General features: G+C 56.0%; 58 protein-coding genes, 1 other RNA gene and 1 pseudogene (1 of these 60 cut by a window edge). 26 read left to right on the top strand and 34 right to left on the bottom strand.

Going from position 1 to position 55,279, the window contains the following annotated elements:
• The 4 genes in view from E3E27_RS09790 to E3E27_RS09775 are tightly spaced (at most 58 nt apart) and all read left to right on the top strand, a layout consistent with a single transcriptional unit that may run on beyond the window.
• Positions 1–1,109, top strand: partial view of a glycosyltransferase family 4 protein gene (locus tag E3E27_RS09790; RefSeq protein WP_167774445.1) — the 3' portion only. 46 nt of this gene lie to the left of the window's left edge; only the last 1,109 of its 1,155 coding nucleotides appear in the window; its start codon lies off the left edge, out of view; its stop codon occupies positions 1,107–1,109.
• Positions 1,110–1,132: 23 nt separating this feature from the next.
• Positions 1,133–1,771, top strand: a complete 639-nt coding sequence (locus E3E27_RS09785; protein WP_167774444.1) for a hypothetical protein — start codon at positions 1,133–1,135, stop codon at positions 1,769–1,771.
• Positions 1,772–1,829: 58 nt separating this feature from the next.
• Positions 1,830–2,642: a hypothetical protein gene (locus E3E27_RS09780; protein WP_014789251.1), complete on the top strand. Its 813-nt coding sequence runs from the start codon at positions 1,830–1,832 to the stop codon at positions 2,640–2,642.
• A 47-nt stretch (positions 2,643–2,689) separates the two neighbouring features.
• Positions 2,690–2,842 (top strand): nucleotide-binding protein, encoded by a 153-nt coding sequence (locus E3E27_RS09775; protein ID WP_237266231.1) that lies wholly within the window; start codon positions 2,690–2,692, stop codon positions 2,840–2,842.
• A 77-nt stretch (positions 2,843–2,919) separates the two neighbouring features.
• Here E3E27_RS09775 and E3E27_RS09770 read toward each other — a convergent pair whose 3' ends face one another.
• Positions 2,920–3,924 (bottom strand): cell wall-binding repeat-containing protein, encoded by a 1,005-nt coding sequence (locus E3E27_RS09770; RefSeq protein WP_014789250.1) that lies wholly within the window; start codon positions 3,922–3,924, stop codon positions 2,920–2,922.
• Between the two features lie 44 nt (positions 3,925–3,968).
• Positions 3,969–4,643, bottom strand: coding sequence for a metal-dependent hydrolase (locus tag E3E27_RS09765; RefSeq protein ID WP_014789249.1), 675 nt, complete (start codon positions 4,641–4,643; stop codon positions 3,969–3,971).
• A gap of 185 nt (positions 4,644–4,828) precedes the next feature.
• Here E3E27_RS09765 and E3E27_RS09760 point away from each other — a divergent pair, with 185 nt between their 5' ends.
• From E3E27_RS09760 to E3E27_RS09750, 3 genes are read left to right on the top strand one after another with little or no spacing between them, the layout of a single operon-like run.
• Complete coding sequence (locus tag E3E27_RS09760; RefSeq protein WP_167774501.1) at positions 4,829–6,208, top strand: acetate--CoA ligase family protein; 1,380 nt, start codon at positions 4,829–4,831, stop codon at positions 6,206–6,208.
• 11 nt (positions 6,209–6,219) lie between these two features.
• On the top strand, positions 6,220–8,166 hold the full coding sequence (gene iorA, locus E3E27_RS09755; RefSeq protein WP_167774443.1) for an indolepyruvate ferredoxin oxidoreductase subunit alpha: 1,947 nt from the start codon (positions 6,220–6,222) through the stop codon (positions 8,164–8,166).
• Positions 8,163–8,771 (top strand): indolepyruvate oxidoreductase subunit beta, encoded by a 609-nt coding sequence (locus E3E27_RS09750; RefSeq protein ID WP_014789246.1) that lies wholly within the window; start codon positions 8,163–8,165, stop codon positions 8,769–8,771. Before iorA ends, E3E27_RS09750 begins: the two co-directional genes overlap by 4 nt.
• A gap of 49 nt (positions 8,772–8,820) precedes the next feature.
• Here the strand turns inward: E3E27_RS09750 and E3E27_RS09745 are convergent, their stop codons facing one another.
• The 4 genes from E3E27_RS09745 to E3E27_RS09730 all read right to left on the bottom strand — a co-directional run bounded on the left by E3E27_RS09745 (position 8,821) and on the right by E3E27_RS09730 (position 13,645).
• Complete coding sequence (locus tag E3E27_RS09745; RefSeq protein WP_167774442.1) at positions 8,821–10,140, bottom strand: sodium:proton antiporter; 1,320 nt, start codon at positions 10,138–10,140, stop codon at positions 8,821–8,823.
• Positions 10,141–10,248: 108 nt separating this feature from the next.
• Positions 10,249–11,250, bottom strand: coding sequence for a histone deacetylase family protein (locus tag E3E27_RS09740; protein ID WP_167774500.1), 1,002 nt, complete (start codon positions 11,248–11,250; stop codon positions 10,249–10,251).
• 5 nt (positions 11,251–11,255) lie between these two features.
• Positions 11,256–11,828 carry a TATA-box-binding protein gene (locus E3E27_RS09735; protein ID WP_048152114.1) on the bottom strand — a complete coding sequence of 191 codons (573 nt, stop codon included), beginning with the start codon at positions 11,826–11,828 and terminating at the stop codon, positions 11,256–11,258.
• Between the two features lie 113 nt (positions 11,829–11,941).
• Positions 11,942–13,645 (bottom strand): DUF505 family protein, encoded by a 1,704-nt coding sequence (locus E3E27_RS09730; RefSeq protein ID WP_167774441.1) that lies wholly within the window; start codon positions 13,643–13,645, stop codon positions 11,942–11,944.
• A gap of 116 nt (positions 13,646–13,761) precedes the next feature.
• On the opposite strand from E3E27_RS09730, the gene E3E27_RS09725 reads away from it, so the two are divergent.
• Positions 13,762–14,181 carry a DUF356 domain-containing protein gene (locus tag E3E27_RS09725; RefSeq protein ID WP_167774499.1) on the top strand — a complete coding sequence of 140 codons (420 nt, stop codon included), beginning with the start codon at positions 13,762–13,764 and terminating at the stop codon, positions 14,179–14,181.
• Here the strand turns inward: E3E27_RS09725 and E3E27_RS09720 are convergent, their stop codons facing one another.
• Positions 14,182–14,715: a multiprotein bridging factor aMBF1 gene (locus E3E27_RS09720; RefSeq protein WP_014789240.1), complete on the bottom strand. Its 534-nt coding sequence runs from the start codon at positions 14,713–14,715 to the stop codon at positions 14,182–14,184.
• Positions 14,716–14,785: 70 nt separating this feature from the next.
• On the opposite strand from E3E27_RS09720, the pseudogene E3E27_RS09715 reads away from it, so the two are divergent.
• Both E3E27_RS09715 and E3E27_RS09710 read left to right on the top strand, forming a co-directional pair.
• Positions 14,786–15,259 (top strand): annotated as a pseudogene (locus E3E27_RS09715) (GNAT family N-acetyltransferase); the annotation flags it as partial.
• Positions 15,260–15,359: 100 nt separating this feature from the next.
• Entirely contained in the window at positions 15,360–15,566 is a 207-nt protein-coding gene (locus tag E3E27_RS09710) for a hypothetical protein (protein WP_371731590.1), read from the top strand.
• Between the two features lie 35 nt (positions 15,567–15,601).
• Here E3E27_RS09710 and E3E27_RS09705 read toward each other — a convergent pair whose 3' ends face one another.
• From E3E27_RS09705 to E3E27_RS09685, 5 genes are all read right to left on the bottom strand, one after another.
• Positions 15,602–16,006, bottom strand: a complete 405-nt coding sequence (locus tag E3E27_RS09705; protein ID WP_167774439.1) for a Zn-ribbon domain-containing OB-fold protein — start codon at positions 16,004–16,006, stop codon at positions 15,602–15,604.
• Between the two features lie 2 nt (positions 16,007–16,008).
• A complete protein-coding gene (locus E3E27_RS09700) occupies positions 16,009–17,169 on the bottom strand; it encodes a thiolase domain-containing protein (protein WP_167774438.1) in 1,161 nt (386 codons plus the stop codon).
• Positions 17,170–17,179: 10 nt separating this feature from the next.
• Entirely contained in the window at positions 17,180–18,232 is a 1,053-nt protein-coding gene (locus E3E27_RS09695; protein ID WP_167774437.1) for a hydroxymethylglutaryl-CoA synthase, read from the bottom strand.
• Positions 18,233–18,362: 130 nt separating this feature from the next.
• Entirely contained in the window at positions 18,363–19,043 is a 681-nt protein-coding gene (locus tag E3E27_RS09690; protein WP_014789234.1) for a fibrillarin-like rRNA/tRNA 2'-O-methyltransferase, read from the bottom strand.
• A gap of 5 nt (positions 19,044–19,048) precedes the next feature.
• Positions 19,049–20,323 (bottom strand): C/D box methylation guide ribonucleoprotein complex aNOP56 subunit, encoded by a 1,275-nt coding sequence (locus E3E27_RS09685; RefSeq protein WP_167774498.1) that lies wholly within the window; start codon positions 20,321–20,323, stop codon positions 19,049–19,051.
• 495 nt (positions 20,324–20,818) lie between these two features.
• Here E3E27_RS09685 and E3E27_RS09680 point away from each other — a divergent pair, with 495 nt between their 5' ends.
• Entirely contained in the window at positions 20,819–21,682 is an 864-nt protein-coding gene (locus E3E27_RS09680) for a hypothetical protein (RefSeq protein WP_240910725.1), read from the top strand.
• Between the two features lie 149 nt (positions 21,683–21,831).
• Positions 21,832–22,755: a hypothetical protein gene (locus tag E3E27_RS09675; protein ID WP_167774436.1), complete on the top strand. Its 924-nt coding sequence runs from the start codon at positions 21,832–21,834 to the stop codon at positions 22,753–22,755.
• Between the two features lie 52 nt (positions 22,756–22,807).
• Here the strand turns inward: E3E27_RS09675 and E3E27_RS09670 are convergent, their stop codons facing one another.
• Positions 22,808–23,776 carry a ribose 1,5-bisphosphate isomerase gene (locus tag E3E27_RS09670; protein WP_014789230.1) on the bottom strand — a complete coding sequence of 323 codons (969 nt, stop codon included), beginning with the start codon at positions 23,774–23,776 and terminating at the stop codon, positions 22,808–22,810.
• Between the two features lie 239 nt (positions 23,777–24,015).
• Between E3E27_RS09670 and E3E27_RS09665 the strand changes: the two genes are divergently transcribed.
• Complete coding sequence (locus tag E3E27_RS09665) at positions 24,016–25,272, top strand: PLP-dependent aminotransferase family protein (protein WP_371731589.1); 1,257 nt, start codon at positions 24,016–24,018, stop codon at positions 25,270–25,272.
• Between the two features lie 71 nt (positions 25,273–25,343).
• The gene (locus E3E27_RS09660; protein WP_167774495.1) at positions 25,344–26,210 is read left to right on the top strand and encodes a gamma-glutamyl-gamma-aminobutyrate hydrolase family protein; all 867 of its coding nucleotides are present in this window, start codon (positions 25,344–25,346) and stop codon (positions 26,208–26,210) included.
• Here E3E27_RS09660 and E3E27_RS09655 read toward each other — a convergent pair.
• Complete coding sequence (locus E3E27_RS09655; RefSeq protein ID WP_167774435.1) at positions 26,137–26,979, bottom strand: radical SAM protein; 843 nt, start codon at positions 26,977–26,979, stop codon at positions 26,137–26,139. The two genes, E3E27_RS09660 and E3E27_RS09655, sit on opposite strands and share 74 nt — an antisense overlap.
• 58 nt (positions 26,980–27,037) lie before the next feature.
• Here E3E27_RS09655 and E3E27_RS09650 point away from each other — a divergent pair, with 58 nt between their 5' ends.
• From E3E27_RS09650 to E3E27_RS09640, 3 genes are read left to right on the top strand one after another with little or no spacing between them, the layout of a single operon-like run.
• Positions 27,038–27,454, top strand: coding sequence for an OsmC family protein (locus E3E27_RS09650; protein ID WP_167774496.1), 417 nt, complete (start codon positions 27,038–27,040; stop codon positions 27,452–27,454).
• Positions 27,455–27,494: 40 nt separating this feature from the next.
• Positions 27,495–28,136, top strand: a complete 642-nt coding sequence (gene snatA / locus E3E27_RS09645) for a neutral amino acid NAAT transporter SnatA (RefSeq protein ID WP_014789225.1) — start codon at positions 27,495–27,497, stop codon at positions 28,134–28,136.
• Positions 28,137–28,179: 43 nt separating this feature from the next.
• Complete coding sequence (locus E3E27_RS09640; RefSeq protein WP_167774494.1) at positions 28,180–28,458, top strand: family 4A encapsulin nanocompartment shell protein; 279 nt, start codon at positions 28,180–28,182, stop codon at positions 28,456–28,458.
• On the opposite strand, the gene E3E27_RS09635 is transcribed toward E3E27_RS09640, so the two are convergent.
• The 5 genes from E3E27_RS09635 to E3E27_RS09615 all read right to left on the bottom strand — a co-directional run bounded on the left by E3E27_RS09635 (position 28,445) and on the right by E3E27_RS09615 (position 31,264).
• The gene (locus tag E3E27_RS09635) at positions 28,445–29,368 is read right to left on the bottom strand and encodes a triphosphoribosyl-dephospho-CoA synthase (protein WP_167774434.1); all 924 of its coding nucleotides are present in this window, start codon (positions 29,366–29,368) and stop codon (positions 28,445–28,447) included. The genes E3E27_RS09640 and E3E27_RS09635 overlap by 14 nt on opposite strands.
• Positions 29,369–29,596: a hypothetical protein gene (locus E3E27_RS09630; RefSeq protein ID WP_167774433.1), complete on the bottom strand. Its 228-nt coding sequence runs from the start codon at positions 29,594–29,596 to the stop codon at positions 29,369–29,371. It lies immediately after the preceding gene.
• A gap of 1 nt (position 29,597) precedes the next feature.
• Positions 29,598–30,029 carry a PspC domain-containing protein gene (locus E3E27_RS09625; protein WP_206204879.1) on the bottom strand — a complete coding sequence of 144 codons (432 nt, stop codon included), beginning with the start codon at positions 30,027–30,029 and terminating at the stop codon, positions 29,598–29,600.
• Between the two features lie 210 nt (positions 30,030–30,239).
• On the bottom strand, positions 30,240–30,740 hold the full coding sequence (pfpI, locus tag E3E27_RS09620) for a deglycase PfpI (protein ID WP_167774431.1): 501 nt from the start codon (positions 30,738–30,740) through the stop codon (positions 30,240–30,242).
• A gap of 71 nt (positions 30,741–30,811) precedes the next feature.
• Complete coding sequence (locus tag E3E27_RS09615) at positions 30,812–31,264, bottom strand: Lrp/AsnC family transcriptional regulator (protein ID WP_014789218.1); 453 nt, start codon at positions 31,262–31,264, stop codon at positions 30,812–30,814.
• Between the two features lie 116 nt (positions 31,265–31,380).
• On the opposite strand from E3E27_RS09615, the gene E3E27_RS09610 reads away from it, so the two are divergent.
• Positions 31,381–32,547 (top strand): GTP-binding protein, encoded by a 1,167-nt coding sequence (locus tag E3E27_RS09610; protein WP_167774430.1) that lies wholly within the window; start codon positions 31,381–31,383, stop codon positions 32,545–32,547.
• Here E3E27_RS09610 and E3E27_RS09605 read toward each other — a convergent pair.
• The gene (locus E3E27_RS09605; RefSeq protein WP_014789216.1) at positions 32,544–33,026 is read right to left on the bottom strand and encodes a hypothetical protein; all 483 of its coding nucleotides are present in this window, start codon (positions 33,024–33,026) and stop codon (positions 32,544–32,546) included. The two genes, E3E27_RS09610 and E3E27_RS09605, sit on opposite strands and share 4 nt — an antisense overlap.
• Positions 33,027–33,204: 178 nt before the next feature.
• On the opposite strand from E3E27_RS09605, the gene E3E27_RS09600 reads away from it, so the two are divergent.
• The 7 genes from E3E27_RS09600 to E3E27_RS09570 all read left to right on the top strand — a co-directional run bounded on the left by E3E27_RS09600 (position 33,205) and on the right by E3E27_RS09570 (position 41,853).
• Positions 33,205–33,384 carry a hypothetical protein gene (locus E3E27_RS09600; protein ID WP_014789215.1) on the top strand — a complete coding sequence of 60 codons (180 nt, stop codon included), beginning with the start codon at positions 33,205–33,207 and terminating at the stop codon, positions 33,382–33,384.
• Positions 33,381–34,997 carry a sodium/proline symporter gene (locus tag E3E27_RS09595; protein ID WP_167774429.1) on the top strand — a complete coding sequence of 539 codons (1,617 nt, stop codon included), beginning with the start codon at positions 33,381–33,383 and terminating at the stop codon, positions 34,995–34,997. Before E3E27_RS09600 ends, E3E27_RS09595 begins: the two co-directional genes overlap by 4 nt.
• Before the next feature lie 152 nt (positions 34,998–35,149).
• The gene (locus tag E3E27_RS09590; RefSeq protein WP_167774428.1) at positions 35,150–36,655 is read left to right on the top strand and encodes an FAD-dependent oxidoreductase; all 1,506 of its coding nucleotides are present in this window, start codon (positions 35,150–35,152) and stop codon (positions 36,653–36,655) included.
• Positions 36,645–37,805, top strand: a complete 1,161-nt coding sequence (locus E3E27_RS09585; protein ID WP_167774427.1) for an FAD-binding oxidoreductase — start codon at positions 36,645–36,647, stop codon at positions 37,803–37,805. Before E3E27_RS09590 ends, E3E27_RS09585 begins: the two co-directional genes overlap by 11 nt.
• Before the next feature lie 59 nt (positions 37,806–37,864).
• Complete coding sequence (locus tag E3E27_RS09580) at positions 37,865–38,926, top strand: galactokinase (RefSeq protein WP_167774426.1); 1,062 nt, start codon at positions 37,865–37,867, stop codon at positions 38,924–38,926.
• A 190-nt stretch (positions 38,927–39,116) separates the two neighbouring features.
• Positions 39,117–40,508 carry a hypothetical protein gene (locus E3E27_RS09575; protein ID WP_167774425.1) on the top strand — a complete coding sequence of 464 codons (1,392 nt, stop codon included), beginning with the start codon at positions 39,117–39,119 and terminating at the stop codon, positions 40,506–40,508.
• 109 nt (positions 40,509–40,617) lie between these two features.
• Positions 40,618–41,853, top strand: a complete 1,236-nt coding sequence (locus tag E3E27_RS09570) for an MFS transporter (protein ID WP_167774424.1) — start codon at positions 40,618–40,620, stop codon at positions 41,851–41,853.
• Here the strand turns inward: E3E27_RS09570 and E3E27_RS09565 are convergent.
• The 14 genes from E3E27_RS09565 to E3E27_RS09500 form a co-directional block, all read right to left on the bottom strand.
• Positions 41,837–42,379 carry an RNA 2'-phosphotransferase gene (locus E3E27_RS09565; protein ID WP_167774423.1) on the bottom strand — a complete coding sequence of 181 codons (543 nt, stop codon included), beginning with the start codon at positions 42,377–42,379 and terminating at the stop codon, positions 41,837–41,839. The genes E3E27_RS09570 and E3E27_RS09565 overlap by 17 nt on opposite strands.
• Before the next feature lie 37 nt (positions 42,380–42,416).
• Positions 42,417–43,271, bottom strand: a complete 855-nt coding sequence (locus tag E3E27_RS09560) for a hypothetical protein (protein WP_167774493.1) — start codon at positions 43,269–43,271, stop codon at positions 42,417–42,419.
• 82 nt (positions 43,272–43,353) lie between these two features.
• Positions 43,354–43,509 (bottom strand): hypothetical protein, encoded by a 156-nt coding sequence (locus E3E27_RS09555; protein ID WP_167774422.1) that lies wholly within the window; start codon positions 43,507–43,509, stop codon positions 43,354–43,356.
• Positions 43,490–44,671, bottom strand: a complete 1,182-nt coding sequence (locus E3E27_RS09550; RefSeq protein ID WP_167774421.1) for a M48 family metalloprotease — start codon at positions 44,669–44,671, stop codon at positions 43,490–43,492. Before E3E27_RS09550 ends, E3E27_RS09555 begins: the two co-directional genes overlap by 20 nt.
• Positions 44,672–44,703: 32 nt before the next feature.
• Positions 44,704–44,883 (bottom strand): hypothetical protein, encoded by a 180-nt coding sequence (locus E3E27_RS09545; protein ID WP_167774420.1) that lies wholly within the window; start codon positions 44,881–44,883, stop codon positions 44,704–44,706.
• A gap of 165 nt (positions 44,884–45,048) precedes the next feature.
• Positions 45,049–46,794: an endonuclease/exonuclease/phosphatase family protein gene (locus E3E27_RS09540; RefSeq protein ID WP_167774492.1), complete on the bottom strand. Its 1,746-nt coding sequence runs from the start codon at positions 46,792–46,794 to the stop codon at positions 45,049–45,051.
• Between the two features lie 62 nt (positions 46,795–46,856).
• The gene (locus E3E27_RS09535; protein WP_167774419.1) at positions 46,857–47,705 is read right to left on the bottom strand and encodes a prenyltransferase; all 849 of its coding nucleotides are present in this window, start codon (positions 47,703–47,705) and stop codon (positions 46,857–46,859) included.
• Entirely contained in the window at positions 47,706–49,025 is a 1,320-nt protein-coding gene (locus E3E27_RS09530; protein WP_167774491.1) for an NAD(P)/FAD-dependent oxidoreductase, read from the bottom strand.
• Positions 49,026–49,090: 65 nt separating this feature from the next.
• Positions 49,091–50,776 (bottom strand): potassium channel family protein, encoded by a 1,686-nt coding sequence (locus E3E27_RS09525; protein WP_167774418.1) that lies wholly within the window; start codon positions 50,774–50,776, stop codon positions 49,091–49,093.
• A 60-nt stretch (positions 50,777–50,836) separates the two neighbouring features.
• Positions 50,837–51,514, bottom strand: coding sequence for a UMP kinase (gene pyrH / locus E3E27_RS09520; protein WP_167774490.1), 678 nt, complete (start codon positions 51,512–51,514; stop codon positions 50,837–50,839).
• A gap of 73 nt (positions 51,515–51,587) precedes the next feature.
• Positions 51,588–52,754 carry an FAD-binding oxidoreductase gene (locus tag E3E27_RS09515; RefSeq protein WP_167774489.1) on the bottom strand — a complete coding sequence of 389 codons (1,167 nt, stop codon included), beginning with the start codon at positions 52,752–52,754 and terminating at the stop codon, positions 51,588–51,590.
• Positions 52,747–53,019, bottom strand: coding sequence for a (2Fe-2S)-binding protein (locus E3E27_RS09510; protein WP_167774417.1), 273 nt, complete (start codon positions 53,017–53,019; stop codon positions 52,747–52,749). The genes E3E27_RS09515 and E3E27_RS09510 overlap by 8 nt, the downstream gene beginning before the upstream one ends.
• A 1-nt stretch (position 53,020) precedes the next feature.
• A complete protein-coding gene (locus E3E27_RS09505; protein WP_167774416.1) occupies positions 53,021–53,530 on the bottom strand; it encodes a 4Fe-4S dicluster domain-containing protein in 510 nt (169 codons plus the stop codon).
• Entirely contained in the window at positions 53,523–54,968 is a 1,446-nt protein-coding gene (locus tag E3E27_RS09500) for an FAD-dependent oxidoreductase (protein ID WP_167774415.1), read from the bottom strand. Before E3E27_RS09500 ends, E3E27_RS09505 begins: the two co-directional genes overlap by 8 nt.
• 124 nt (positions 54,969–55,092) lie before the next feature.
• Here E3E27_RS09500 and ffs point away from each other — a divergent pair.
• Positions 55,093–55,279: signal recognition particle sRNA (gene ffs / locus E3E27_RS09495), an RNA gene on the top strand; the annotation flags it as partial.

The following is a 55,279-nucleotide window of genomic DNA, read 5'->3' as shown; positions in this document are numbered from 1 at the left end:
GCGTCGCGAGCCACATGCACAGTCTGGCACTGAAGCTCAGTGAAAGGGGCCACGAGGTCGCGATAATCACCAACGACCTCGAAACTGGGAGGGAAGGGGAGCTGGAGAGCCTCGGGATAGAGCTGGTGAAGATTCCAGGTAGAACTAGCCCGATATTCGGGATAAACATGAGCTACTCCCTCGCCTCCAGCAGGGAACTCGAGGAATTCCTCAGGGACTACGATGTGGTCCACTCCCACCACGCCTTCACCCCACTGGCCCTCAAAGCCGTCAAGGCGGGCAGGGAGCTGGGGAAGGCGACCCTGCTGACCACCCACAGCATCTCATTTTCCCACGAGTCCCGCCTCTGGCAGGCCCTGGGCCTAACCATGCCCCTCTTCAGCCGCTACCTCCGCTACCCCCACGAGATAATAGCCGTAAGCCGCGCGGCGGAGGCGTTCATAAGGCACTTCACCGACGTTCCAGTCAGGGTGATACCCAACGGGGTGGACGACGAGAGGTTCCGACCGCTGGGTGAGGCGGACAAAAGGAGAGTGAGGGAGGAGTTGGGCATCGAGGGAAGGGTCGTGCTCTACGTCAGCAGAATGTCGCCGAGGAAGGGACCACACGTGCTCCTCAACGCCTTCCAGGGCGTGGCGAAGAGGACGGAAGACGTCACCCTCGTGTTGGTTGGCTCCGGCGAGATGCTCCCCTTCCTGAAGGCACAGGCGAAGTTCCTGAAGATCGAGGACAGGGTCAGGTTCCTCGGCTACGTGGACGACGCCACTCTGCCGCGCCTCTTCGGGGCGGCGGACGTTTTCGTCCTTCCATCGACGACTGCGGAGGCCTTTGGGATAGTTATCCTCGAAGCTATGGCCTCGGGAATCCCAGTGGTAGCAACTGACGTCGGCGGAATTCCGGAGATAGTGGGGGAGAGCGAGAGCGGCTTCCTGGTTCCTCCTGGAAACGAACCCGCCCTTGAGGAGGCAATTCAAAAGCTCCTCAGCGACGAGAAACTGGCCAAGTGGTTCGGGAGCAACGGAAGGAGGGCGGTCGAGAAGCACTACTCCTGGAGAAGGGTGAGCGGGGAGATAGAAAAGGCTTATGAGGAAACGATGAGAAACATCTAGGCAGAGATAGAGCGGTGGCTGAGATGGGGAAGGACGAGGTCTTGAAGGAGATAGACCGGCGCATCAAACGCCTGGAAGCGGAAATTCAAATGGCAGAGGAAAGGCTAAAGTACCTAGAGGAGATAGGGGCGCCCTCGAAGTACCGCGCCCTCCAGAGGAAGGACTACACCATTTACTACCTCGTCTTCATGGGGGTCTGGATGCTCGCTGGCACTCTGGCCCTTATCCTCATAAGGGGCCGCGTTCCCTATTTCAACGTCCCCCTGCTCCCCTACCTCCTGATATCCATCGTTATCCTGGCCGCACCGCTGCTTTACCTCCTGTTGAGCAGGGGAGAGAAGACCGGAACTCCCATGGAGGAGCTGGAGGAGCGGGAGAGGCTCGCCAGGGAGGTGCTGGCCCTCTTCTACCGCCCCCTCCGAGAGGCGGTTGAGAAGGACGACAGGGGAAAGATTAAGGAGATAGCGGAAGAGCTCCTGAACAACCCTGTCCTAGCCAACGCAGTGGAAAAGATGGCCGAGGGTGAGCCGAAGCTCATGGCCTACGCCCTCTACCTCTACGCGAGCTACTCTCCGGAACTCGAGGACGAGGTGAGGGGAACCCTCGAAAGGCTGGGCAACAGGCCCCTCAGGGCGCTCCTGTCGGAGCTGGTGGAGAGCTAATCGGTTTTTCGGGGGAAAATATATAACTCCCACCGCCGTTTTTACCTTGGTGAGAGTCTTGAGGCTGGAGGTTCTGAGCAGGGAGGATATGAACGCCCTATCTAGGGAGCTGAGCAGGGCAGGAATAATGAACCGAACAAAGGAGGAGATTTCTTCCAGGATATCGCACTACGTCACGGTAGATGGCACCTACGCGGAGCTTCTCGAGAGAGCCGAGGGAATGGAACCCATCGAGGAGGCGCTAGAGGAGCTCAGGTTCGCCTACGACGAGATGCTCGGAAAATGGGAGGTGGGCGAGGAGAGGAACCTTGAGGAACTCTTCGACGAGTCCAACCTCGGAAAGCTGGTGGCAGTCACCGCCCTCATCGAGGCCGGCGCGGTCGAGGAGAAGGACGGAAAGCTCGTGCTGAGGGAAAAGGTGCCCCTAGAGGTTCTCAGGGTCGAGCTCCGCTTCCCAATAGAGGACGTCGAGGAGTACCTGGAGGAGCTGGAGAAGCGCTTTGAGGTCGGAATGGTCACTGAGTACACTCTGGAGAAGAGGTACTTCGTGGAGGTAATGGAGGTCGAAGGGGAGCTCATCGAGGCCGCGCTGGAGATAGCCGAGGAGTACGCCACGGAGGAGAGCCTCGTCAATGCAACCTTCGAGGGGATAGCCCGCTCCGTCCTAGCGAACGTCATACTCGAGCTGGCAGAGAGGCACAGGCGCAAGAACGAGCTCATCGAGGCGATAATGGAAAGGGAACCCATCGTGGTGGAGGAGGAGCACGGGAGGGTGAACATCTACTTCGACGAGGACGCCATAGAAGACTTCCTGAAGGAACTCCAGACGCTCGGCTACCTCAAGGTGAAGGGCAACAGGATATGGGTCTAAGCCTCTCCGTAAAATTTTAAAATGACCTTTCTCACCTTAGCCCGGAGGTGGTGGCAGTGGCGGAGCTGAAGGCGGTTATATTCTACGACCGCGACGGCACCCGCTACTACCGCTGCCCGCGCTGCGGAATGCTCTTCAGGGACTCCAAGGAGTACACGAGGCACGTGAACAGGGCCCACGGGCACCTGTTCCGGAAGTGATTCCCTTTTCATTTACGGAATGAGGAGAACGGCCAGGGCTGAAAAGAAGTGATGAGCGGTTTCGGGCTTGCCGACCGCTAGTCTCGGATTATTATCTCCTTCGTCAGCCTGACTATGAAGGTCTTCCCCACTTTCTCCCTCTCAACCAGTTGCTTCTTCTCCAGCTCCTGGATAATTCTACTTATCGTGGGCCTTGAATAGCCCGTTAGCTCGGGTAGCTCCTCCTGCTTCACCGTGCCGCCCCTCTGGAGTATCGCGTTCACAACTATGCGCTCCTTCTCGGTCAGAACCTCGATGGGAACCCTGTTGGCAGACCACTTCTTCTTAGCGTAGTAGAGCGAGACCGGAACCGCCACGGCCAGTGAGAGCAGGACCGCGGCAGCTATCATCACCCAGTTTGTCTCCTTCTCCTGGGGCGGAAGCTTTATCTCCAGGTTCTCCTTGACCCAGTAGGTCTGGTAGCCCATCTCCTCTATCTTCTTCTGCACGTCCTTGGACATTCCAGCACCCATCAGCTCCACCAGGTCAGGGTTGAGCTTCTTTATAGCGTTGGCCGTGGAGTCAGAAAGGGCATCTTCCTGAGTCAGCAGGAGGGGAAAGCCGTATATCATCGCCCACCTGGCGGCTGCTAAAGCGGAGCCATAGTCGCTGGAGCTGGCGACCACGACGGTCTCGGCACCGTTTGGGTAGAAGTGGAGAGCCAGCTTTGCGGCAGTTTCGGTCCTAACCGCCCCGCCGATCCTCTCCACCACGAATCCCATGTTGAGGAGCTCGTCCTGAACCTTATCGCTGACCGCCTGGGAGTCGCCTATTATGAGCACGTGGTTCCAGCCGAACTGGGCGTAGCTCTGGAGCTGGGCTATGGTTCCAGGATCGAGCTCCTTGGGATTGACGGGAAGAATAGGGACGTCGAGCATCTTGGCGTAGGGAAGGGCCACTATGTAGTCGATTAAATCGTCGTTTCTCACGATTATGAGGTCGTACTTCGGCCTATCTTCCCTCTCCTGGGCGGAGGAAAGGGGCAGGAGGAAGGACGAGAACACCAGCAGGATCAGCGCCAGAGCAGCGGCCCTTTTAACCATTTCACCACCTAAAAAGGGGTGGGAAAAGGCCCTTAAAAGGTTTTTCAAAGCTCAATCTCCTCGCCAGGCTTGAGAATTACCACCTCGGCCTTCTCCCCAACGAGCCCCCTGAACTCCTCCGGGTCGGCGGAGATCGGCGGCCAGGTGTTGTAATGCATCGGAACGACCTTCCTAGGCCTGAGGAACTCAACGGCCTTAGCAGCTTCCCTCGGCCCCATAGTGAAGTGGCCACCTATCGGAAGGAGCGCAAGGTCTATCGGCCCATAAAGCTCGGCGAAGAGCTCCATATCCCTGAAGACGAATGTGTCGCCGGCGTGGTAAATCTTGACGCCGTCTAGCTCGATTATGTAACCACAGGCGTTCCCTATGCCGTACTTGCCGTCGCTGCTGGAGTGCCAGGCCGGAACCTGGACTATTTTAACACCCTCGACCTCGGTCGGGCCGTAGTTCATGCCGATAGTGGTTATGCCCTCGTTGCCCTCGACGAGGTAGTTGGCGATATCGTACATCGCCACTATCTTGGCCCCGGTTCTCCTGGCTATATCGACGGCATCGCCAATGTGGTCCCCGTGGGCGTGCGTTATTAGTATTAAGTCAGCATCTAGCTCCTCAGGCTTGGCTGCGGCCTGTGGATTACCGGTTAGGAACGGGTCTATCAGGATTTTCTTACTCCCCTCTATCAGGAAGGCCGCGTGGCCCAGAAACTTCACCTTCACCATTGGCATCACCACAGGATATAATAACCTGGACTAACTTAAATCTTTCGGGCGAGGAATATGGTCAATGATGTCCGTTTCAGCCCATCAGCGCTTTGTTTTTCCTCCCTCCTGCCCATAAATGCCTCACTGTCCTTTTTGGGAAAGCTTATATACAATTCCACCGAGATTTAAGCGGTGAGTTGCAGATGACGTTTGACTACTTCTTCAAGCCGAGGGCAATAGCTGTTATCGGGGCATCGAACGACCCCCTCAAGCTCGGCTACGAAGTCTTCAAGAACCTTAAGAAGTACAGGGACGGCAGGGTTTACCCTGTGAACGTCAAGGACGAGGAGGTTCAGGGGATCAAGGCATACAAGAACGTAAAGGACATTCCCGACGATGTGGACTTGGCGGTGGTGGTGGTTCCAAAGAGGTTCGTGAAGCAGACGATAATTGACTGCGGCGAGAAGGGCGTCAAGGGGATAATCCTCATCACGGCAGGCTTCGGTGAGGTCGGCGAGGAGGGCAAGCGGGAGGAGAAGGAACTTGTTGAGATAGCCCACAGGTACGGTATGAGGATAGTCGGCCCGAACTGCGTCGGAATAATGAACACCCACAACGACATGAACGCCACCTTCGTGATGGACGCGAAGAAGGGGGACATCGCTTTTATCAGCCAGAGCGGAGCTTTGGGAGCAGGGATCATCTACAAGACCGTCAAGGAAGGAATCGGCTTTTCCAAGTTCGTGAGCATAGGCAACATGGCCGACGTGGACTTCGCCGAGTTCATGGAGTACCTGGCCGATACAGAGGAGGACAAGGCCATAGCGCTCTACATCGAGGGGCTCAAGGACGGAAGGAGGTTCATGGAAGTAGCCAAGCGCGTGACCAAGAAGAAGCCGGTCATAGTCCTCAAGGCCGGAAGGAGCGAGAGCGGGGCAAGGGCTGCATCAAGCCACACAGGTTCGCTCGCTGGAAGCTGGAAGATTTACGAGGCGGCGTTCAAGCAGAGTGGGGTCATAATCGCCGAAACAATAGACGACATGCTCAGCATGGCGAGGGCCTTTACACAGCCACTCCCGAGGGGCAAGAGGGTCGCCATAATGACCAACGCAGGTGGTCCCGGGGTTCTCACCGCCGATGCAATAGACAAGCTCGGGCTGAAGCTTGCCAACCTCGAGGAGAAGACGATGGAGGAGCTGCGCTCATTCCTGCCGCCGATGGCTGCAGTTAAGAACCCAGTGGATATGATAGCGAGCGCTCGCGGAGAGGACTACTACAAAACGGCCAAGGCCCTCCTCAAGGACCCGAACGTTGACATGCTCATCAGCATCTGCGTTGTTCCAACCTTCGCGGGCATGACGCCGACGGAGCACGCTGAGGGTGTGGTCAGGGCGGTTAAGGAAGTGAACAACGGCAAGCCGGTTCTCGGACTCTTCATGGCGGGATACGTGAGCGAGCCCGCGAAGGAGGTTCTGGAGAAGGCCGGCATTCCAAGCTACGAGAGACCGGAGGATGCCGCCGCGGCGGCATACGCCCTCGTCGAGTTTGCGAAGGCGAAGGGAGTTTTGAAGGAAGAGGAATGAGGTGATTTTGGATGGCGAAGGTTACCGACATAGTGTTGTGGGACAAGCCCGGGGAGAAGGTCATCCTCCTCGGCAACCAGGCGATAGCAAGGGGTGCACTGGAGGCGAACATAGCCGTTTACGCGGCCTACCCCGGAACGCCCAGCTCGGAGCTCACCGATACGATGGCGATGGTTGCCAAGAAGGCCGGTGTCTACATGGAGTACTCCACCAACGAGAAGGTCGCCTTCGAGACGGCTTTAAGCGCCGCGTGGAGCGGTCTGAGGGCCATGACGGCCATGAAGCACGTTGGACTGAACGTCGCGGCCGACACCTTCATGAGCGCCGTCGGAATGGGAGTGGAAGGCGGCTTCGTCATAATGGTCGCCGACGACCCGAGCATGTGGAGCAGCCAGAACGAGCAGGACACTCGCGTCTACGCCAAGTTCGCCAACGTCCCAGTTTTAGAGCCGAGCAACCCGATGGAAGCCAAGGAGATGACGAAGTACGCCTTCGAGCTGAGCGAGAAGTTCAAGCACTTCGTTATCCTCAGGACCACCACAAGGAGCTCCCACGCGAGGGGCGACGTCGTTCTTGGAGAGCTTCCCGAGGAGATAAAGACCGGCAAGAGGAAGTTCGGGAACTTCAAGAAGGACCCGAGCAGGTTCGTGGACGTTCCCGCCAACGCGAGAAAGTTCCACCCGCTCATACTCGAGAGGATTGAGAAGATCAGGGAGGAACTCAACAACTGCCCCTTCAACTGGATTGAGGGCGACGAGAACGCGAAGGTCGGCATCATAGCGCCTGGCCTGAGCTACGCATACGTCAAGGAGGCCCTCAACTGGCTCGGCGTTGAGAACGTCAAGGTGCTCAAGCTCGGAACGCCCTTCCCCCTCCCCTACGGCCTGCTCGAGAAGTTCCTCGACGGCCTCGAAAAGGTCCTCATCGTTGAGGAGCTCGAGCCGGTAGTTGAGGAGCAGGTCAAGACCTGGGCCTACGACAGGGGACTCAGGATTCCGATCCACGGCAAGGACCTCGTGCCAAGGATATACGAGATGACCACCAGGAGGGCGGTCGAAGCGATAGCCAAGTTCCTCGGACTTGAGACCCCCGTGAACTTCGAGGAGATAGATAGGAAGTACGAGAAGGTCAGCAAGATGGTCCCGCCGAGGCCTCCCTCACTGTGCCCCGCCTGCCCGCACAGGAACACATTCTACGCCATAAAGAAGGCCGCCACTCCGAGGGCAATCTTCCCGAGCGACATAGGCTGTTACACCCTCGGTGTTCTTCCACCGCTCAAGGCCGTAGACACGACCGTCGCGATGGGCGGTTCGATAGGCATCGCCCACGGTCTGAGCATAGCCCTCAACGGAAGCATAGCCGAGGAGGAGCGCAAGACCGGCAAGGAGAAGAAGGTCATCGTTGCCACCATCGGCGACTCGACGTTCTTCCATACCGGACTTCCGGCCCTCGCTAACGCCATCTACAACCGCTCCAACGTCCTCATAGTAGTCGTGGACAACCTTGTTACAGCTATGACCGGCGACCAACCGAACCCGGGAACCGGTGACACCCCGCACGGGCCAGGAAAGCAGATTAAGATAGAGGAAGTTGCAAGGGCCCTCGGCGCGGACTTCGTCGAGGTCGTCGATCCATACGACATAAAGGCCACCACCGAGACCATAAAGAGGGCCCTCCAGGTTGAAGGAGTTAGCGTCGTCGTGACCAGGCGCGTCTGTGCCCTCCACAGGATAGGCCAGCTCAGGAAGGCCAAGGTACAGTGGCCAATCTACCAGGTGAACGAGGAGAAGTGTACCGGCTGTAAGATATGTATCAACGCCTACGGCTGTCCGGCCATCTACTGGGACGCCGAGACCGGCAAGGCCAAGGTCGATGAGCTCATGTGCTGGGGCTGCGGCGGCTGTGCCCAGGTCTGTCCGTTCGATGCCTTTGAGAAGGTCAGGGAGGGAGAGATATGAGGGAGTACAACATCGTTATCACCGGAGTTGGCGGTCAGGGTATCCTCACCGCCGCCAACCTCCTCGGCTGGGCCGCCCTCCGCGCCGGATACAAGGTCAGAATGGGAGAGGTCCACGGAATGAGCCAGCGCTTCGGTAGCGTCATAGCGTACGTCCGCTTTGGAGAGGACGTGTATGGCGCGATGGTTCCGGAGGGAAAGGCCGACGTCATACTGAGCTTCGAGCCGGTCGAGGCTTTGAGGTACATCAACTACCTCAAGAAGGGAGGCCTAGTTTTCACCAACGCCAGGCCGATCCCGCCGGTTCAGGTCTCCATGGGCTTGGCCAGCTACCCAAGCCTTGAGGAGATTAAGAAGGTCGTGGAGGAGGACTTCAAGGGCAAGTTCATGGCCTTCGACGCCGAAGAGCTCGCCGTGAAGGCCGGCAACGTCATCACCACCAACGTCGTCCTCATCGGAGCGCTCACCCAGACGCCGGGATTCCCACTCTCGGCGGAGCACGTCAAGGAAGTTATCCGCGTCAGCGTTCCGCCGAAAGCCGTCGATGTGAACATGAAAGCCTTCGACCTCGGCGTCCAGGCGGCGAAGGAAATGCTGGGGCTCTGATGCCCCCTCTTTTTAGGGTTTTTTCTGCTTCTCGAAGAATAAGAAAGTGCTAAGCCCTCTTGGCGGCCTGGAGCTTTCTGACCCTCTCCTCGACGGTCTCCGTACCGAGGAGGGCCTTCTTGAGGAGCGGGAGCCACAGGGTCTCCGTGACGATGGACGCGAAGACAGTGATGACGGTGACCGCCAGTATGACCTCCGCCCAGTGCAGGGTCAGCGTCCCCTCGCCATACTTGTTCACCAGGGCAAGGGGAAGGGAAGCCAGGGCGGCCGGGACTATACCCCTGGGCCCCTCGAGCGATATGAAGAGGTACCGCCTGAAGCCCCAGCGCCTCGCTATCGGCAGGGCCGCGAGAGGTCTGGCAACGAGCATGACGAAGTAAGCCACCAGCAGGCCCTTCACGAGGTTGCCGGCGAAGATGCCGAGTTCAAGGCTTGCACCGAGGAGGAAGAAGATGAAGAGAGTCGCTATGGCAGAAAGGTTCTCGTTGAACCTCACCTCGAGGCTTATGGCCTTGAGAACCCTCTCCATAACGCCGATACTGCGGAACTTTCCGAGCACCTTGAAGTTCCCGAGCACCAGGCCGGCAACGGTGGCGGCGAGGTAGCCGGAGGCATCGATGCTGTCTCCTACCAGAAAGGTCAGGAAAGCCAGTCCCAGGGCGAATATCTCGATCTCGGGGAACTCAAAGATCTCAGCCTTCTTGATGAACCAGTAGCCAAAGAAGCCCATGGCCACGCCGACCAGGGCAGAGACGATTACCTCGTAGAGGAAGTAGAGAACGCTGGCGCCGTAGACACCCACGTGACCGGAAAAGGCCGAGAAAACTTCCGAGACGGCGTTGGGGTAGAGCATCGCCACGGCCACCGTCGTTAAGACTATGCCCAGAGGATCGTTGAATATCGACTCGGCCACTATGGTGGTCTCCACGTCCTGCTCAACCCGGTACTGCCTGAAGAGGGGAATCAGCGTGGCCGGGTCTGTGGCACTCACTATCGCGCCGAAGAGGAACCCGACCAGGAGCGGGGCGCCAAAGAGCCAGGAGAAGAACCAACCCGCGAGAAAAGCCGTTACAAGAACCCCAATGGTGTCAAGGAGGAGAATGGTGGTTGAGTTTCTTTTGAGGAGCTTCCAGCTCAGATTGTGACCTTCGGTAAAGAGTATAACCACGAGGCCAAAAACCCTCACGTACTCGAAGAGCTCGTGGGAAAGGGAACGGGGCACAAAGGAGGTCAGCGGCCCAATAAGAACCCCCAGGAGAATAAAGAGGGGAACGTATGATATTCCAGACTTCCTACTCACGACCATCGCGAGAACGCCCAGCATGAGAATCGCAACCAGGAGCTTCGCTACTAGATCCACTGGAACCATGCTCTCGCCTCCGTTTTTGAAGCGGTAAGATATAGGATTTTTTAAAGTTCCTGAACGAAAGATTTCACCCCACAACCTCAGGCGGAATCGCTACCCAGAACTGTCCAACTAAATGTCCCACCACTGCCCGATTACCTCCCTCACCCTCGCAACCGTTCCCAGCGCTCCGTAGGAGGGGCTAACCGGAACCTCTCTAATTTCTCCGCTCAGATAGCCCTTGATGAACGCGGGAAGCCCCTTTTCAAGGCCAACGGAGTAATCGCCCTCGAAGATCACCGCGAGCGGATAGCGGGAGAGGGTCGAGCCGGCATAGGCGAAGAAAAGCTCGCTCAGCCTGAGGGTCGTCAGGTTCTCACCCAGGAAGCCGTCAAAGCCGGCCGAAACGACAACGAGCCTTGGCTTGAACTCCGCGAGAACTGGCAGAACGACCTCGTTCCAGGCGTAGATGAAGTCGTCGTCGCCGGAGTAGTGGGGCATTGGAATGTTGATCTTTGTACCCTCGGCCCCTTTCCCGCCGACCTCGTGCTCGTAGCCGCTCCAGGGGTAGATGTCGTGCTCGTGCAGGTCTATGTGGACGGCCTTGGGATCGTCCCAGAGTATCTCCTGAGTGCCGTTGCCGTGGTGGGCGTCGAAGTCTATAACCACAACCTTTCCGGCAAGTTCTTCAGCGACTTTCGCGGCGTAGGCGGCGTTGTTGAAGATGCAGAAGCCAAGGGTGGGAGCGTTGAAGGCCCTTCCAGATTTCCCCGCGTGGTGTCCTGGTGGTCTGACGAGGGCAAGGTAGAGGCCTTTCCTTTCGAGGGTGAGCTCGACGGCGAGGCGAGAAGCTCCAAAGGCCGTTAAAGCGGCCTCCCAGGTTCCTGGCGAGAGGTAGGTGTCGGGGTCGAGGTACGAGAACGCGCCGCCCCTCCCCCTGACGAGCTCGACGTACTCCTTCGAGTGAACCCTGAGGAGCTCCTCCTCGGGAACGGGCTGGGGTTCGATGGGATCCCAAAGTCCCAGGTTTTTCAGAGCCTGAACTGCCCTCAAAAGCCTCTCGGGATTCTCAGGGTGATAGTTTTCAGGCTTGTGCTCCAAGAAAACGGGGGAATAGATAACGGAGAAGGCCAAAGCCTTCACCACTCCTCTTCCTCTTCGATTAAACCGTACTTCTCCAGCTCGCGGAGGAGCTTTCTGACGGCCTCCCATGCGTCGTGCTCGCTCTTCGCTCCGGAGCAGACTATCTTTCCGGAGGAGAAGAGCAGTATCACCGCCCTCGGCTCCTTAACGCGGTAGATAACGCCGGGGAACTGCTCGGGCTCGTACTCACAGTTGGGAAGGCTCAAAGCAACGGCATCGAGGTTGAACTCCATACCTATGTCTCCGCTGAAGACCATGTTCTGTATGTCTATCTGCGGAGCGCGGCCGAACTTGGCCCCTATCTTCTTGAGCATTTGAATGAGCTTATTGACGGCCCGCTCAATATCCTCGACGCTCTTGGCGCCGGTGACGACGAGCTTGCCCGAACTGAATATCAGGAGGGCAACCTTTGGCTCTTCGAAGCGGCAGATTATGCCGGGGAACTCCTCTGGGTTGTACTTGGAGTTGGGGCATATCTCAATGACCTTCTCAAGGTTGAGCTGCGTGAACAAGTCCACAGAAGCGACGATGTTCTCGATCCTGAGCTTTACATTGCTCATATCTACCAAGGCTTACACCTCCAGATGGTGGGTTTAAAAACCCTTTATAAATGAAGCCGCTTGAGCTTTTAAAGGTTTACGTCCAAAAGAGGACATCAGACTAGAAAAAGAACGGAAGGGAATCAGGGGTAGGCCTCAACTAGAACTTTGCCCGCCTCGGTGAGGCTCTTGCTCCCGAGGAAGCCCAGCTCGCGGAGCATCGTTAAGGCCTTCTTTATCTCGTCGTCGCTAAGGCTGAGGTGCTTCCTTATGACGTCCACTTCCTCCATCTTGTAGCCCCTGGCCTCGCCCTTCTCCTTCCAGATTCTGTTGAAGGTCTCGATGTTCTCGTAGATGACCTTGAGAACGTTGTAGAGGGTCGGAGTCACGCTGAACTTGACCCTGACTACCTCCTGGAGCTTCGCGTTCTCGAGGGCCGTCTTGACCCTCTCTCCAAGCTCAGTGAGCTTGACCATGCCGTTCTGGAGCTCGACGACGAAGCCCTTGGCCTCGGCCTCACCGATTGCCCTGGTTATCTCCTTCTCGTCGCCGCCGACGTAGTCCCTGACCAGTTCAACCAGCTCGTCGCGGTGGACGTACTTCCTTCTGGGGGTCTTTGCGAGTATGGCCGCGTCGTAGCGCGTTATGAAGGGCCTCCTCCTTATCGAGCGGCTCAGCCTGAGGTAGAACCTGCCCTTGTCGGTGACGCCGGCCTTTACAACGCCCTCCTCCTGGGCCTTCAGGATCCACTCCGCTATGGGAACGTCGCCGCTCTCCGCGTAGGTTACTGCCTTCATGGCATCAGGACTGACAGTTCCGAACTCTATGGCCTCCCTGCCCCACTCGGTGAGCCAGTAGGTGTCCTTGTTCTTAACGAGCCTCCTCTCGACGAGCTCCTTGCTCTCGAGGAGGTGGAGTATCGCCCCGAGGTCTTCGACTTCGACGCGCCTGGCGATCTCCTTCTCGGTCGGCAGTATCTCGGGGTTGGTCTCGTGCTTCCCCTCTATTTCCTTGATGGCCCTGAGGACGGCGAGCTCATCGTCAAGCAGGTAGATCGGAAGAACCTTCTCCTCGATCCTGCCCATCGCCTCGTAGGTCTCCATCATGGCTTTTCCGAACTCCGTCGTGCCCTTCTCGTCGCTGAGCCCCATGCTCTCCAGCTCTGCGTTGCTCCTTCCCGCCTTCAACGCCTCGAAGTCCTCCTTCCTGAGGACTATGGCCCTTGCAAACACGGGTATCATGCTTATCGCTTTGAGCGCGAGCCTTGCAGCCGGAGTGGTCGCGAAGGCTCTGCCTTTCTCTGTCGGCGGTGAAATCAGGAGCAGGCGCATGGCCTGGAGGGCGTTGACTATGTTGTCGCCGTAGAGCCGGGAGTTCTTGAAGGTGACGAGCTCGTCGAGGGTTCCGAGCTTTGGCATTCCCCTGAGGAACGAGACTATCTCAGGCGTGAGGTAAACGACCGGGTGCGTCTCGCGGTAAATTTGGAGGAGCGCCCTTCCGAACTCGGTGAGGCCGTTCTCGTCGGCCAGCTTCCTCTCCTTAAGCTTCTCAAGCCAGTCCCCGGGGATTTTACCGGTCTCCTCCAGGAGCTCCAGCATCTTCACTATCTCGGTGTCGGCTATAAGGTCAGGGAGTTCCTCAAGGTTGAGCGAGTCGGTGATTTCAAGAAGCTTCCTTCCGGCCTCTGTGAGCTTAATCTTTCCTCCCTCAAGTTCGGCGAAGCCAAGTATGTAGAGCTCTATCGCCCTAATCTGGAACTCCTCGGGCAGTTTGGCCTCGATCTCGGCCTGACTCTCGGTTTTCTTCATCTCCCTGAGTATCTCCAGGTGCCTCCTCTTCAGGTACATATCATCACCTCCGCTGTTGCCAGACATTTTTCTAACCAGAATTTTTTAAAACTTTCGGTGAATAAAAATGGGTAAGGTTTAAAAGGTGAGGAAAGCAGGTGGGGCAGGTGGTGGAGATGAGAAACACGATAGTGTTAGTGAGAACCGACAACTTCCAGAAAGCCAGCATAGCCTTGGCTGACCTCGTGCGCTACGGAGGAATGAGGATTCGCGGTGATCCCAGGATAATCCCCCCTGCCCTCTCGGACTGGGCCTTCGAGAAGATAAGCGGCGAGAGGCCTAGGAAGCGCTTCAGGGCTCATGTGGTTGCTCAGATAGACCTCCCCCCAAGGAAGGCGATAGGCAGGCTGATGGACATTCACCCCCCGGCACATATCCTTGTGATACCGCCCGACACGGAGGTCTGGGAGGAGCTGATCCGCCTCTGGGGAAGCTTTGAAAAGCTCCGCGGTTTTCACCCGCCGAAGATGACCAAGGCAGAGGAGCTGAGGAAGAAGGAGAAGGAAGAGGAGGAGTGGGAGTTCGAGGAGTTTTGATCACTTCTTTCTCTTCCGTATCCTGATGTTAGCGATGTCGCCGAGGGTCGGCTCGTAGTCCCTAGGAATCGTCCTCTTCTCAATCATCTCCTCTCCACTTGTTTCAATGAGCTTTATCTTGAAGTACTTCTCAAGCTTCCTGGCCTCCTTTATGGTGGGCTCGCGGTGGCCGTGGGCTATCGCGCGGAGGTCGTTCATCGAAAGGCCTATCTCGTGGGAGAGCTGCTCGTAGCTCTTGCCACTCCTCTGTATTGCCTTGTACACCCTCTCGGCGTAGTCCTCGACTATCTCCTCAGTGTAGAGAGGCTTCTCGCGGTAGGGCTTCGGCTCCCTCTTGGGCCTCGGGGCGGGTCTGGAAACGCGCCTCTGCCTGCCCGTTGGCATTATGCTGAAGGTTCCGGGCTTTTTACCGCCGTATTTCTCGTAACAGCGGTCACAGACGAGGACTTCAGCACCCTCGAGCCTTATCCTGTGCCCCGGCCCCCTTATCGGGGCGCCACAAATCTCGCAGTACTTCGGCTTGGCCTTCCCCATCTCAACCACCTTCTTGCTCCACATAAGGCTCGGAGTCAGGCTTTTTAAACCCCACGATGAGCTTATACCGATGGCGGAAGTGAAGGTAGAGAGGCTCAGGGAACTTGGCCAGGGGACGCTCGAGAGGCTCATCGAGATATACATGAGGGGCTACGAGGGAATGCGCGAGTACGGCGGTGAGGGTGAGAGCTATGCGAAAAGATACCTCCGCTGGTGCTGGAACAAGGCCAGGGACGGTTTCTTCGTCGCCAAGATCGGCGATGAGATAGTGGGCTTCATAGTCTGCGACGACGACTGGTACAGCAAGTACGAGGGAAGAACCGTCGGGGCGATCCACGAGTTCGTGGTGGACAAGAACTACCAGGGGCACGGGATAGGGAGGAGGCTCATGGAGAAGTGCCTGGAGTACCTGGGGAAGCACAACGACAGGATTGAGTTGTGGGTCGGGGAGAAGAACGAGGGCGCCATCAGATTCTACGAAGGCTACGGCTTTAAGAAAGTCGGCCAGAGCGGGATATGGGTTAGAATGGTGAAGGATTTGGAGGGGGGTGGCGGGAGTGCCCTGCATAGACCCTCCAAGCCCGGAGAAGGTGAGGAACTTGAGGGAAGAAAGCTTCATAAGAGAAGGAAATGGGAAGCTGAAGGTGACGATAGAGAGCAACGGAGAGGTCATTAAGACCACCGTGAACGGTTCGCTAAAGGGCGTTAATGAGATAGCGGAGATGCTTGGCGTCGAGGTCGAGAACGGGAGGATAGAGGCCGTCGTCGACGGGGTCAGAATTACGGCCAAGCGAGGAAAGCTTGAGCTCGAGTTCGAGAACGGGGACAAGATGAGGATTGAGCGGGCCTGAGCCACAGCGGACATAAAAAGGAAGTAGAAAAGGCTTCACTTCACAGGCGGCCTGAACTTGTAGCCGTAGAGGATTATTCCGTCCTCCTCGAACTCCCTTATCTTCTTGGTGACGACCTCGACCTCCATGCCGAAGTCTATCTCCTCGGGATCGACGTCGGTGAGCTGAGCCAGGACCACCGGACCCTCTTCAAGCTCTATTAGGGCCAGCGGGAACGGCTTGTAGTACTCGAAGCCGCTCGGCGGGTTTCTGACTATCGTCCAGCTGATGACCTTGCCCTTTCCGCTCAGCTCGACCTCCTCGATGTTCCTCGAACCGCAGACCGGGCAGACCGGCCTCGTCGGGAAGTGAACGTGACCGTTCTCGCACTTTCCGCCCATGAGCCGGTACTTCTCACGGAAGTGCCTCCAGTAGCGGGAAACCTGCATCGGGCGAGCCATCTTCAAACCCTCCTGAATATGCTAACCGTTATGTTCGAGCCGGTTCCACCTATGTTCTGGGTGAGGCCTATCTCAGCGTCCGGCACCTGGTTCGGAGCCTCTCCGCGGAGCTGGAGGACAGCTTCGACGGTCTGGTACATTCCGGTGGCTCCAACAGGGTGGCCCCTCGCCTTAAGGCCTCCCATGGTCTGTATAGGATAGTCGGCGTCTATCGCTATCTGGCCCTCCCTGGCGAGCTTCGCACCCTCACCCTTCTTCGCAACGCCGAGGGCCTCGAGGCTTAGCGCCGCCATCACGGTGAAGGCGTCGTGAACCTCGAAGAAGTCTATGTCCTTCGGCTCAACGCCCGCCATCTTGTATGCCCTCTCAGCGGCTACCCTTGCCGCCTTGAGCGTTAGGAGATCCTCCCTGCTGGCAAGGCTTATGGTGTCAATCGCCCTTCCCATTCCGGCAACTTCCACCCACTTCTCCTTCGGAACCCCGAGCTCCTTCGCCTTCTCCGGCGTGGTGACTATGACCGCCGCAGAGCCATCGCAGACAGGGGAAGCGTCAAAGAGCTTGAGCGGGTCAGCGACGTAGGGGCTCTTCAGGACTGTCTCTACCTTGATGGGGCGCTTGAACATCGCGTAGGGGTTCTTGGCGCCGTTGGCGTGGGCATTGACTGCGAAGAGGGCCAGATCCTCCTCGGTGTAGCCGTAGGTCTTCATGTAGTAGCGCATTACCAGGGCGTTCAAAGCCACGAAGCTGGCACCGTGGAAGAGCTCCCACTCGGCGTCGGCGGCGTAAGCGAGGTAGCGCGTCGCGTCGCTCGGCCACGCGTCCGTCATCTTCTCGACGCCAACGACAGCAACGACATCTTCCAGCCCGCTCATTACTGCCTTGACTCCCTCTTGAAGGGCGGCACCGCCGCTGGCACAGGCGGCCTCGATTTTAACGGCAGGAATGTTTCCGAGACCGGCCCAGTCGGCTATGAGTGCTCCGAGGTTCTCCTGCTCAACGAAGGGGCCTGAGATCATATTGCCGACGTAGAGGGAATCCACCTTCTCTATTCCGGCATCGTCCATAGCCTTGAGGAGAGCCTCGACCGCCAAATCGCGGAGGCCGAGCCTCCAGTGCTCGCCAACGGGGGTCATACCGGCACCTATTATGACTGCCTTCCTCATCTCAACCACCTCACATGATGAACTTTCTCCTCGCCTTCGCGTAGAGGGCGTAGTCGATGTACTTCTTCCTGTTCACGTAGTCCATGGTCTTCGGAGCCAGCTCGCGCTTCTCCTCGATGGCGTCCTGAACGACGATGCTGAAGGCGTCGCTTCCAGCGCCGGAACCGAAGGAAACCCACAGGATCCTGTCGCCCGGCTTGGCGATGTCGAGAACTGCAGAGACGCCGACCATCGTGGCGCCGCTGTAGGTGTTTCCGATGATTCCAGTGAGCAGTCCGGGGAGGATCTTCTCCTTCGGGATTCCGAGAATCTTGCCGGCGGTGAGCGGGAACTTGACGTTGGGCTGGTGGAAGACCGCGTAGTCGAAGTCGTTCACCGTAAGGCCGAGCTCCTCCATGAGCGTCTTGGCCGCGCTGATGACGTGGTGGAAGTAGGCAGGCTCGCCGGTGAACCTGTTACCGTGCCTCGGGTAGTGCTCGTGCTGTCTCCTCCAGAAGTCCGGCGTGTCGGTGACGTAGGAGTAGCTACCCTCGAAGTAGGCAACGGTCTCGGAGCTCTTTGGCCCGACTATGAAGGCCGCTCCACCTGCTCCGGCGGTGAACTCGAGGTGGTCGCCGGGCCTTCCCTGGGCGGTGTCGGCTCCAATGGCCATCGCGTAGTCCGCCATCTCAGAGCCGACGAAGCCTATCGCGGTCTGCAAAGCCTCGGTTCCAGCCTTACAGGCGAACTCGAAGTCAGCGGTGCTCACATCGGGAGTTGCGCCGATGGCTTCGGCTATTACAGTTCCGGTGGGCTTGACAGCGTAGGGCTTGCTCTCCGAGCCGAACCAGACCGCTCTTATGAGCTTGGGATCGATCCTGGCCCTTCTCAGTGCGTTTCTCGCGGCCTCGATTCCTATGGTGAGCGCGTCCTCGTCAAGGCCCGGAACGGCCTTCTCCTCAATGGGGAAGCTGGAAACTCCCCAGACCCTTCCTATCTCCTCGGCCTTGATTCTATACATTGGAACGTAGGCACCGTAACCGACGATGCCGACTTCGCGCCTCGGCTTCAGGAGCTTTTTCATGGTGCATCACCCACAAAAGCTGAACGTGACTCGCCTAAGGTTCAAGAGCGAGTTATAAAAGCCTTTCGGTGAAAGTAAAAGGCTTTTTCGACAATTGGCGAAGAAAGGGGGCAGAAAAGGATAAAGAAGATCACGGTTTTCTGACAACGAAGAGCGCGTGGTCCTTCTCGTAGGGCTCAAGGGAAAGCCTCTCGACGACCTTGAAGTACTCGGAAAGCTCCTTCTCCACCTCGTCGAACACCTGCTCCGGCTCCTTGGTGACGTCGATGCTCCTGCTCTTGACGGAAATCATGGCGTAGCCGCCGCTCTTGAGGAAGACCCTTGCGTTGTCTATCAGGATTTTCGCCTGGGTCGGCTGGGCGACGTCCTCGAAGATGACATCGACCTTAGGGACGAGCGCGCGGTAGCCTTCCGGCTTGGTGGCGTCGCCGAGTATGGGGACGAGGTTCCTCCTCTCCTCAACCAGAGGGACCAGCTCCCTGAGAACCCTCGGGGAAAACTCGACACCGAAGACCTTGCCCTCCCAGCCGACGATGTCGCTGACGTGGCTGGCAGTCGTTCCGCTTGCCACTCCGAGGTAGAGGACGGTCGAGCCGGGCCTTATCGGGAAGTGCTTGAGTCCCTTGAGTATGGCCGCGCCGAGCTTGGAGCGGCTGGGGTTCCACACCCTGTACTCCTCGCCCTCGAACTTTATCAGCCTCTCGCCGTAGACCCTCTGGCCCGGGACGAGGTTCTTAGTTGCTATCTTCTCGCTACCGTCCTCGTCGATGAAGACGTAAACGCCCGGGAACTTGTGCTTCTTAATCCTCATCTACCTCACCTCTTGCCGCCCTTACCCTTCTTCTTTTTCTTTTTGTCCTTCTTCCCCTTCATCTTCTCCTTCTTCTCGAACTTCCTGCCCTTCTCGCCCTTTCCTTTCTTCTTGCCCTTTGCCTTTTCCTTCTTTCTCTTGGCCGGCTTGGCCTTCCTCTTGGGCGGGTTCGGGTACTTCTCCTTAATCTCCTGAATGCGCTGCTCTATCTCCTGCTTCAGCTCCTCGGCTATGTATTCGCCGGAGAAGTAATCAACACGCGCCGCTATGGCGAGCTTTCCGGCCAGAGCTCTCGCGATCTTACCCCTCTGCCACCAGGGTGAGCGGTTTATCGCGGGGTACTGGAAGATGACACCGTGCTTGGGCGGCTTCGCCCCGGTTCTGAGGTGCCTAAAGAGGGCCTTCTCGGCTCCAAGGACCTGTATGGTGGAGGCAGGCATCATAGCCAGCTCCCTCAACCCGCCGGCCAGGCTGAGGAGCCTCGCGGCCAGCTTGGCACCGACTAAAGCTTTCAGGTTCGGGGCGACCTCGTCCATCGCGGTCTCAAGGTAGTCCTCTATCTGGCGCCTGAGCTTGTAGAGGTCATCTATCTCGCTGGCGAGCTTGACGATGATGTCTGCGTCGAACTTGCCGAGCGGTGCTCCCATCGACTTCTCGGCCGCGTTCAGTATCTTCCCAATCTTGCCCTCGGGGAGGCCGAGCTTCTTGAGCCTCTCCTCCGTGGCGTTCTCCCTCGGGCCAACCTCCTTGACGAAGGCCACGTACTGCTCGTGCTTGGGCAGTATCTCGTCCAGCTCAGGGAAGTGGAGGCCGTACCACTCCCTCAGCCTGGAGACGAGGAGGTTTATGACCTTGTCAATGTCGTCTAAGGCTTCGATGGCCTGTATAATCATCTTGTCGCGCGCGCCGCTCTGCTCCTGTATGCGGAGCCTGGTGAGAGCGACGCCGACGTTGAAGTACTCGTCGAACCAGTTCTCGCCGAGGAACTCCCCGGGGCTTGAGCGGAGCTTTTCTCCGGCCACGTTCGGGAACTCGGCGGTGGCGTTGTAGCCAAGCTCCTTGAGCTTCCTGCTAAGCTCCGAGTCCTCAACCACGAACTCGTCGTAGCCCTCCCCGCTCAGCTCGTCGAGGAAGGCCAAAAGCTCATCGCTCGGCTCGCCCTTGAGGAGCTTGTCGAGGCTCGCCTCCGGCCTTCCGGAGAAGACCCTCTGGTCGATGAGATTACCGCTCTCGTCAAAGGCATAGACGCCCCTGACGTTCTCCGCTATGTAAGCTTTCATCATCATCACCCTCTCGGTTTTTGTTTCCGGAGTATAAAAGGGTTAGGCGTTTTAAACCCTTGTGTGTTTTGCATCAACTTCCGTTGAGACCCCCAACAGTCAATGAGCACCGTTAGCTTGAGAGTTTTAAGAACCTGTGTAGGGGTTTAAAATTGTATGGGGTTCGCCATAATATAACTTGGTTTTGGCCGAAATTTCACTTCTAGTGATAGAAAGGATTAAATAGTCCAACGGCATGTTTTGTAATGCCATTCCCCACTGGAAGCGCAGATTATGGGCCGGAAAGCCGCCGCAGTATTACTTATAGGACCGTGAGTACAGTGATGGCACCCGTCATATTTACGTTCATACTACATGGGCACCGTGGCTTAATGGCAGACCAACTTCCGACTGGGTGATCGTTGACAGCCTACCGGGAGCAACAATAGTTACTGTCAAACCAAATTCCCGTCCATCAGGAATATGCCCAACTTCACTGGAGGAGGTGCCCCGAAAATGAATAAGACCCTTTATATTATTTCAGTGCTTTTTGTTATTTTCATTCTGACTATTACTTACGCAGATCACGAAGCGAGTAACGATAACGTCTCCAGTCATGGTAGTCTGTCAGGCCAGGTTAATGTTTCCCAAAGTCAAGGCCATCAGAGTGAGAAGCACTATCTGACGGAAAATCAATGCAAAAATGATGTGAACACTATCCCAAGATTAAACTCTTTTGGGAACATTATTGTATCAGAGAGACTTCCCAATAATTCAGCTGTAAGATTTAATGAAAACATAATAATAATTCCAAAGACAGACCTAAATAAATCCATAACAGCAGGAAAGATGTACCTTCAAAACTGGACTCATGAAATTGGGATAACCGTTCCATGTTACATCCAGGGAGGAGAAGCTACCCTGGACAACAACTCTACAAGTAAGGGTTTTCACGATTTGGGCCTATGCGTATCAACCTCTTCCCAGATCGACCTTACAAACGAGAGATGCATATTTCTAAAAACCGTAACCTATGAATCAGAACTGCCACCCGGAAGGGTGCATATGGCAACATATGCCATTCCACTGGCTAATACTAGTTGGGACAAATGGGATCATGTTTATTGCAGTAGAGTAATCGACTATCTAAGTGTCTGTGGCCATCCAGAACTGTGGGTGAAGAACTTTACGAGCCCCTGTTACTGCAACAGCCACACAATTATCAAAAAGGTTTTGGACGGAATAGCCGAGGCGGGTTTTAGCACGATGGTATCTAGTGAAAAGAGTACCCCCAACGAAATATTTTCACAAAATATATCGCAAAGGCGACTAATACCTCTACGTGGAATTCGCCAAAGTCAAGGGCATGGATTTGGTTAGAGTTCTCATGATAATGGGCGATGAGAAAGTCGTGAAAGCCTATGCACAGGCGTTCAGTGCTGGAACGCTGGTCTCCCAAAATTAAGCTTGAGACGTAACCAACAGATATTGACCATAGTCAAACCCATTTACAGAGGGTGAAGGCCACTATGAAAGGCTCCAAGAAACCCAAGCTCCATTTTTTCATCTTTCTGCTGATAGCCCTGGTAGTGATCGCTACGCTGAGTATTCCCTACTTCAGGGAAAAGGGAACACCCATATACAACAACCAGACGTTAGGCCCCCAGGAATGCGGCCAGGAATGCAGGCTTACTATCCATTCAAAGCAGCCAGAAAACGCCCTAATCGGCGGGTGGATAGACAAAAGAATCACCGAAGTGACCAACGGCTCCGAGATTACACTGGACGACTGGTTCGTCGTTTACCCCCACATGAACCTCACCTCCCCGCCGGAGGGCTGGAACGCCTACTTAATCCACTGGCCGGAGAAGTTCAACCTGACTGTGCCGTGCTCCATGGGCGGCTTTACAATGGCCCTTGTGGGCAGGGAGAGCGGGCAATCCTTCTACCAGGCGGTTTTAAGGAACGAAACCCCTACAAAACACGCGAGGGACTGCTGGGGAGAAGGGAACGGGCGGTGGCTGGAACTGCCGCCGGGAAAGGCCTACTTCGCGGTTCAGTACATTCCAACGGCCAACGCAACCTGGAAACTCACCGTCCTGACGCCGACCAGAACCTGGACGGACTTCAGGGACTACCACATCTTCTTCGAGACCCCGGTGAAGCTTGAAGCCACCTGCACCTGCCCGATAGAAACGCTGGTCGAGAGGTTTGAGGCTTCCATTAAAGCCCAGGGCTTCGAAGAGACCGAACTCTGGACCGTACCCAGGGAAAACGACTGCTTCAAGCCGCTCAGCATCAAGCTCTACCGCAGGGGCGACGAGTACCTCTATGTGGAGTTCGCCCGGGTGAAGGGTCTGGACCTGGTCAGGGTCCTCATGGTACTCGGCGAGGACGAGGGAGTCGTGAAGGCCTACGCGGAAGCCTTCAGCGCGGGAAACGTCGAAGGCTAAAGCCTTTCACTTTTCACCATCGACAAGACGGGGAATAAAGGGAAGAAGAGCCTCAATCCTCCCAGGGCTCGGTGTACTTGAGGGCCCAGCCGAACTCCTCCTTGAGGATATCTATCGCCGCGCTCGGCGGAATTATCCCGCGTTCCGTTATGATGACGTCCACATACTCAGGCGGGGTAACGTCGAAGGCCGGGTTCCAGACCTCGATGTTCTTCGGCCAGGTCTTGAGCTCTTCCTCCGGAATGACCTCGGTCGGGTCGCGCATCTCTATCTCCACCAGCTGGCCGAGCATGGTCTCCGGGTGGAACTTGTAGGTCTCGGCGGCAATCATGGTCCAGACCCTGTGCTCCTTGGCGGTGAGCGCTATTAAAGCCGTTCCAATCTTGTTTATCACCGCGCCGTTCACGGTTATGCTGTCCGCTCCCATCACCACCTTGTCGGTCATCTTCATGTAGTGCCTCGCCGCGCTGTCCACGACGTAGATGACCGGAATGCCGTAGCTGGCCAGCTCCTTCGCGGTTATCTTGCCCTGCCACTTGGGCCTCGTCTCCGTGACGATGACCTTGATGTCCTTGCCCTGCTCCCAGGCGGTCTTCATGACGCTTATGGCTGCTTTACTGTGGCAGTGGGTCATTATGACGTCGCCGTCCTCTATCCTGTTTGCCCCTATCTCGCCAATCCTCTCAACGGCCTTCTCCGAGTTGTGAATGAACTCCTTGGCAGCGTTTATGACTATGAACTTGAGCTGCTCCAAATCCGCACCGCCGGCGTAGGCAACTTTGCCGCGGTGCATAACGTAACGGAGCGCGTTTGGGAGGGAAACCGCTGTTGGCCTTGTCTCGTAGAGTATCTTCGCCGCCTGCTTCATCTCGTCCCAGAACTCATCGACGTTCGTCGCCCTGCTCTTCTCGGCCTGGAGCTGGAGCGCGTAGGCCGCGGAGCGGGCTATTTTCCCGGCCCCCCTTATCCTCATGTCCCTTATCTCCTCGGCTATCTCGAGCACTTCCTTCACCACTGCCATTGCCATCACCCCTTACTGGTAACCACACATTATGGTGGGAGGGTTTATAGATGTTTTTGTGTTCACCGGTGGAGGTTTAGGTTCGTTGATGTTCTGAAAAGAACCCGCAGGGTTTAGTTTACATTTGTAAATCGCCCTAACGACCATTGCAGAAAGATTTATAACCAATCGCCGCTAATCCCACGTGTATAGAATTGGTGATGTGCTCAAAAGTGTTCATTCAAATGGGGGGAAAGGAAGTGGAGGAAAAACTCATGAGGAAGCTAAGCTCAGGGTCACTGGACTTCGAGTCATACTTTTCAGACAAGGCAAGGGAGATGAAGGCCTCGGAGATCAGGGAGCTTCTCAAGCTCGTCGAAACGAGCGACGTCATAAGCCTCGCTGGCGGCCTTCCGGCGCCCGAAACCTTCCCGGTGGAGAAGATAAAGGAGATATCCCAGGAAGTCCTTACCCACCACGCCGACAAGGCCCTCCAGTACGGAACCACCAAGGGCTTCACCCCGCTCCGCCTCGCGCTGGCTGACTGGATGGAGAAGCGCTACGACATTCCCACGAGCAAGGTCGAGATAATGATGGTGGCCGGCAGCCAGCAGGCCCTCGACCTCATAGGGAGGACCTTCATCAATCCCGGCGACCTCGTTGTCGTCGAGGGGCCGACGTACCTTGCCGCTTTAAACGCCTTCAAGTACTACGATCCCGAGTTCATAAGCATTCCAATGGACGACAACGGAATGATGGTCGACCTCCTCGAGGACAAGCTCAAGAAGCTCGCCGCTGAGGGGAAGAAGATCAAGTTCGTCTACACCGTCTCGACCTTCCAGAACCCGATGGGAGTCACCATGAGCCTCGACAGGAGGAAGAGGCTGGTGGAGCTGGCCAGTGAATACGACTTCCTGATTGTCGAGGACAGCCCCTACGCGGAGCTCCGCTACTCCGGTGAGCCGATACCGCCGATAAAGCACTTTGACGACGAGGGGCGCGTCCTTTACCTCGGGACCTTCTCGAAGATACTCGCACCGGGCTTCCGCCTCGGCTGGGTCGCCGCGCACCCGCACTTCATAAGGAAGATGGAGATAGCCAAGCAGGCCGTTGATCTGTGCGCCAACACACTCGCCCAGGCCATAGCCTGGAAGTTCGTGGAGGAGGGCCACCTCGACGAGCACATACCCAAGATAATCGAGTTCTACAAGCCGAGGCGCGATGCAATGCTCGAGGCCCTCGAGGAGTACATGCCCGAGGGTGTCAGGTGGACAAGGCCAGAGGGCGGAATGTTCATATGGGTCACACTTCCTGAGGGCATCGACACCAAGATGATGATGGAGAAGGCCGTCGCGAAGGGTGTCGCCTACGTGCCCGGTGAGGCATTCTTCGCCCACCGCGACGTCAAGAATACGATGAGGCTCAACTTCACCTACGTGCCAGAGAAGACCATCAGGGAGGGCGTTAAACGGCTCGCCGAGGTCATAGAAGAGGAGATAAAGGCTCTTAGAGGCTGAGTTTTTCTTCCACATTTCATCATTCACAAAGTTTTTTACCCTTTCCTGAGACTTCCACTAAGGTGATGGTTATGAAACCTTTAATCGGTATAATCGGCCAGAGCGACCACCCGCGGAACAGGCTCTTTCTCGACAGGACCCACGTTGAGAATGTCGCCGCGGCGGGAGGCGTTCCGGCAGTCTTCAACGCTGACTCATCGCCGGAGGAAGTCCTTGAGCACGTGGACGGGATACTGCTCATAGAGGGCCCCGACGTTCACCCACACTTCTACGGCGAGGATCCCTCGAGCTCCATCAAGTACGTGGACGTTGAGAGGGACGAGCTCGAGATAGAGCTGGTGAAAAGGGCTGTGGAAAAGGGGGTTCCAGTTTTCGGGGTCTGCAGGGGAATGCAGGTCATAAACGTGGCCCTGGGAGGAACCCTCTATCAGGACATCAACGAGATACCCAAGGCGATAAAGCACGACTGGGAGCTCAAACTCATAGGGCCAAGCCAGCGCGTTCATGGGGTCAGGATAAAGATGAACTCAAGGCTCTACGAAATACTCAAGGACGAGCTGAACGTTGAGGGCACCAATGAGGTCCACGTGAGGGTAAACAGCTTCCACCATCAGGCCGTCAAGCGAGTGGGCGAGGGAATAAGACCGGTCGCATACGCGGTCGATGGGCTGATAGAGGCCATAGAGGGCACGGGGGAGTACGAAGGCTTCATTCTGGGCGTCCAGTGGCAGCCCGAGTACCTCCCGGAGATGCGGCGGCTCTACGAGGCCTTTGTCATGGCGGCGGCCAACTACAGGGCGAGGAAGATGGAGCTTGAAGAGATAGAAATCGAGGCCAGGGTGAGGGAGAAACTGGAAGGCGACATTAGAGAGGGACAAGGTGAGAGCCATCGCAGCTCGGAAACGAGCGATAGCCTTCACGACACGAGCCAAACGTGATCCCCCTAGAGGCCATCTTTTCCTCGGCATCGCTGAGGATTTCAAGGCGGAGCTCCCTGGGGAGGTAGTGATAGCCGCCGATTTTTTCACCCCTCTCGTAGAGGGGCCAGAGCTTTTCCATTAGCTCTGGAAACTTAGCGAACATTCTCTTCTTGGAGTCGGGCCTGAGCTTGAGCGTCGAAACGGTGATGTGGCTCACGAAGCTCAGAGCATCTAGAGTTTTATCGAAGTCTTCCCAGGTGTAGAATGGGATTATCGGGTCTATCCTTGCGTAAACCGGAATCCCCGCTTTCTTGGCCTTCTTGAGGGCCCTTATCCTGGCCTTAGGGGAGGGCGCGTTAGGTTCGAGGAGCTTGGCCTTTCTCTCATCAACGGTCGTGACGGTTATCCCGACGGCGCAGCGAAGTTCACTCAGGAGATCCAGGTCGCGCTCGAAGATATCTGACTTCGTGAGGAGCAGACAGCGGACATTATGGCGTTTGAACAGCTCCAGAACCTTCCGCGTTATACCCAGCTCGCGCTCAATGGTTGGATAGGGGTCCGATGAGTAGGAGAGTGCTATGATGTAGCGTTTATCGAACTTCCTGAGCTCCCGCTCGAGCCTGGGGAGCAGGCCCTCCTTGGTCCTCACGCGGAAGGCGTTGGGAATGTAGGAGGTTATGTAGCAGTAGACGCACGCGTGGTCGCAGCCGGTGTAGACGTTAAGGGTGTACTTGAAGGGGCACGTGCAGAGCTTCGCCTTCCAGGGGTCGAAGGGCCGTATGTACATAATCGGAGGTTTCAGAAACCCTTTAAATCCCTTGCCCGAGGTTGAAAAGGTGGTGGCAGTGAGTGAACCGGTTAAGGGAAAGGTTGAATGGTTCAAGGATTACCAGTTCATCGGCAGGATAGAGAGCGACAAGTGCTCCGTCATTCTCGGGGAGGGAGGAATAAGCCCCATGAAGCTCCTCCTCCTGAGCGTCGCGGGCTGTACGGCCTACGACGTGGTCATGATACTCCAGAAGATGCGCGAGCCGATTGAAGGTCTGGAGGTCGAGATTTCGGGCGAGAGGAGGGAGGAGCACCCGAAGATATACAGGAAAGTCCACCTCCACTACAGAATCCACGGAAACGTGAGGGAGGAGAAGGCCAAGAGGGCGATAGAGCTGAGCCAGGACAAGTACTGCTCCGCCTCTGCCCATATGAAGCTCAGCGGGGCCGAGCTCACGTACTCCTTCGAGATAATCAGGCCCGGGGAGGATTAACTTTTTAACCCCCTCTTCTCCGGCCCGGAAGGGTGGTAGCTTGCTCGAGTACCTGAAGTACTTCGTCATACTCTACGGAGGCCTCTTCGCGATAACCAACCCTGTCGGAGCCGTTCCGGTCTTCCTGAGCGTCACTCACGACCTCTCCTGGAGCCAGAGGAGGGAGATAGCGACCAAAACGGCTCTAACGGTCGTTGCAACCCTCGTCATCTTCGCCCTCATAGGGGAGTGGATATTCAAGTTCTTCGGATCCAGCATAGACGCCTTCGCGATAGCGGGTGGAATACTCCTCTTCAAGATGGCTATGGACATGCTCTCTGGCAGGCTCTCAACGGTCAAGATAAGCAAAGAGGAGACTGAGGAGTTCAGCGAGGAAGTGGTCACGCTGGAGGAGGTTGCCATAATACCCCTGGCGATACCCCTAATCTCGGGACCCGGTGCGATAACCACGGTCATGCTCTACATGGCAAAGAGCACTTCCGTTCCGGAGAAGGCGACGGTGATAGCGAGCATTCTCGCGATAGGCCTGACCGTCTGGCTGATCCTCTGCTCCTCCAACAGGATACAGAGGAAGCTTGGCAGGGTGGGGATAAAGGTTATGACGAGAATGATGGGTCTCATACTAACGTCTATGGCGGTTCAGATGATAATCAACGGCATCAAGGGGGCGTTCGGGCTTTAGCAACCCTTTTAATTTCAATCCCTAACTATCGTTGGTGTCTCAGATGCGCGGTGAACTTATACGGATACTGAGCACGGTGGAGGAGAAGGCCAACGAGCTGAAGCTCGACGGCTACGAGCCGGACGTTGTCCTCCTGGGAAGGGAAGCCTACGAGTTCATAAGGGAGCAGATAAACGAGGAGTTCGGTGGGGACGAGGAAGTTTTCGAGCTTTCGGGGCTGAGGGTTAGGCTCCTGGAGGAGCTTGGCGGGGACGCCGTGGTGGTAGATAGCAAAGCATTGGGCCTAGGCCCCGGCGGGGCGAAGCGCTTCAGGGTCCTATAACTCCCCAGACCTTCCCGTTTCTCATCTCCACCCTCAGCCCCCTCAGGACGAGCAGGCTTAGAGAGACCGCCATTATATCCGCCAGACTGCCGGGGTTCCTCAGGTCCCCCTTCTCCCGCAGGAAGGCGTCGAACTCCCCGAGGGAAAGCTCCCCATCGAGAAGGGCTTTTGCCTTCTCCCTGACGAGTTCAGCCTCTTCCCTTCCGGCCTTTCTGACTATCAGCGTGTCGATGTTCCCGGCCAAAAGTTCGATGAAGGCCCTCACGACCGTCTCCTCTAAGGGGAGCTTTTTTACCAGCTCATACAGCCGTTCAAAGGTGGCATAGCTGAGTTCGTAGCCGTTCAGCCACTCGCAGAACACAAGCTCCCGCCCACAGCTCATCTCCGCGAGCCGGGAGAGGTTGATTCCGTCCCTGAAGAGTTCCCTGAAGGACTCATCGCTGTAAACGTCGTACTTCACACCGCTGGGGATTCCCTTGGGGTTCGCTATTCTTATCGCCCTGTAAAGCTCCATCGTGTCCCGAACCGTTGATTCCTCGATTAGGAGCTTCGCCTTCTCCCTCGCGTCGAGCATGTTCCTCCCGAGGGCAAGGCCCATGACGAGCGGAACGGAGAGAACGATTACCCCGAAGTTTGGGTTGGCGTCCTGGGCCTCGCGGGAGACCTGGACGGCGCGCTTTATCAGCTCGCCTATGCCAGCCTCGTTAAGTCCGAGCGTTCCCCGTTTCATCAGCTCGGCCCTCTTGACGGCCTCATAGTAGATTCCCGCGACGGTCGTGTCGGCGAAGAGGAAGTGGTAGAGGGTCAGATCCTCGAAATCCTCAAAGCGGTTCACGTTGCCGGGTTTGGGAACGGCGGCCTCGAGCAGGGGACCGAGGGTGAAGGCCCTGACGATCTTCCACCGGTCCATTCACACCACCAGGTAGAGGAGCAGGTAGATGAGGTAGAGGAGCAGCACCACTCTGCGGGCGGCTCTCCTGGTCATCAGGTAGAGTCCAAAGGCTATGAGCGTAACGCCCCAGAAGGCGTCCTTTATGTAAGGTGCGTACGGCCTGAGCCAGTCGAGGAAGGCCGGCTGAAATTCCTTGAGGAGCAGGAGGAAGCCAAGGAAGACCAGAATCAGGCCAAAGGTTCTCATCTCAATCACCCCTCATGAGGAGTATTATTCCCATAACGAGGAAGGCCACCGCCAGCAGCGTTCTGAAGTCCACCGCAGGCAGGAGGAACGGCATGAAGGGGCCGGCCAGCAGTATTGCGCCCAGCACTATCAGCAGGAGGGCTACTGCCTTCGAGTTTTCGTTTCCGGAGAAAACCTCCCCCAGCCTTTCTCCCGTCTCGTCCACCAGCTTCCCGAGCTTGTCCGAGAGGGGTTCCTCAGCCTCCTCGCCCTCCTCGGGTATTATGAGCGCCGCAAGGAAGTAGAGCAATGTCATGGCGACGGGGTTGAACACCAGAAGAACCACGAAGATCAGCCTGACGAGGGTCGGGTCCAGCTCGAGGTGCTCGGCTATGCCCCCGAGGACGCCGAGGAGAATCCTGCTGCGTTTTGACCTCACGAGTTTTCCCGCCATCTCTCTCACCCAAAAAGGAAAGGTTCCAGAGGCTTAAAAGACATTCCCCCTGACTTTTCTCTTTTCAAGCCTCGCCCTTCAGGACGGGGAGAAGGTCAGGTCGCCAACCACGCCTTCCCCCGGTACCCGAGTCGCATCGTCATCGACCTAATCAGGAAAGTGATCAGCCGGCTCCTAATGGAACTCGAGGGAATGAAAAAGGAACAAACATCACCTGAGGAGCTTCACAAACTCCCTCATCCAGGCGTGCAGGTCGCCGGGGTGCCTTGAGCTGACCCAGTTGCCATCGACGACGACTTCCTCGTTCACCCACTCGGCGCCGGCGTTCCTAACGTCGTCTCTAATGGTTATCGTGCTCGTTCCCTTCCTCCCCCTCAGCACGCCGGCTGAGATGAGTATTTGCGGCCCGTGGCAGATGCTAGCTACTGGCTTTCCGGCCTCGAACATCTTCCTGGTTATCTCGATGGCCTTCTCGTTGAGCCTTACCCTTTCCGGGGCCTTTCCTCCCGGCAGAACGAGGGCATCGAACTCGTCCGGGTCAACCTCGTCAAAGGCGAGTTTTGCCTCCACGGAATAGCCGTGCTTGCCGGTTATGGTCCCCCTCTTGAAGCTCGCCACGTAAACCTCGTGCCCTTCCTCCATCAGCCTGTGGAGGGGATAGATAAGCTCCAGGTCTTCGAACTCGTCCGCACTGAGAAACAGCACCTTCATATGACCACCCCAGTTATAACGTTCAGAGGGGAATGGAAAAGGTGCTTATAAGGATTTTTGGGCAAAAATGGTCAGAGAGGTAGCTCGGTTGTCTCCTTGTGTATCTTAAGCGCCACCATCGTGTGGGTGGCGACGACGCCATCTATCTCACCAATGGTGTCGAGGAACTCGTTGAGCTCGTCGCTTCCCGACGTCCTTATCTTCACCAGCATGTCGTAGTCGCCTGTGGTCTCGTAGATCTCAACTATCTGGGGGTACTGCTTCAGCTCGTTTGCCACGTGCGAGTACATTCCAGCCTTGGATTTGATGAGTATAAAAGCCAGTATCTTAAAGCCCAGTGATTCCGGATCAAGGATAACCGTGAACTTTCGTATTATGCCCCTGTCCTTGAGCTTCTTTATCCTCTCGTAGACCGTAGATTCGGCCAGACCCACCTCCTTGGATATCTCCCTCAGGGGCGTCCGGCTGTTCTTCTGGAGTATCGCGAGTATCTTCCTATCGGTCTCGTCCAAACCGGTTCGCATGAGCATCACCGCCAGTAAAAAATTTTCGAGAGATTATATAAATTTGCCGATTTCAAAACCACAGCGTTTATAAAACGCCCCTCGCCTCTTAATTCAGAGCTTCTGGGGGGTCAGCGATGCCAACGAACGTGACAGCGGAATACCTGGCGGCGGAGGAGGAGTACAGAAACGCAAAGACTATCCCTGAGAAGATACGCGCCCTCGAAAAGATGTACGCCACCGTGCCAAAGCACAAGGGGACTGAGAAGCTCCGCCTCCAGATAAAACGCAAGCTGGCCGAGCTCAGGAAAGAGCTGGAGAAGCAGAGGCAGATGAAGAAGGGCGGCGGCGGGCCCTCGATGGCCGTCCGAAAGGAGGGCGCGGCACAGATAGTTCTCGCGGGCCTCCCCAACGTGGGCAAGAGCTCGCTCATGAAGGCCCTAACCAACGTCGATGCCGACGTTGCCGACTACGCCTTCACGACCGTGGAGCCGATTCCCGGAATGCTCCACCACAGGGACGTCCAGATACAGCTCGTCGAGGTTCCTGGCCTCGTTGAGGGAGCTGCCCTCGGAAAGGGCATGGGACCGCAGCTGCTGAGCGTTATCAGAAACGCCGACGCGATAGCGATAGTCGTTGACCTCTCCCAGGACCCGGTGAAGCAGATGGAGACCCTTCTCAGGGAGTTCGAGAGGGCGGGGATAAAGCTCAACAAGCGCCGCCCGAGGGTTGAGATAAAGAGAACCGCGATGGGTGGGATAGTCATCAATGGCCAGGAGAACATCAAGGGCGACATAAGCGAGGTCATGAAGATGCTCCGCGAGGAGAGAATCCACTCGGCAGAGATAACCGTCAAGGAGCCCGTAACGCTTGAGGAGTTCGCCGACGCGCTCGATGAAAGCCTCGTCTGGAGGAGGGCGATAATCATCGCCAACAAGGGCGACGCCCCGGGAAGCAAGGAGAACTATGAGAAGCTCGTTGAGGCCTACGGGGACCGCTTTAAGATAATCCCTGTCTCCGCGAGAAAGAAGATAAACCTCGACAAGCTGAAGGACGAGCTATACGAGCTGGCCGGTATAATCCGCGTCTTCACCAAGAGCCCCGGCGAGGAGCCGGCCTATCCACCGGTGCCGCTGAAGAAGGGCTCGACCGTTATGGACCTGGCCGAAAGGATCCACAAGGACTTCGCCAAGAACTTCCGCTACGCTCGCGTGTGGGGCAAGAGCGTCAAGTTCCCCGGCCAGCGCGTTGGGGCCGACCACGTTCTTGAAGACGGTGATATCGTGGAGATTCACGCCCGTTAGCGACAGAACGGCCCCCTGCACTTCCTCCCGTCTTTTCCGACCAGGGAATCCAGCCTGAACTCCTTCCCGTCGAGGCTGTCCATTATCAAGTTTTCACCGTCCCTCTCGAAAATCCAGAAGACCTTGTAGGCCCTCTCGTGGCGCACCACCTCTATCCTTGGAAGCCACCAGGAGATTACCCTCGAGTTCCCCCAGGTTATCGCGCTCTCTAAGGCCTTCTTCTCGGCCTCGTCGTAACCAACCAGCGGCTCCATTACCTTGTTCCCCTCTACGTCCCACTCGTAGAGCTCTATGAATCCGTCTCCCCTCTCGGCCCCGAGGCGGTAGAGGTCCACGTAGGCGAAGTAATCCAGCACCCTGTCGCTTTTACCGAGGCGCCTGTAGAAGAGCCGCAGGTGGAAGATGTGGTATGGATAGAGCACGAAGTCAGGGTTTGAATGCTCTGGCTTGAATATCGGCCTCATGACTTTAACTCTCATCTGACACACCAATAAATGTAACGCGAGGGCCTTATTAACGGTTGCGCAGGTTTTGTTTCATTCCCCGAATATTCCATCTCGACTTTGGAATAATTCAACCAACACATTTATATTTGCAAAATGCGTATGAGGTGTTTGATGTCCTCTATAGGACATCGATGTATTGGGGTGGTGTAAAATGGGGCTGAGTGGTGAAGCCTGGGCAACCCTGCTGGTTCCGACTTTTTTGGGCATCGCAACGATGCTTCTCTACGGCTTCTGGGACAAAATAACCGGCAAGGAGTACTACGTGGACGACGAGATCCTGGCCTACGATGAGGACCTGATGAAAACCCTTGAGGAGGAGGGTAAGGCATGAACACGGAGATACTCCTCGGTTTCCTGTTCTACCTCGCCCTTCTGGCCTACATCGGCTGGTGGGCCAACAGGTACACCAAGACCGAGGATCAGTACTTCGTCGGCGGCAGGAAGGTCCACGTTTTGGCGGCGACCCTATCAGACAAGGCGAGTGACTTCTCAGGCTGGCTGATGCTCGGCTATCCGGGGAGCGCCTTCAAGGCAGGCCTAGGTGCTTTCTGGGCAGGAATCGGCTGTCTCTTCGGAACGCTGGCAGACTACGTCCTCATCGGGCCGAGGCTCAGAATCTACGCCGGTAAGTTCAGGGCCATAACGGTTCCGGACTACCTTGAGGCCCGCCTGAAGGACGACACCAAGCTGATAAGAATCCTGAGCGCGCTGATAATCCTGATATTCATGACGGCCTACGTTGCGGCGCAGTTCACGGCCGGAGGAAAGACCTTCGCCGAGGGCTTCGGCATAAGCGACAACACCGGAATAATCATAACCGTCATAATCCTCACCGCCTACGTCATCACCGGTGGCTTCTTCGCCGTCGTCTGGACCGACGTCGTTCAGGCAATGTTCATGCTGCTGACCCTGATAATCGTTCCCTTCCTGGCGCTGGCGGAGATAGGCGGCCTGGACAAGGCGACGCAGATAATAGCCCAGGCCGACCCGACGAAGCTCGACCCGTTCGGCGGCGCGACCGGTCTGGCGGCGATAGTCTTCGCGATAGGCTACGCTAGCTGGATAGTTGGCTACCTCGGACAGCCGCACATAGTCACGCGCTACATGAGCGTCGAGGACCCGAGGAAGCTCAGAAGGCCCGGAATCTTCATCAGCGGCACCTGGACGATACTCGTCCTCTGGGGCGCCTTCTTCGCGGGCTTCCTCGGCTTCGCGATGTACCAGGCTGGAATGCTCCAGGTCAGCGACCCGGAGAAGGTCATTCCCGCCATGGCCGTCGAGCTGATGCCCGGCTGGCTCGCAGGATTTGTCATAGCAGGGATAATCTCGGCCGTCATGAGCACCGCCGACTCCCAGCTCCTCGTGGCTTCCTCGGCCATAGCGAGGGACTTCTACCACAAGGTCCTCGGCAAGGACGTCGGCAAGAAGCAGATGGTGAACATCTCGAGGCTCGTAGTCGCTGGCGTCGCCCTCGTCGGCCTCTGGTTCGCGCTGACCGGCAACAAGGTCGTCTACGAGATGGTCGCGACTGCCTGGGGAGGACTGGCCGTGGGATTCGGACCGATACTCACGCTGAGCCTCTGGTGGAAGGGCGTAACCAAGGAGGGCGGAATAGCCGGAATGGCCTACGGTCTGGTCAGCGAAGTTATCCTCGAGGCGAAGGTATACGGCTGGGCCTTCAACCCCGACGCCCCGGGATTCTTCGGCACGATCGGTTCATGGTTCAACGGCATACCGGTGTTCTTCATCAACTTCTTCGTGACGCTGTTCATCATAATCCTCGTCAGCCTCTTCACCAAGCCGCCCGAGGACGTCGTCAGGCTCCACGAGGAGATATTCAGGAAGGTTCCCATCGAGGCGGGGAAGAAGAGCATCACCGAGACCAGGGCCAAGAGCCAGGTCGAGAACGTGGCTGAGTTCGTCCTCACTAGGGGCCTTGCCTGAGTCCCTCTATTTTTCATTTGGAGCATGACGTTCCGCCCCCGGAACGCTGAATCGCCCAACCTTTGGTTTTAAACCATTTTTGGTCAGCCTAACGTTTATAAGCACTGGTGTATAAAGGAGAGCGCCGATTGTAAAATCCTCGGGGTGGGAGCATGAGACCGCTCGACCTTACTGAGAAGGAACATTCTAGAAAGGTCACCATCTACTTTGAAGGAAAACCCTACGAGGCCTATGAGGGGGAAAAGATTACCGTCGCACTCCTCGCTAACGGCATTTACTGGCTCACCACCAGCACGGAGGGACGGAAAAGGGGGGCCTTCACCTTCGGTCCGGTGCCAATGGTGGTGAACGGGATCAAGAACATCAACGCGCGCAAGACCAAGGTTCGTGACGGCATGAGGCTGGAGAGGCAGGGCTACGGGGACTTCCAGGAGACCGTTGAGATCGACGAGGGCAAGCCGGTTGGAAGACTGGTCGTAGATGTGGCCGTCATCGGCGGCGGCCCGGCGGGAATAGGGACTGTCCTGGAGGTCCAGGAACACCTCACCGTCGCCATAATAGAGGAGAAGGGCTGGCTCGGCGGCGACCTCTGGCTTAAGGGCCTTCCGCAGGAGGGTTTTGGAGAGAAGAAGCCCCAGGAGGTCGTTAATGAGCTTGTCGGGAAATTCAACGAGAACGTCCGGGTTTTCAAGGGCACGATAGCCCTCGGGGTCTTCGACAAGGGCGAGTACTTCCTCGTGCCGATAGTCACTGGACAGAACCAGCTCATCGAGATAATGGCGAAGCGCGTCGTTCTGGCCGTCGGTGCCGTGGATAACATACTGCTCTTCGAGAACAACGACTATCCCGGTGTCTTCAGAAGGAGCGACGCCCTGGAGGTTATCAACGTCTGGGGAATCGCGCCGGGCAGGAAGGTGGCGGTGGTCGGTGCCTTCCCCGAGGAGATCACCGCCGAGCTTGAGCGCTGGGGGATAGATTACGTAGTCGTCCCCAATCCGAAGCGCGTCGAGGGGAGGGAGAAGGTCGAAAGGCTCATTGACATGAACGGGCACTCCTACGAGGTCGATGCGGTGATAGTTGCCGATGGAAGAAGACCCGACATAAACCCCATCACCCAGGCAGGTGGAAAGCTGAAGTTCAAGCGCGGCTACTACGTGCCGGTGCTTGACTCCCAGCACAGGATACGCGACGGCATTTACGTGGCGGGAAGCGCGGTCTCGATAAAACCCCACTACGCCAACTACCTCGAGGGCAGGCTCGTCGGGGCGTACATTCTAAGGGAGTTCGGCTTCGAGGCGGAACCCTGCACCTACGAGGAGAGGCTGAAGGACTACGAGCCGGTGGCGGTTCCCGTTCACAAACTCCCACTCGACGAGTTCAACGGCGATGATGTCCAGATATGCGGTTGCGACGTCTCGCTCGGAAAGGTGGACAACGTCGTGAAGTCAGGCATAACCGACCTGCAGATAATCAAGCGCCTAACGCATTTAGCGATGGGCTTCTGCCAGGGCCGCTTCTGCCTCTTCAACGGCGCGGTTGTTGTTTCGCAGAGGACTGGAACGCCGATGGACAGGCTCGACATACCCGTCGCGAGACCGCCCCTTAAGAACATTAGAATGAAGGTCACCGCCGAGGGGGTGGAGGAGTATGCCGAGTAAAGAGCTCCCCGGGAGGAGCGATATCGTCATCATCGGTGGCGGGATAGTCGGGGTAACGCTCGCCCATGAGCTGGCGAAGCGCGGGGAGGAGGTCACCGTCATAGAGAAGCGCTTCATAGGTTCAGGCTCGACCTTCCGCTGTGGAACCGGCATAAGGCAGCAGTTCAACGATGAAGCGAACGTCCAGGTTATGAAGCGCTCCGTCGAGCTGTGGAAGAAGTACAGTGAGGAGTACAGCTTCTCCTTCGAGCAGACGGGCTACCTCTTCCTGCTCTACGACGATGACGAGGTGGAAGAGTTCAAGCAGAACATTGCGATTCAGAACAGGTTCGGCGTCCCGACGAGGCTCATAACGCCGGAGGAAGCCAAGGAGATAGTCCCGCTCCTGGACATCAGCGAGGTGATAGCTGCCTCCTGGAACCCAACCGACGGAAAGGCCGACCCCTTCTACGCCACGGCCGCCTTTGCCCTCAACGCCGAGCACTTCGGGGCCAAACTCGTCGAGTATACTGAGGTGAAGGATTTCATCGTTGAGAACGGTGAGATAAAGGGCCTTAAGACCAGCAGAGGGACAATAAAGACGGGCACCGTCATAAACGCCACCAACGCCTGGGCGAAGCTCATCAACGCGATGGCCGGGATAAGCGTCAAGATACCGATAGAGCCCTACAAGCACCAGGCTGTCATAACTCAGCCCATAAAGAAAGGCGCAATAAGGCCGATGGTCATCTCCTTCAAGTACGGCCACGCTTACCTGACCCAGACGGCCCACGGTGGCGTAGTCGGAGGAGTCGGCTACGAGCTCGGGCCGACCTACGACCTCAACCCGACCTACGAGTTCCTCCGCGAGGTAAGTTATTACTTCACCAAGATCATACCGGCACTGAGGGAGCTTCTCATACTGAGGACCTGGGCCGGCTACTACGCCAAGACACCGGACAGCAATCCCGCAATCGGGAAAATCGAGGAGCTGAGCGACTACTACATTGCCGCCGGTTTCTCCGGCCACGGCTTCATGATGGCCCCGGCGGTGGCTGAAATGGTCGCTGACCTAGTGACGAAGGGGAGAACGTCCCTCCCGGTTGAGTGGTACGACCCCTACCGCTTCGAGAGGGGAGAGCTCAGGGGAGAGGCCCTCCAGATGGGGTGAGCTTTCCTTTTCTCGCCACCCTTAAATATTTTCGAGCCCAACTTCCATAGGGGAAGTTCATGTACCGCGTTGATTCTCCCGGCAGGGTGAACCTGATAGGGGACCACACCGACTACGCCCTCGGATACGTCATGCCCGTGGCAATAAACCTCTACACCGTTCTCCACGCCCAAAAGGACGAAAAAGCCAGGGTTTACTCCCAGATTTTCCGGGAGGTGAAGGAGTTCGACCTAGAGGACATCAAAAAGGCCAACGATTGGGCTGACTACGTTAGGGGGATCTTCTGGGTTCTGAGGGTGGAGGGGTACAAAGTTGGCGGAATGAGGGGAATCCTTGGGGGCGATCTACCGATCGGTTCGGGCCTGGGTTCCTCGGCGAGCATAGAGATTGCTGTTTTGGCTTTCCTCAACGGGGCCTACGGGCTGGACCTCCTCCCAATAGAGATGGCCCTTCTCGCCCAGAAGGCGGAGAACGACTTTGTCGGAGTCCCCTGCGGGATACTCGACCAGTTCGCGGTCGTCCACGGAAAGAAAGAGCACGTCATATTCCTCGACACGGACACGCTGAGGCACGAGTACATCAGGTTCCCCGGCGACGTTCAGATTCTCGTGTTCTACACAGGGGTTAAACGGGAGCTGTCCTCCTCCGCCTACGCAGAGAGGAGGAAGGTCGCCGAGGAGACGCTCAGGCTCCTTGGAAAGAGAACCTCCAAGGAGGTCGAGGAGCGGGAGCTCAGGAACCTCCCCTCCCTTTACCGGCGATTCTTCGGGTACATCGTCAGGGAGAACCGGCGCGTCCTTGAGGCCAGGGACGCCCTAGAGAGCGGCGACCTCCAGAGATTCGGCGAGCTGATGACTGCCTCGCACTGGGACCTGGCGAGGAACTACGACGTCTCGAGCGAGGAGCTGGACTTCTTTGTAAGGAAGGCGGTCGAATTCGGTGCCTACGGGGCCAAGCTGACCGGCGCCGGCTTCGGCGGCTCGGCGGTGGCCATAGTTCCGGAGGAGCTGGCACTGGACGTGGCCATGAGGGTGACCGACGAGTACGTCAGGCACTTCAACTGGGAGCCTGACTACCACCTCGTGAGCCCGAGCGATGGAGTGCGCGTGAGGAAGGTCTGAACTTCTTCTGACCACTGATTTCCTGACTTTCCGCCCTGAAGGGCGAGGCTTTCAAGAGAAATGTGACGTAGAGGCACTGTAGTCCATCATCGATTATCCATATGTTGGCAAGCAATTAAACAACTTTATGCAGTAAAGTTTATAAAAAATGAATTTGAAAAATTGATTGAAAACTTTACAGGGTGATACTATGAAACTCAAAATCGTGGGAGTCTTGTTGCTGACCCTACTGTTAACCTCCACCCTTGGCATGACGGCAACGGACTTTCTTAGTGTCGAAAGAACTTACCTCCAGGGAGGCGCTAAGGTCTTCATATTCCAACCCTCCCCCGAGGGAGGGGTAAAACTCCTCAAGCAGGGACACCTCAGCGGTCTCGTGACTCTGAGGACGGAAAGCAAAAAGTGGCGCGAAGCCGAGACTACTGAAAACCTACACGCTGTACCCACCCCGCTCGCAATATACATCACAAAGGACGGAAAGGTTGGAGTAAAAAGCATTCAGCCCGGAAAACCCCTCGAATTGAAGGGAATGTTCCCAATCGAGGAAGTTGCGGAACCCTATACCAAGCCGGGGCTGAGACTCCCGATAACGGCAAGACTGAAATATAAACTGCGCTCGCTTTTGGGCACATCGTCCTGTCCTTGGGGCTATGAGGAACTCAATGACAGATACTGCATAATCGAAAACTGGGAGTACCTTAAAGACTCATACTACGCTGACTCAAAAACCTTCACAGAATGGATCCCCTTCATGGGATTGAAAGTCAAAACTGGAGGGTATAAAGAAATAAGAAGCATCAGCGCTTCATGGGGTATTCAATTAACAACAAGTACAAATTCAATGTGGAGTCTAAGCATAGACGGAATACCTGTCCTAGACTTTGGAAATTCATACTCAGGCTCAACGCTGAAGGTCAGCTATGCGCCAGAACACGTAATAGAAACTGAGAACGGTTATTTGGACAGATACCTAAATCTCCCATTGAAGTACGTGGTCGTTGTTTACAACATTCCAGTATACGACAAGTGGAAGAAGGAATACGCCAGCATCCCCATTGCCGAAGTTTATCCCTTGGAAGTTATGATGAGCGGAGAATATAACGTCGGGGAAAGCGACCTGAACAGGAACCACTTACTAACGGATTATCTCCCGAATTCTCACTTTCCAACAAGTAACATCAAGGCAGAAATAAAAGTGGCCAAAACGGATTCCCGTGGTTCGTATCCAAACCTCGTGTTTGATTTCCAGGGGAGCTCCGGATACAACTTCTATTCTACTCCCCTAGGGGGTTCCGCGGCAAATTGGCTCTGGAGCAAACTTCCCGGAATCGGAACATTATCAATAACTTTCAGCTACTCATCAACGTCTCAATCAGTCGCAACGTATCGCATTGATATAGAGGAAGGGGCACCCAACCGGGCTTACTACGCCTCAATACTCAAAAGGAACCTCACACTCACTAACAGCAACAACGTGGAAGCCGCAATGTACTTTGCCACTGTAGATGACGGCCAGGATTCTCTGCCCCCATGTATTGGAAACTTCTGTTCCAAATCACTTGATCCAAACACTGAGAGATGACGTCCCTCTCTTTTTGTTCTGAAACCCCTACGTAGCCATGCGAATGGCACGTTTCCACATACATGTTCCCGGAGGAAGTTTTATAAGAGGCTTTCCGTAGGGCCGGCCGATGAAGAGGGAACGGGCTATCCTCCAGGGGCGCAGGGAGAAGGCAGGAAAGCTCAGGCGGCTAAAGGTGAAGAGAAAGAACGTCCTCTTCCTAGCGGTCTCCATGTTCCTCGCCAATGTCTCCTTCGGAATGGCCTTCCCGTACCTGAGCGTCTACATGCGCCTCATCGGCGGAACGATGCTCATGGTAGGTCTCCTCAGCGTGGCCTTCAACCTGACCTCCACGGCCTTCCAGTACCCCTTCGGCTACCTCTCCGACTCCACCAGAAACAGGAAAGGCTTCATAGCCCTCGGCCTCTTCTCCACGAGCTTCTTCTACGCCCTAATGGCCCTGGTATCGACTCCCCTGGCCCTACTCGCCCTGAGAACGGCTCAAGGAGCGCTCGGCTCGGCAATGATGCCTGCCAAGTCGGCCCTCATAGCGGAGCTTTCCACGAGGATAGGCTCGGCCTACGGCCTCTTCTCAACCGTTGAGAACGCCGGCTACATGTCCGGGAACTTCCTCGGCGGCTTCCTTGTAAAGAGAATCGGAATAAGGGGGATATTCGTGCTTTCCGGCGTTCTGCTGGCGGTTTCCGCGGTTATAGCCCTGGCTATGCGCGAGAGACCACGGCCGAAAAGGGCGCCGAGGCTTCTCCTGATCCCCCAGGAAGGGCGGGAGAGCGATAGGGCGACCGTCGGAAAGAAAGCCCTGGGAAGGCTGATGAGGGGCCACCTCGGAACCTTCTACCTCAGCGTCCTGCTGATGATGGTAGCCAGCGGCCAGGTTTACTCCGTAGTCCCGGTTTACTTCGGCGAGACCTTCGGCGAGGAGTGGGTCGGCCTGCTCTTCGGCATCGATTCCCTCGCGGCCGCCCTGAGCGGCTACTACATCGGGAGGCTCATCGACAGGTACGGGGCCAAAAGGTTCTACCTCCTCTCCATAGCCGGCTACGGTATCGCTTTCCTCGGTTACGCCTTCGCGAAAAGCATCTACCTAATGCTCCCCGTTGCCTTCCTCTCGGGCGTGAAGTGGTCCATGACACTGAATTCGGCCTCCACTTACGTCGCCGAGCGGGTGAGGGTGAGCGAACGCGGCCAGGGGATGGGCCTGCTGAACGCGATGATGAGCCTCGGCTGGGTCCTCGGCCCTCTCCTCGGGGGCTACCTATCGGGGATAAGCTTTACCCTGAACTTCGTGAGCACGCTGATTCCCCTCGGGCTGGCCTTCGTTTTGGCCCTCAGACTGCCAGGGTGATGCACTCCGGAGGAACGCGCTCGACTATCCTGACGTTCTTTCCGGCTCTGTAGATCCTCAGACCCCTTCTCCTCAGACAGTCGGCGTCTATTACCAGAAGAACCACGTCCCTCCCGTGCCTCCTGCCCGTTTCGATTGCCTCACTTTTGCTCGTCGTTAGGTGAACGAACTGCCGCTTCATCGGTTTGAGTCCTTCTTTCAGAATCCGCGTGAGGTTCCTCCTCGGCGTTCCGTGGTAGAGAATTCTGGCCTCCCTATCTTCTTCGTGGTTTAGAGAGACCGGAAAGCTGTGGCCGTAGCGGGCGCGGATTTTGTCTCCTCTAATCTCGTAGCGGCCCTTCGCATCGCGGGCGACTATCTCCCTAACGAACTCCTCGGTGACATCGGGATAAACGCTCCGCAGGGCACTCACTAGGTCTTTGAGGGGCACAAAGCCCCTGGCGTCAGGTTTAAGTCCGAACTCCTCTGGAGAGTGGCGCAGAATGTAGGCCATCAGCTTGCTGACTTTTCTTCTGCTCGGAAACATCGTGAAAAGTTAGAAAGAAGCTCCAAAAAGCTTTCCCTCACGCACGGTAAGAAAGGGGCTTTTTGACAGGCTTCTTGACGTTTATGTCCCTAACAACGAACTCATCGTAGACGTGGCCTTTTTCATATACTTCAAATCCCTGACCGTAGATGTCCTTGCCCCAGATACGGATCTCCATTTGATAGGTTATTCTGCCTCCGACAAGAACGCCATCCCTGAACCTGACCTCAAGGATGCCGTTGGTAACGTTGAACGTCATGTTCGCATTGGAGCCTATGAACAGCTTAGTCATGGCATCGAGGTCTTCCTTTGTTATCTGATAGTAAAGCAGCTGCGTATCGTTTTCGATGGTTGTGTTGGATGGTTCTTCCTGTAGATACTTTGCCACGAAGCTCACGATGTTGTATTCCCAGGTGAGGTTTAAAATGGTCTCCGGATCAATTCCGAGGGTCTCGTTCGTCATCTTCTGCCATGTTCCGCTTGAAAAGACATAGATTTCGTCGTCCTTTATAATCTGGCGCGAGAAAACGGCGGCCCCTCCCGGAAATGTCCTGGTCGTAGTGTTGACGTCGGCTTCCTTGCTATCAAGATCGATATAGCCCTTCCGTTTGTAAATCACAGTAACGTTGCCTTCATCCCGGGTAACGTTCCCCTGAGAGATCCTGACGTGAAGTATCATGCTTGTGTTTTCGAGGTAGGTGAACTGCTTTATACTCCTCATGTTTTTGAGGAGCTCCTCCGTCGGGTAGTGCTTGGGCTGGAGGACTACTTTTGGGGATGATGTGTTTGACGTTGCCGCGGGCGTAGTGGATGTCCCCGTGTTCTCCCATATACATCCAGCACCAATTCCGACCAGAAAAACGACCAGCAACAGGATGCCGAGCTTTTTCATGCTTCCCACCACCTCTATTGCTCCTCAAATCTTAAATAACTTTCATTTATCGCATGCTCCACCGGGTAAGATTGTCTGCCTCTCACGCCTCGCCCAGCAGGATGAGCAATAGCACAAAAAACACGCCTATCCATATCAGCGTTGCGTTCCCGCTAAAGAGACCGAGGAGAACGGCGAACAACCCCCCAAGAAGGAACGGGTTTCCCTCGATTCTCCGCTTAAGTTCTTCCCACTCCACCTCGGCCACCTCCAAGGTTCTTCAGGTGCCTTATCCTCTTTTCAATCGAAGGGTGTCTGTTCAACAGGTTAAACCATTTCCCTGTTTTTTCCGGCAGCAAGTTGAGCTCAGCCAGCTTTTTAAGTGCCATTAGAGTTGGCTCAAGCCCCACGACATTCGCCGCGAACTCATCTGCCTTGAACTCGTTCCTTATGGCTATTCTTGATTCAATAACAAAGAGCCAGAAGTAGAAGGCAAAGAAGAAAACGCCGAAGAAAACCCACGGCGATGAGAACAGCTGAACGTTGAATTTGTGGAGGATGTAGATGAGTCCTATCCAGAAGATGAACCAACCGATGCTCAAAGCCGCGTTTATCCAGAGGTGCTTTCCTTTTATGTGCCCAATCTCATGGGCTAAGACCGCTTTAATCTCGTCCTCTTCGAAGTTATCAACCAGATAGCGGGTTAAAACAACGTAGCGGTAGCGGGGAATTATACCCGTAACCATGGCGTTTGCGAGCTTTTGATCGGGCTTTCCTTTAACGATGATGTCCCTGACTTTAACTCCCTGCTCCTCACAGAACCTTATGAGCTCGGCCTTAAGCTCGGGGTCGAGCTCGCTCTTTGTCCCAACTCTAATGAGGATGAGCGGAAAGAGCGCAAAGAAAGCGAGTATTAGAATTGAGTACATGAGCAGGTCAAACCACCACTTTGAGGTTAAACTCTCCGGCAGGTAGAGCATCAGCAGCAGCCAGATAAAGGCAAAGCCAATGATTGGGCCCAGGATCAGTGCGAGAGCTTTCAGAACCTCCTTTTTTGGATTTTCAATCTTTTCCTCTGTAATATTCACTCCTACTTTAACAGTCTCGTAGATGATGAGGAAGATTGACAGGAGAAGCGGGAAGATCAGGATTGTTGCAAATGCAAACACCTTGAATATTTCAGGTAGGGGGAGCTTATCTACCATGTCAGCGACCCAGTCAAGGGCTCCGAGGGCTATCATCGCAGGCAAGTAGAGTATGAATGCCCCGAAAATGCAGACCACCTCAGCCTTCAGCAGATTATAGTTTTTCTCTTTCTTTGGTAGCTCTTCTCTCAGGATTTTGCGGCCCCAGTATCTCATTATCAGTGGGGGAACGATAATCGTTACAAGCCAGAGACCAACGATAATGAAGGTTTTCATTTAGACTCACCGCCTTTGGCTTTTTCTCATTTTTAAGGATACTTTCTGTCATTGATTGGTCCTTCCAGCAACAGCACTATCAGAATAACCGTGAAGACACCCATCCATAACAGATATTTGTTCCGGATTATGACACCTACCGCTATCAGCATCAGAGCCCAAAGGAGGAAGGGATTATTTTTTGCTTCCGCCATAAATTCATCCCAGTCCATCTTTATCCCCCTAGGGCAGCTATGATACTCGGAACCATGAAGGTTGCAATGGGGCGGGAAATAAATGAAATTTGATTCATAAAACTTTACTGGACAGAGATACGTTTGGTTTGGAATTTAAGAATTGCGGTTCAATTTTCGAAAAAAGGTTGAAGAGTGAAAACCTCACGGAAGCTCGATGACCACCCACACCGGCCTGTGGTCGGAAACCTCGACGTCGCAGAGGCAGCCGTAGTCCTTAACCCGGGCCGGCCAGTCCCTCTTGAGCAGAATGTAGTCTATGTTCTCCTCGTCCCTGACCCCGTTGCGCTCCCAGAGGAAGGTGTACGGGGGCCTCTCGGGGAAGGCGTCGCGGTAGTCGCGCGTGAGTATTGCTATTGCCTCCTCGTCAGGCTCCGCGTTGGTGTCGCCCCCTATTACCTGGGCCACCGGTTTGCTCTCCGCGAACTTGAGCAGCTCCTCGGCCTGCATGGCCCTCTCCTCCTCGCTCAGCCCCATGTGGACGTTCACTAGGGTGAGGCCGAGTTCCTCGATGAAGACCTTCTGTGCCGGCCTCGCCTGGCCGACGCTCTCCAGGTTGAGCTCACCCTCTGTTCTCATGTGCCAGTGGGAGAAGACCGCTATCCCGTAGCTTCCCTCAACAGCGGGCTTGTACTCATAGGCGTAGCCTAGGCGGGCGGAGATGAAGAGGGGCACGTCCTGGTAGCCGTTGGCTATCATTCCGCCAACAACCTCCTGGGCCAGCCACACGTCCGGCCTCTGCTCGGCTAAAAGGTTAACCAGTTCATAGCCGTTGAAGGCGCCGTCGTAGGGCCCGAAGCCCTGGTGGACGTTGTATGTCCAGATGAGGACGTCCTTTTTTGCCTCGCCGTAGGTTGGCCCCGCGTTGAAGAGTGCCAGGGTTACCAGGGAAGCGACGATGAGGCCGGCCAGCGGGCCGGCGATTTCCCTCGCGCTTGGGAGTCCAACTTCGCGGTCCTTCCCGTAGGCGCTGAGGGCGTAGATTACTGAAGCGACCAGAATCAAAATCTCAAGCCTGTCCTCCATGAAGGCCAGCCCTATGTCCCTGCCCACGTAGGCACCTATGGCGAGCGTTGAGACGAGGAAGAGGTAGAACACACCTATGACTCCTCCCCTGCTGCCCTTGGCGTTCTCGACCAGCGCCATTGAAGCCGCGAGAGCTAAGGGGAGGCCGATGAGCGAGAGTGGCTTGAGGAAGAGCGTGGCCGAGCCTAGGACGAGTAGGACCATCGCGAGGGAGGGCTTTCTGGCAAGGTACGGGCCGAGAAGAATCGCCAGGGCCACGAGCAGGGAGAAGCCGATGAACTCGGGCAGGTAATAGACAGTCATTCCGGAGTAGCGCATCACGGCGTTGGGGTAGATGAGGCCGAGCTCGAGCAGAGCCGCGAAGGCGTACAGCCCAAAGCCGGGCTTCTTGAGGGTTCCCGGTTCCTTCCAGAGAGCGTATGAGCCGAGGAACAGAAGGACGGCCAGGATTACCCTCGTGTAGGGGAAATCAGCCGGTTCCCCGCCGGTGGCCAGAACGCGGAGGCTCAGGTCGGCAACGAGGCCGATCGCCAGGTACTTCACGTCAAGCTCCTTGACGAGGGCCAGAGCCACGGGCAGGGCAAAGGCCGCTATCAGGTGCGTGTATTCCGTCGCATCAGTGGCGAGGAGTGCGATGGCGTAGGCGGCCATTATGACCGCCCCGGCCTTTCTGCTAAGCCGCCCGACGAGAAATGCCGCAAGCAGGAGCAGGAGAATCCCCAGTCCGGAGGGGAAGTTAACCCCGTAGAAGAACGTCTTTTCCAGGCTGGAATACGCTCCCGCAATGAAGATTCTAAGTGACGACGCCAGCAACACTCCGGCCCCAAGACCGAGCAGTATTTTATCCCTTCCGTTCACGCTCATGTCCATCACCTAAAACTCAAGTTGTTGGGAGGGCACTTAAACTTTGTTGATACCCCAACGGCTCAGAGGAAGAAGGGGAGGAGAAAAACCAGCGCCCCCATGAGAAAGGCCGCTTCCATCTTCCGGAACACTTCCTGCCTTTCAGCACCGTCGAGCCAGTGCCATAGTTGAAGGACAGAATATGCCATAAAAGGGAGCGAAAGGACAGAGGGAAGCGGGTAATAGCCGAGGAGGCAGTAGACGACGACCATGATGGAGGAGAGGGCAAAGAGAAGCATCCCGACCTTTATTCCCCTCTCCCGCCCGAGCCACGAGGCGGAGGTTCTTGCCCCCAGGGCGAGGTCCTCCTCTATGGTCGGTATCGCGAGTATCATGTGGCCGGCCGAGAGGAGAACGAAGAAGGGGAGGGAGTAAACGACCGCCCATCTCACCGGAAGGCCGAGGGACTCGAAGATGAGCCCCATCGTGACGGGGCCGTAGGTGAGACCGTTGGTCAGCGAATCGACTAGGGGCCTCGCCTTGAAGCGCAACGGAGGGGCGGAGTACGCTATGGCGAGGAAAGAGGCGATGAGCGTTATGATGAGGGCCTTGAGTGATATCAGCGCGGAAAGGGCAAGCGCCGGAATGAGGAGGCCGTAGCCGAGGAGTTTAGCGACCCTCAGGCTCACCTTTCCGCTCACGAGGGGGAGTTCGGTTCTGCTGGCCAGCAAATCCAGCTCGTAGTCGTGGTACTCGTTGATGACGAGGCCCGCCGACGTGACGAGGAAAACCACGAGCATCGCTATGAGGAAATCAGCCGTGAAGAAAACGCCGTAGTGGTAGCGCGCGATGGTAAAGGCCACTAAGTCCGGAACGAGGGAGGGAAGGGCGAACTTGGGACGAAGAAGGGAAAGGAGAGCCCGGAGCTCCACTCAGCGGAACCTCCTAAGCGCCATCTCGGCCGCAACGCTTATCGGGTCAATGGTCGGGCTTATCGGCGGGGCGTAGGCGGTCTCAAGGTAAACGACGTCCTCAACGGTCGCCCCCTTCTGGGCCAAAGCCGAGAGCGTCATTATCCTGCCCCAAACCCTTTCCCCGCCGACTATCTGCGCGCCGATTAGCTTTCTATCGTCTTTCCGGAAGATGACCTTGACGGTTATCGGCTTGCCGCCGGGGTAGTACTCCGGCTTCGTTGAGCCCTTGAACTTTCCAACCGCTATTTCGATGCCCTCCCTCTTCGCCCTCTCTTCGGTTATTCCGAAGGTGCCTATCTCGAGGCCGAAGAGCTCGGTTATTGCAGTGTTGAAGACTGGCCTGAAGGCGACGTTCTTTCCAGCTATGTGCTCCGCCGCGACCTTCGCCATTCTCACCGCGCTCGTCCCGAGCTGGCTGAGCGTCCTTGCCCCGGTAACGGCATCAATGACCTCCGCGCAGTCTCCTATCGCGTAGATGTCCGGATCACTTGTCTGGAGGTGCTCGTTGACGACTATTCCACGGTTCACCTCAAGCCCCGCCGCCTTGGCGAGGTCAACGTTGGCCCTCACACCTGTGGCGACGAGAACCAGATCGGCCGGGACTTCCTCATCGCCTATCCTGACCGCCCTGACCGGGCTTCCGATTATCTCGCTAACTCCCTCGTTGAAGCGGAAAGTTATGTTGTGTTTCTCCATCTCGGCCTGGACGAGCTTGGCGGTGTCTTTGTCGAGCATGGTCGGCATGAGCCTGTCCATCAGCTCCACAACCAGAACCTCCATGCCGAGCTTCGCGAAGGCCTCCGCGCCTTCGAGGCCGATTAAACCGGCGCCGATGACGACGGCCTTCCTCGGCTTTCTCTCGGCTATGTAGGCCTTTATCCTCCTCACGTCGTCGAGGCTCTTGAGGGTGAACACTCCCTCGTTCTCCACGCCCTTGATCGGCGGGACGAAGGCCTTAGAGCCGATCGCCAGGACAAGCTTGTCGTAGGGGACTTCGCCCTTGTCGGTGATTACAGCCTTCCTCTCGCGGTCTATTGCTTTGGCTTCGGTGGTGAGCATGAGCCTGATTCTCTGCTTCTCGTAGAATTCGTTGGGGAAGACGATAACGTCCTCGGGCTTCTCTATCGTGCCGCTGATAACGTGAGGCAGGGCGCAGGGGGAGTACTGCATCGTTTCCTCCTTTCCGATGACGGTTATCTCAGCTTTCCTGTCGAGCTTCCTCATGAAGAGGGCGAAGTTGCTTCCGGCAGTTCCAGAACCGACGACCACTATTTTCATGAGCACCACCGGAGGGAGAAGGGCGAGGAGGTATAAAAAGTTGGCCTTGGCCAAAGATTTCAGCATTACATAGTAATTTTCTGTACTCCTACTGAGACCAGTGCGGCCATTAAAATTGCACCGAGTAGGGCCTCAGTTGCCGCGAATGCCTTCATTAAGCCGGTTGGAGCCAAGTCTCCGAATCCCAATGTTGTAAATGTAACCGTGCTGAAGTAAAGAGAATTTAATAGGTCACCCACAAAATTTCCAGTACATCCATACTTGATTCCTCCAGAGCATATAGGACCTGAAGAAAACTCCAAGCAGTTAGTAATGGATAACTGACGGAGTATGCAAAAGTCAACACAACCAGCTATCCAGTAGATAAGCCCAAATACAATAATAACCACTCCAGAAGTCCTTAGGATTTTCTTTGGATTTGTAAGATACTCGGAAGACCAGTCCAAGAGGAGCCATTCAAAAAATCTAATTACGATATTTTTGGCTTTCCTTTGTTCTCGTTTTAAACTAACCAACACTCTATCGGCGTCTTCATAGCGTCCAAGACGTTCATAACTAAGTTTTTGTATCCTCATCGCCTCTATAAAAGCCTCTGAGAGCTTGAACCACTCTCTAGGCAAGTCTATTTGTATCCCTTTGTAGATGTCACAATACTCAAAACTCAGCTTTCCCTCAAACTTATATTTTTCATCATCTGGTTTTCCTGTGAAAATTGCCAGTCTCTCAAAAGTTGAATTTGTAAATAGTGCGTCTCCTTTAAAAACGGCGTCCTGAAATTCAACAGTATCCTCAAAAAGGACTTCTTCAAACCGAGCTTCATCATAAAACTTCGCGCTCTTAAAACTCGCCCCCTTTTCGAACGTGGCAAAGTTGAAGATGCACTCTCCAAACTCCGCAAAGTCAAAAGCAGCGACATCTTTAAACGTGGAGCGGGCAAAGATGTAGCTCACATTATAATGGTAAGGAGACTTTAGTGAGATCATTAATGGCCAGCGTTTCTGAAAAGAGCTGGGGAGAAATAGCGAATTCTGGAAATTTGCAGTAGACCTGAACTCGCACATATGAAAACTAGTTTTAAAGCAAAATGTTACGTTATAAAAATCGGCCGTTTTGTAGAATTTAGTTTCACCAAAGTGCACCGTTAAACAGAAGTTGGCCTTTTGAAAGAAAACGTCCTCGAAAAATTCTGCCTTGAAAAAGTTTAGGGCTGAATAACTGTATTGTTTATTTCCAAGTTCAAGAGGATACGACTTTCCGATTGAAATGGAACTATTAAACCATACTGTTTTTTTAAATTTGACCTCCATAAATGAACAATCGGTAAAAATTGCTTCGCTAAAAGAAGTTTCCCCATAGAACACCGAGTTATCGAAGCGTATTGAACCCTCAAATTTAGCGGCATTAAAATAAACTGTGGATTTGAATACTGCCCATTTGAATATTGCCTCCCTAAGTGGAAGCTCTACTGTGAGAGCTTTTCCTTCTTTAGTGGTAAATTCGTGTTCAATCGTTACATCTGGCACTTCTGGAAACACAAACCCTCTAGCATCTACAGGCTCCTCAAAAACCAACCTTTTTACCTTCTGTCTTTTGACCTCAATCTCCTCAATCCTCGGCTTGAACCTCTCCAGAAACTTCCTGTAGAACTCAACGGCCTCCTCCTCCTCACTCTTGTTCGGCTTGTGGAAGATGCAGTACTCTTGGTCGGCAGTCTCAGGGTCGCAGTTCCCGAAGTGTGCCATCTTGCACATGGTGGCATATTACTCGACATTACTATAAAAACGTTTCCAGGCAAAAATTAATGAAAAACCTCACGGCTCCACTACCGTTCCGCTGTGCTTCCCCCTCACCACGTCGAAGAGGTGATAGGCGTCGCTCTTCCCGACTATGTAGGTTCTAATCTTCCCGCGCTGGATGAACTTAGCCGCTAAAGCATCAACGACCCCGCTTCCTCCCGCTTTGCTCTCGGCCTGCATGGCGATCTCGACGAGCTGGTCGACGGTTATCCTGTCGAGCTTCTTCGCGTCCGGGTTCTTTCTCGGATCCGAATCGTAGACGCCGTCGACGTTCGTCACCACGACGAGAAGGTCAGCCTGGAGGTACTCGGCGAGGAGAGCCGAAACCGCATCGGTCGTGTGGCCGGGGTGAGTTCCGCCCATTATCGGTATCTTCTTGAGCTGTATGACCTCCCAGGCCTTCCTGAAGTCCTGGATTACGAAGGGATAGGCCTTCTCGCCGAGGGCAGCTATGAGGAGCATCGCGTTGGCGCGGGTGATGTGAATTCCGATGTAGTCCTTGAAGGTCTCGTTGGGCGTGAAGGTCTTCGCTGCCTTAATGTACTTCCGGGCAACCTTTCCTCCGCCGACTACCACCGCAACCTCGTGGTCCTCGCTTATCTTGATGAGCTCGTATGCGATGGCCTTAATAAAATCAACGTCCGGGTCGTCGGGGACAAGAACCGAACCGCCTATATCGAAGACTATCCTCATGATGACCCTCACAGTGCTAATCGAGGTTCCTTTATAATCTTTTTCTTGCCGGGAAGATGATAAAGAAAAGGGATCACCCTATCTGGAAGGCCGAACTCCTCAGCTCTCCCCTCTCGAAGCGGTAGGGGTCGTACCACTCCCAGTCGAGCGGGACCTTGGAGCGGCCCTTTGAAATCAGCTCGGCCATTGCCTGAGCAACCGCCGGCGCCATCATGAAACCGTGCCCGCTGAAACCAGCCGCGATGTAGAAGTTATCAAGGAGTTTACCCATCGCAGGGTTGCTGTCGGGCGTTTTCGCGTAGAAACCTGCCCACTGACGGACGATGTGTGCATAGCGAAGCGGCGGGGCGATTTTCACGGCATAGCGGAGAACACCGCGCAGGAAGTCATAGGTAGGCTCGACGTCGTCTAAGCTTTTGGCTCTGTGCTCTATCCCTGCACCGCAGATTATTCCACCGTCCTCGCCGTCCTGAATGATGTAAGCATCGTTCCAACTCGGCGGGCAGACCAGCGGTTCAGCCTGTCCGGGCTCCAGCGGTTCGGTCTTGACGAGCTGGTGCTTGTAGGCGGTGATGGGAACGAGGTCCCGCTTTAAGCCGGCCATCTCGTTGATGAGCGGCGCCCAGGCGTTGGCCGCGTTGAGGACGGCATCTACCCTAACCCTCTCGATCCTCCCGTCATGGCGGAACTTCACGGCCGTTATGGCGTTCCCCTCGCGCTCGAAGCCAACCACTTCGGTGTGCTCGCGCGCATCAACGCCGAGCTCCTTAGCCCGGAACAGGTATGCGAAGAGCGTCTTGAAGGGGTTCGCCTTCCCGTCCTTCGGGTTCCACGCCCCGGCGAGGAAGGGCTCGGTGTTGAGGATCGGCACTATCTCTTTCGCTTCGTCCATGTCGATGAGTCTCGTGGGGACACCGAATCTGTTCTGGAGCTTTATGTTCGCCTTAAACGCCTCAACCTCCTCCTCACTCGTGGCAAGGAACAGGTAGCCGGTCTGTCTGAAGACTATGTCGCTCTCCAGCTCCTCCTCAAGCTTTTCCCATCTCTCAACGGAGTACTTCATGAGCCTGATGTTGGCTTCGTCCGTGAACTGCGCCCTGATTCCCGTCGCGCAGCGGAAAGTCGAGCCCGAGCCGAAGTAGCCTTTCTCGAAGAGGATAACGTCCTCCCCAAGTTTGGCCAGCTCGTAGGCGGTGGCAACTCCTATTATTCCCCCGCCGATTATTGCGATTTTACTCATCGGCACCACCCACTATAACCTCTACGCGGACCGGCCTGGTTGGAACCCTCGCCTTTGGAAGCGGAATGTCCTCCTGCTTTCTTCCGGTCTTCCTCGCGAGTATGCCAAGCACTATCGGGATGCACGTCCTTCCCTGGCAGGGGCCCATTCCTATGCGGAGGAGCCTTTTGAGCTCCTCGATGTCGGTAATTCCAGAGTCGATGAGCGCCTCAATCTCCTCGACTGTGACGTCGTTGCAGCGGCAGACGATTACCTTTCCAGGCATATCAATCACCTCTCGCGACCTTTATCGCCCTAACCTCCCAGGCCAGCTCTATCGGCACCTCAACGGTGATTATCGGTGTATCTCCCTTGCTCTTTTCCCTGGGAACTACCGTGATCACCTTCCCCCTTCCGACCGGCTCGCCGACCCTGTTGAGCAGTATTACCTCCTCGCCCCGCTTGGGCAGCGGAAGAAGCTCGTGGGGCATCGTTATCCTTGCCTTGTCGCCAACGTAGTGCATCATGAAGAAGGCCAGGCCCGGGCATATCTGGACGCAGAGGGAGCAGCCAATGCACCTGTCGTAGTCCACAATCGGTAAATCGTTCGGGGTGGGCATGCTTATCGCGTTGGTCGGACATACCTCCCTGCACGGGGCGCACGGAATCTCCTGCGGGCATTCCGGAATCGCTACCGGTCTTTTCCTCAGCCGTTCATCGCTCGGCCTCGGGATTATCGAGAAGAGCTCCTCGGGAGTGATGTAACCGTTTCTGAGGTAGGCGGGGATTTCACTCACTGGCGACACCTCCAATAAGGGCCTTTTTAATCCCCTCAAGCACGTGCCTGCCGAAGGGGCCGGAGCGGAACTCTACGAGGTCCTTCTGGGCTTTCTCCATCTCCTTCAGCCAGCTTTCGTCCGCTATTCCGAGTCTCAGCGCTGCCGCGATTCCGGCGACCTTGCCCTCAAGCATCGCAGTAGTAGCTTCCTCTATTCCGGCCGAATCTCCTGCGACGAATATTCCCCTGACAGTTGTTTCCATCCACTCGTCGCGGAGAGCCACGTGGCCGCTCAGCTCGCGTACGTAGCGTATCTGACAGCCCGCCTGATGGAGGAGCTCGATGCTGGGCCTCAGGCCAACGGCGAGGGCTATAACGTCCACCTCAAAGGTTCTCTCCGTTCCGGGGATTGGCCTCCAGTTCTCGTCGAGTTGTGCCACAACGGCCTTCTTAACCTTCTCCTTTCCTTCAGCGCGAAGAATCGTGTGCCTCGTTAGTATCGGGACTCCAAGCCTTCTGACCTTGGCAGCATGGACGAAGTAGCCGCCGACCTTTGGCATGGCCTCGACTATCGCCTTCACTTCAACGCCCGCCTGGATGAGCTGATACGCCAGAATAAGTCCCACGTTGCCGGCACCGACGATTAAAACGCGGTCGCCGGGCTTGACGCCGTAGGTGTTCATGAGCGTCTGTATAGCTCCGGCACCGTAGATCCCCGGTAAATCGTTGTTCTCGAAGGGTATCATCTTCTCCATCGCACCGGTGGCGACAATGACAGCCCTTCCGCGGAACTCTATCAGCTCTCGGTTGTTTTTGACCGCCAGAACGAGCTTCTCGTCGCCGTCCTGAAAGATGCCAACGGCGGACGTCTCCAGGAATATTTCGATGTTCTCCCTTTTCCTCGCCTCGTCCTCCAGAATCCTCGCTATCTCAACGCCCCTGACCCCTGCGAACTGCTCGCGCTTACCGAAGAACTTGTGGGTCTGCTTGACGAGCTGGCCGCCGAGCATGGGGTTCTCATCGAAGAGAACAACCTTCGCACCAGCATCCGCCGCGTGTATGGCCGCCATCAGACCTGCGGGACCGCCGCCGATTATCACGATGTCTGCCTTCACTACCTTCGCGTTCCTGAACTCAGGGGGTTTGGCTTCTCTTGGCAGCTTGGCCTTTCCGCGCTGGCGCTCTATGACCATTCCGTCCTCGACGAGGGTTATGCACGTCCTCACGTTGGGAACCCCGTTCACGACCATCAGGCAGGAGGAGCACTTTCCGATGGCACAGAAGAGACCTCTGGGCCTCTTCTCGTTGGCTGAATAGTTCAGGACCCGTATTCCTGCCGCATGGAGGGCCGTTGCTATCGTTTCGCCCTCGTAGGCTTTGATGGGCTTTCCCTCAAAGTATATTGTAACCTCTCTGCCGCGCTCAAAACGCAGAACAGGATGCTCAGTTAAGCGCACGGTGTATCACCCATGCACCTATTCGTTCACGCATTTATGAAAATTTTTCAATCCGATGGTGAGCAACCTTTGGTTTCAGGGACTACCAAAGCTTTATATATCCGGGGGCGGATAAGTTAGCTGGCGGCGGGCTAGGCCGGGGGGTTCGGCGTCCCCTGTAACCGGAAACCGTCGATATGCCGGGGCCGAAGCCCGGGGGGCGGTTCCCAAAGCCGCCCGTGGAAGCCGGGGTGCAACGGTGATCCCTCGTCCCGGGGGGCCGGCGGTGGGCGGGGCGGAGCTGGAGGGCTCCGCTAACGCCCTTTACCCGC

It is taken from the genome of Thermococcus sp. MV11, from assembly GCF_012027285.1.
Classification (GTDB): domain Archaea; phylum Methanobacteriota_B; class Thermococci; order Thermococcales; family Thermococcaceae; genus Thermococcus; species Thermococcus cleftensis.
Note: the sequence above shows the minus strand (reverse complement) of the source record. Positions and strands in the feature narration are given on the sequence as shown.

Excerpts from the sequence above, each read along its gene's own strand:
- E3E27_RS09785 (WP_167774444.1), top strand. The coding sequence starts at position 1,133 with ATGGGGAAGGACGAGGTCTTGAAGGAGATAGACCGGCGCATCAAACGC.
- E3E27_RS09770 (WP_014789250.1), bottom strand. The coding sequence starts at position 3,924 with ATGGTTAAAAGGGCCGCTGCTCTGGCGCTGATCCTGCTGGTGTTCTCG.
- E3E27_RS09765 (WP_014789249.1), bottom strand. The coding sequence starts at position 4,643 with ATGGTGAAGGTGAAGTTTCTGGGCCACGCGGCCTTCCTGATAGAGGGG.
- E3E27_RS09760 (WP_167774501.1), top strand. The coding sequence starts at position 4,829 with ATGACGTTTGACTACTTCTTCAAGCCGAGGGCAATAGCTGTTATCGGG.
- iorA (WP_167774443.1), top strand. The coding sequence starts at position 6,220 with ATGGCGAAGGTTACCGACATAGTGTTGTGGGACAAGCCCGGGGAGAAG.
- E3E27_RS09750 (WP_014789246.1), top strand. The coding sequence starts at position 8,163 with ATGAGGGAGTACAACATCGTTATCACCGGAGTTGGCGGTCAGGGTATC.
- E3E27_RS09745 (WP_167774442.1), bottom strand. The coding sequence starts at position 10,140 with ATGGTTCCAGTGGATCTAGTAGCGAAGCTCCTGGTTGCGATTCTCATG.
- E3E27_RS09730 (WP_167774441.1), bottom strand. The coding sequence starts at position 13,645 with ATGTACCTGAAGAGGAGGCACCTGGAGATACTCAGGGAGATGAAGAAA.
- E3E27_RS09725 (WP_167774499.1), top strand. The coding sequence starts at position 13,762 with ATGAGAAACACGATAGTGTTAGTGAGAACCGACAACTTCCAGAAAGCC.
- E3E27_RS09720 (WP_014789240.1), bottom strand. The coding sequence starts at position 14,715 with ATGGGGAAGGCCAAGCCGAAGTACTGCGAGATTTGTGGCGCCCCGATA.
- E3E27_RS09705 (WP_167774439.1), bottom strand. The coding sequence starts at position 16,006 with ATGGCTCGCCCGATGCAGGTTTCCCGCTACTGGAGGCACTTCCGTGAG.
- E3E27_RS09700 (WP_167774438.1), bottom strand. The coding sequence starts at position 17,169 with ATGAGGAAGGCAGTCATAATAGGTGCCGGTATGACCCCCGTTGGCGAG.
- E3E27_RS09695 (WP_167774437.1), bottom strand. The coding sequence starts at position 18,232 with ATGAAAAAGCTCCTGAAGCCGAGGCGCGAAGTCGGCATCGTCGGTTAC.
- E3E27_RS09690 (WP_014789234.1), bottom strand. The coding sequence starts at position 19,043 with ATGAGGATTAAGAAGCACAAGTTCCCGGGCGTTTACGTCTTCATCGAC.
- E3E27_RS09685 (WP_167774498.1), bottom strand. The coding sequence starts at position 20,323 with ATGAAAGCTTACATAGCGGAGAACGTCAGGGGCGTCTATGCCTTTGAC.
- E3E27_RS09680 (WP_240910725.1), top strand. The coding sequence starts at position 20,819 with ATGAATAAGACCCTTTATATTATTTCAGTGCTTTTTGTTATTTTCATT.
- E3E27_RS09675 (WP_167774436.1), top strand. The coding sequence starts at position 21,832 with ATGAAAGGCTCCAAGAAACCCAAGCTCCATTTTTTCATCTTTCTGCTG.
- E3E27_RS09670 (WP_014789230.1), bottom strand. The coding sequence starts at position 23,776 with ATGGCAGTGGTGAAGGAAGTGCTCGAGATAGCCGAGGAGATAAGGGAC.
- E3E27_RS09660 (WP_167774495.1), top strand. The coding sequence starts at position 25,344 with ATGAAACCTTTAATCGGTATAATCGGCCAGAGCGACCACCCGCGGAAC.
- E3E27_RS09655 (WP_167774435.1), bottom strand. The coding sequence starts at position 26,979 with ATGTACATACGGCCCTTCGACCCCTGGAAGGCGAAGCTCTGCACGTGC.
- E3E27_RS09640 (WP_167774494.1), top strand. The coding sequence starts at position 28,180 with ATGCGCGGTGAACTTATACGGATACTGAGCACGGTGGAGGAGAAGGCC.
- E3E27_RS09635 (WP_167774434.1), bottom strand. The coding sequence starts at position 29,368 with ATGGACCGGTGGAAGATCGTCAGGGCCTTCACCCTCGGTCCCCTGCTC.
- E3E27_RS09630 (WP_167774433.1), bottom strand. The coding sequence starts at position 29,596 with ATGAGAACCTTTGGCCTGATTCTGGTCTTCCTTGGCTTCCTCCTGCTC.
- E3E27_RS09625 (WP_206204879.1), bottom strand. The coding sequence starts at position 30,029 with ATGGCGGGAAAACTCGTGAGGTCAAAACGCAGCAGGATTCTCCTCGGC.
- pfpI (WP_167774431.1), bottom strand. The coding sequence starts at position 30,740 with ATGAAGGTGCTGTTTCTCAGTGCGGACGAGTTCGAAGACCTGGAGCTT.
- E3E27_RS09615 (WP_014789218.1), bottom strand. The coding sequence starts at position 31,264 with ATGCGAACCGGTTTGGACGAGACCGATAGGAAGATACTCGCGATACTC.
- E3E27_RS09610 (WP_167774430.1), top strand. The coding sequence starts at position 31,381 with ATGCCAACGAACGTGACAGCGGAATACCTGGCGGCGGAGGAGGAGTAC.
- E3E27_RS09605 (WP_014789216.1), bottom strand. The coding sequence starts at position 33,026 with ATGAGAGTTAAAGTCATGAGGCCGATATTCAAGCCAGAGCATTCAAAC.
- E3E27_RS09600 (WP_014789215.1), top strand. The coding sequence starts at position 33,205 with ATGGGGCTGAGTGGTGAAGCCTGGGCAACCCTGCTGGTTCCGACTTTT.
- E3E27_RS09595 (WP_167774429.1), top strand. The coding sequence starts at position 33,381 with ATGAACACGGAGATACTCCTCGGTTTCCTGTTCTACCTCGCCCTTCTG.
- E3E27_RS09590 (WP_167774428.1), top strand. The coding sequence starts at position 35,150 with ATGAGACCGCTCGACCTTACTGAGAAGGAACATTCTAGAAAGGTCACC.
- E3E27_RS09585 (WP_167774427.1), top strand. The coding sequence starts at position 36,645 with ATGCCGAGTAAAGAGCTCCCCGGGAGGAGCGATATCGTCATCATCGGT.
- E3E27_RS09580 (WP_167774426.1), top strand. The coding sequence starts at position 37,865 with ATGTACCGCGTTGATTCTCCCGGCAGGGTGAACCTGATAGGGGACCAC.
- E3E27_RS09575 (WP_167774425.1), top strand. The coding sequence starts at position 39,117 with ATGAAACTCAAAATCGTGGGAGTCTTGTTGCTGACCCTACTGTTAACC.
- E3E27_RS09570 (WP_167774424.1), top strand. The coding sequence starts at position 40,618 with ATGAAGAGGGAACGGGCTATCCTCCAGGGGCGCAGGGAGAAGGCAGGA.
- E3E27_RS09565 (WP_167774423.1), bottom strand. The coding sequence starts at position 42,379 with ATGTTTCCGAGCAGAAGAAAAGTCAGCAAGCTGATGGCCTACATTCTG.
- E3E27_RS09560 (WP_167774493.1), bottom strand. The coding sequence starts at position 43,271 with ATGAAAAAGCTCGGCATCCTGTTGCTGGTCGTTTTTCTGGTCGGAATT.
- E3E27_RS09550 (WP_167774421.1), bottom strand. The coding sequence starts at position 44,671 with ATGAAAACCTTCATTATCGTTGGTCTCTGGCTTGTAACGATTATCGTT.
- E3E27_RS09545 (WP_167774420.1), bottom strand. The coding sequence starts at position 44,883 with ATGGACTGGGATGAATTTATGGCGGAAGCAAAAAATAATCCCTTCCTC.
- E3E27_RS09540 (WP_167774492.1), bottom strand. The coding sequence starts at position 46,794 with ATGAGCGTGAACGGAAGGGATAAAATACTGCTCGGTCTTGGGGCCGGA.
- E3E27_RS09530 (WP_167774491.1), bottom strand. The coding sequence starts at position 49,025 with ATGAAAATAGTGGTCGTCGGTTCTGGAACTGCCGGAAGCAACTTCGCC.
- E3E27_RS09525 (WP_167774418.1), bottom strand. The coding sequence starts at position 50,776 with ATGTGCAAGATGGCACACTTCGGGAACTGCGACCCTGAGACTGCCGAC.
- pyrH (WP_167774490.1), bottom strand. The coding sequence starts at position 51,514 with ATGAGGATAGTCTTCGATATAGGCGGTTCGGTTCTTGTCCCCGACGAC.
- E3E27_RS09515 (WP_167774489.1), bottom strand. The coding sequence starts at position 52,754 with ATGAGTAAAATCGCAATAATCGGCGGGGGAATAATAGGAGTTGCCACC.
- E3E27_RS09510 (WP_167774417.1), bottom strand. The coding sequence starts at position 53,019 with ATGCCTGGAAAGGTAATCGTCTGCCGCTGCAACGACGTCACAGTCGAG.